Source organism: Janthinobacterium sp. 1L-D-8-B-C4, assembly GCF_057291295.1.
In genome coordinates this window covers 455,178-511,846 of sequence record NZ_JBXAVX010000003.1, presented here as the reverse complement: position 1 = coordinate 511,846, position 56,669 = coordinate 455,178, and the positions used below count along the sequence as shown (strand labels likewise).

Below are 56,669 nucleotides of genomic sequence, written 5' to 3'. Positions count from 1 at the left end.
GGTCCCCGAGAACAGGACGCGTATTCAAATAGGAACTCAAGGGCATGATGGTCTCGCTTGATCAGAAAGATAAAATTGTATGCGGCGGGGAGAAAAAACGGGCAAAAAAAATCCGGCTGCAATCAGCCGGATCGTGACGATGACGGTAAAACTCAGAAGCGGTAGCCGACACCAACGCCGAACAGATACGGATCAACCTTGACTTTGCTCACTTTCGCGCCGCTGATGAACACGTCGCTCTGGATCTGCACTTTCTTGACGTCGAAGTTCAGCGACCAGTTTTTGTCAAGCTTGTAGTCAACACCGGCTTGTACCGAGTAACCCCAGCTGTCATGTTCCAGGCGACCAGCGCCACCGAGCAGTTTCACGTCCGAGATATTGGTGTAGTTCACGCCGGCGCCCACATACGGGCTGAATTGTTTCTCAGGCATGAAGTGGTATTGCAGCGACAGGGTCGGCGGCAGATGCTTGAAGGTGCCGATCTTGGCGCCGTCGAGTTTGACGTCATGCTTTTGCGGGTAGGTCAGGATCAGTTCAGCGGCAATGTTCGGGGTGAAGAAATACGAGATATCGATTTCAGGGATCGTTTTGTCGCTGACATGAAGTCGGTCGGATGCACCGACGCCACCAACAGGAGCAGATTTATTGGCCGTATCGATTTGCACCACACGGGCGCGGACCAGCCATGGGCTTTCCTGTGCCATTGCGTTGCCGGCGAATGCGCCGATGGCGGCCAAAACGATTGCTGCTTTAGTTGCGGACTTTTTCATTCTGTTTCCCTCTTTTTTATCGTTAAGTAACGCAGCGAAGTCTAAGAGTGCGGTGCAGCAAAAACTTTGATCCACATCAAATAGTGCTGGAAGGCATAAAACAGGCCCCTTTTTTCCTTGCACAGGTCAAAAAAATGACGCATTGCAAGGTAATACCGGCAGGACTCATTCAACAAATGAGAATAGTAATTATTATCATTTGCGATATAATGCGCCCTTACCTGCGTTCATATAAGGGATGGGAGACATGGATATATTGAGGGAACTGCGTGAATCGGGGCTGAAAGTAACCATACCGCGCCTGCGGATTCTGCAGCTGTTTCAAGAAGGAACGATCAAGCACCTGAGTGCGGACGATGTCTATAAACTCTTGCTGGCCGAAAAAATCGATGTCGGCCTGGCCACCATCTACCGGGTGCTGATGCAATTTGCCGAAGCGGGCATCTTGTTTCGCCGCCATTTCGAATCGGGCCACGCGGTGTTCGAACTGAACGAAGGCCAGCACCACGACCACCTGGTGTGCACCGGTTGCGGCAAGGTCGATGAATTCGTCGACGAGGGCATCGAATTGCGCCAGCACGAAATTGCCACCGAGCGCGGCTTTGTGCTGCATGAACACGCGCTGTCGCTGTACGGCACCTGCGCCGATTGCACGGCAAAAAAAGTTCCTCCACGCAAGCCCTGAAGGCCCAATGCCTGGCGTGCGCTAAGATGCGGCAACTTTTGAAGGAAGTCGCATGTATATCGGAGAACTGGCGCGCCTGACGGGCGCCACCCCCAAGGCCCTGCGCCACTACGAAACGCTGGGCCTGCTGGGTGAAGTTCGGCGAACCGGCGCTTACCGCCGCTACTCGCAGCAGGACCTGGCGCAGGTGACCCTGATCCGCCAGGCGCAGGCGCTGGGCTTCCGGCTGGCCGAATTGCTGCCCATCCTGGCCGGCGACGCTACCGACTGGGCCGCGCTGCGCCGGCATCTGGCAGCCAAGCGCGCGCAACTGCAGCAGGAGATCACCCGTCTGCAACAGCTCGACGCGCAACTGCAGTCTATCGATGCGGAAATCATTGATTGCCTGCAACGCACTTGACTCTGACCCATGGGGCAGGCTTTAGCATGGGGGCTGTTCATTTTCTGAAAGCCCCTGATGCGCAAACGTATCCTGGTCATCCTCGGCCATCCATCGAACGACAGTTTCTGCGCCGCCCTGGCCGGCGCCTATCTCGACACCGCGCGCACCGCTGGCCACGAGGTGCGCGAGTTGCACCTGGGCCAGCTGGCGTTTGACCCCATCCTGCACCAAGGCTACCGCCAGGTGCAGCCGCTGGAAGCGGACCTCGTGGCCGCGCAGGAAGCGATCAGCTGGGCCCAGCACCTGGTGTTTGCCTACCCGATCTGGTGGGGCGGCGCGCCGGCCCTGCTGAAGGGTTTTGTCGACCGCGTGTTCCTGCCCGGCTATGCCTTCAAATACCGTCCCGGCAAGGCCTTTCCGGCGCAGCTGCTGACCGGCCGCACGGCCCAGCTGCTGGTGACGATGGATACGCCGCCGTGGTATTTCCGCTGGATCTACCGCATGCCGGGCATTCATCAACTGCGCAAGACGACGCTGGAATTTTGCGGCATCAAGCCGGTGAAAGTGGCCAGCTACGGCCCCGTGCTCGGTTCAAGCGATGCACAAAGGGCACGCTGGCTGGCGCAGGCACGCGCGCTGGCAGCCAAGCTGGCGTGAACCGCAAAGCTTGCCATGCAGCCATTTCAAATACGTGTTTGGCAAGCTGGTAATCATCCTGTCATATTCAAACGCTACCATATCGACATTGCCTTTTTGCCAGCCGCCTTGCCGCCGTGGCAAGCAGGCGCCGATTGTCATGTAAAGGTAGCCGCCCGTGGAGTTCAACGCCTCTCGATTGCATCTTCCCCGTTACCGCTCTTCCGTTGCGGCCGATTTGTGCATCGCCACCGAGTCGGTGCAGGCCGATGCCAACAACTTTGCGGTGCTCGAACTGTTTACCGAACGGCGCGACATGATGAGCTTGCCCGTTACCGAGCAGGACCGCCCGATCGGCCTGATCAGCCGCAATATCTTCATGTCGCAGATGTCCAAGCCCTTTTATCATGAGGTATATGGCAAGAAGAGCTGCATCGCCTTCATGGACAAGGAGCCGCTGATCGTCGATGCCGCCATGAGCATCGAAGACCTGACCTTCCGCGCCGTCGAGGCCGGTGAAAAGGCGCTGGCCGACGGCTTTATCATCACCGAAGACGGCGTGCTGGCCGGGGTCGGCTTCGGTTTGCAGCTGATGAACGTGGTGGCCACCTTGCAGGCCGAAAAAAACCGCCAGATCATGCACAGCATCGATTACGCCAGCGTGATCCAGCGGGCATTGCTGCGCTCGTCCTCGGCCGAGCTGCGCGCGGCCCTGCCCGATGCCCACCTGGAATGGCAACCGCGCGACGTCGTCGGCGGCGACTTCTACCTGTTCGAACGCCATGCGGGCGGCTGGTTCGCCGCGCTGGCCGACTGCACCGGCCACGGCGTGCCGGGCGCCTTCATGACCCTGATCGCCTCCTCGGCCCTGAGCCAGGCCCTGCGCGACCTTGGCCCCCATGATCCGGCCGCCCTGATCGGCGCCGTCAGCCGCGCCATCAAGACTTTGCTGGGCCAGGACGACGCCACGCCGCACGCCAGCCACGGCGCCGGTTCGAACGACGGCATGGATTGCGCCTTTATCTGCTACCACGCGGCCAAGGGCCAGCTGCATTTCGCCGGTGCGAAGCAGTCGCTGTACCTGGTGGCACCCGGCCAGGACGAAGTGCAATGCCTGGACGGCGCGCGCATGGGCGTCGGCTATGTCGACACCCCGGCCGGCCACGCCTGGCAAAACCACGTGCTTGAGGTGGCGCCGGGCAGCCTGCTGTTCCTCACCACCGACGGCCTGCTCGACCAGATCGGCGGCGCGCGCGACATCGCCTATGGCAAGCGGCGCATGCGCGAGCAGCTGCTGGCGCGCCGCGCCGCGCCGGCCAGCGAAGTGGCGGCGGCCCTGCTGCACGACTTCGGCGCCTGGCAAGGCGCGCAGCCGCGCCGCGACGACCTGACCTTTTTCTGTTTCCGCCTGTAGCTGGCGGCGCTTTCACTTTCACTCAACGCAGCGATTACCCTCCAGGAGCACTGACGTGCTGTATCAAGAATTCAACGAGTTTTGGGATGTGGCGCGCAAGCGCAATATCATCTTTTTCTACACGGGCTACTTTTCGCAGCACGTGGTCAGCGCCATTTCCGAAACCATCAAGGCGCGCCTGGACACGGCCGGCGCGGCCGGCCCGACGCGCCGGCGCATTTTTTCCTCGTTTATCGAAATGTCGCAAAACGTGATGCATTATTCGTCCGACAGCCTGACGCCAAACGCGCAGCTGGACCAGCAGATGCGGCGCGGCTCGTTTTGCATCGGCACCCGCGGCGACAGCTTTTTCCTGTTGTGCGCCAATCCCGTCTCGACCGAAAACGTGGCGCAGATCCGCAGCCGGCTCGAACCCTTGCACACGATGACGATGGAAGAAATCCGCCTGGCCTACAAGAAGGCCCTGCGCGAGGAAGCGCCGGCTGACAGCAAGGGCGCCGGCCTGGGTTTCCTGACCCTCGCGCGCGACGCCAGCGAACCGCTGGAATTCGAATTCGCCCAGGACCCGCAGGAGCCGGGCAGCACCATCTTCTGCATCAAAGCCATCATCTGAAAGAGCCGACCCAGGAAAGCATATGCAATCACCGTCCCCTTTGCCACCGTTGTTCCTCGCCGCGACACCGAGTTCGCCCGAAATCGATTTCCGCTTCGAACAGCACACCCTGTCGATCAAGGGTGAATCGTATCCCGAAAACGCGGCCGCCTTTTATGGCCCGCTGAACGCCGCCGTGCGCAACTACTGCGAAACCTGCCACGACGCGCAGATCACCGTGCATGTCTCGCTGGCCTACTTCAACAGTTCCAGCACCAAGATGCTGTTTACCCTGTTCGACATCCTGAATCAGGCGGCCATCGACGGCAACCGCGTGCGCCTGAACTGGTACCACGACGAGGACGACGACACCATCCTGGAATTCGGCCAGGAGCTGCAACAGGACTTCACGGCGCTGGACTTCCACGACCACGCCGTGGGCGGCTAGCACATGGGTGCGCCGATGTCCGAGGCCGGTCTGGAACCCGATCTGTTTACCGAGGAGGCGGCGGCGCTGGCGGCCGCGCGCCAGCTGCACGCCGACGATGGCGCCAGCGGCGAAGCGCAGCGCCGCATGCTCGGCGAATTGATCGTCCACTACGAGCGCCTGATGCGCGAGACGCGCCGTTTGATACGGCGCAGCGACCGCGCCGAACGCGACATGCATGTACTGAACCGCGAACTGCAGGCGCTGGCCGGCCAGCTGGAATACCGCGCCACCCACGATCCGCTGACCGGTGCGCTCAATCGCGGCGCCGTGATCGAGCAGGCCTCCCGCTGCCTGGCGCAAGGCGACATGGCGCTGATCGTGCTCGACATCGACCTGTTCAAGCAGGTCAACGACGACTTCGGCCACCCGGCCGGCGATGGCGTGATCCGCGCCGTGGTCGACTGCCTGCAGGACTTGCTGGGACAGCACACGCCAATCGGCAGGGTTGGCGGCGAAGAATTCTCGGTAGTCTGGCCCACTTCCTCGCGCAGCGAAGCGCAGCAGGTGGCACAGCGCATTTGCGACGCCATCGCCGCGCGCCAGCAGTCATCGCCGATCACGCGCCCGGTCACCGTCAGCGTGGGCGTGAGCTGGAACCGCGCCGGCACCGCCTTTGAAAACGCCTACAGCCATGCCGACCAGGCGCTGTACCAGGCCAAGCGCGACGGACGCAATTGCGTGCGCGTGTGGGAAGATGCGCTGAACTGACGATTACTTGACGAGATCGTGGCGCGCCATGGCGCCGTCGCGGCGCATGGCCGTCACGGCGCGCTGCATGGCGGCCAACTGCGCTTCGGGCACCTGCTTGTTGCAAGCCAAATAAGTCTGCACGCGGTTGAAGGTCAAGAGCGGCACCACCATGCCGTCCCACTCCTTGCCGGCGAACGGCCGGCTGCCTACCGCCATGGCCACCGCCCACAGGTCGATGCGGCCCAGCAGCAGCTTTTGCGGATTGAGCCACTCCTGCGTGACGGGCGCCACTTGCAGTCCGCGCGCACGCAGATATTCGTCGCGTGCGTCACCGAGCACGGTGCCGATCACCAGCCCACGCGCATCGTCAAGGCTGTGCAAATTGAAATTGCGGCTGGCCAGTCCGTACAAGATCCATTCGCCCTCGGTCAAGGGGCCGACCCAGCGAAACAGCGCTTCGCGCTGCGGTGTGCGGGTGGTGGAATACACGCAGGTATCGGCCTCGCGCAGCGCCTGCGCATAGGCGCGCTTCCAGGGCAGCAGTTCCATGGTGTAGGCAATGCCGGCGCGCGCCAGCAGCTCGCGCACCTTGGCAGTTTCACGGCCGACAACGACATTATTTTCCATCATGCTCGATGGCGGCAGGTACTCGCTGACCATGCGCAGCGTCTGCGCCGCCGCCATGCCGGGCGCCAGCAGCGCGGCAGCAAGCAGGCAGGCGGGCAGCCATGCGATTGATCGTTGCTTCATGCTTGGCCTCTTAACCTGAACAACGATGATTGATCCGCAGCCTAGGCCGCCGCGATCTCCAGCGGCCAGCCCTGGAACTGCTCGCGCAGGGCCGGCGCCGGCTCGCCACCGACAACGATTGTTGAAAACACGTCGAGCGGACTGAAAAACGCCGTCCGCACCCGCCCCAGCTTGCTCTCGTCAACCACCAGTATGCACTCGCTGGCGCTGCGGATCGCGGCCTGCTTGACAGCCACTTCGTGAAAGTGGGAACAGCTCACGCCGCGTACCGGGTCGGCGCCACCGGCGGAAATAAACGCCTTGTTGACGCCCAGGCGGCCAAGATACTGTACCGCCTCTTCCGAATAAAAGGTTTCAGACGAGGCCTGGAACAAGCCGCCGAGCAAAATCAGCTGCGTGTTCTTGCGCTTGCTGAGGATATTGGCAATGTTCATGGAGTAACAAACCACGGTCAGCGCAATTTCATCGGGCAAGGCCGAGGCAAACTGCATCATGGTGGTGCCGCAGTCGATGAACAGCATGTCGCCGTCACTGACGAAGGTGGCAGCACGCTGGCAGGCCAGGCGCTTTCTCACCGTGTGCTGGTCGAGCTCTTCGGCCAGCACGTATTTTTCGCCGGCTGCGGGCAATGTTGCTTCCAAAACATATCCACCAAGACAGGACAGCGCGCAGTCGGCGGCCGCCAGGTCGCGGCGTATCGTCATTTCGGTCACGCCGAGCAATTCGGCAACTCGGCTCAACAATGCGGGACCCGAGCTTTTGACCAGGGCCTGCATCCGTTCCAGCCGCAGTTGGCGCGCCTTGGCGCCTGCAGTTTGTCGCATGGTAATACTTTCGCTCTTGATAACGTGTGAGCGCTGATTGTAACAGCAACGATTCTTCATGTTATTAGAAAAAAGTGGTTGCACAACTAAATGTTATTGGCGTAACATAAAACTGTGGCGCGAATGCTGTATAGCGCACGCCACGTTACCAATAATGAAACGCGCCCAGTGCGTTCACGGAGATTATTAGCTATGCCCACCGCCCACCATCAATCGGACCGGCCTGTGCACCACTGCGCGGCGTCGCCACAACCATGACAACTACTTCCAAATCACCGCGTGTCGCACCAGCAGCCCGCCCTCGTGCCGAAGCTGCAGAAGCCGCCTTGACGTCTGCGCCAGCGCCAGCGATCGTGCTTGCCAGTGCCCACGGCCATGCGCGCAATCCTGGCGTGCCCTATGACAGCAGCTGGTTCGACGATATCCGCGTCAACCTGTCGGCCGCCGAGCGCCGCATCGCCACCCTGCCCGGCCGCCGCTCCGTCAAGAAAGACGCGCAGGCCGGCTGGCTGCTGAAAGCGATCAGCTGCATCGACCTGACCACTCTGTCCGGCGACGACACCACCGAGAGGGTCAAGCGCCTGTGCGCCAAGGCCATCACGCCGGTGCGCCAGGACCTGCTCGACTCTCTGGGTTTTGGCGAGCGCCAGCTGCATACCGGCGCCATCTGCGTGTATCACCGCTACGTGGCGACTGCCGTCGAAGCGCTGGACGGCAGCGGCATTCCGGTCGCTGCAGTATCGACGGGCTTTCCCGCCGGCCTGATTCCGCACGACCTGAAACTGAAGGAAATCGAAGCGTCGGTACGCGATGGCGCCTCCGAGATCGATATCGTCATCACGCGCGAACACGTATTGACCGGTAACTGGAAAGCGCTGTACGCCGAGATGCAGGACTTCCGCGCTGCCTGCGGCGACGCCCACGTGAAAGCGATTCTGGCCACCGGCGAACTGAAAACCATGCGTAACGTGGCCAAGGCTTCGATGATCTGCATGATGGCCGGCGCCGATTTCATCAAGACCTCGACCGGCAAGGAAGCGACCAACGCGACCTTGCTGGTGAGCCTGATCATGCTGCGCATGATCCGCGAATACCAGCAGCGCACCGGCTTCAAGGTCGGCTACAAGCCGGCTGGTGGCGTCTCGGCGGCCAAGGACATCCTCAACTACCAGATCCTGATGAAGGAAGAACTGGGACGCGAGTGGCTGGAGCCGGACCTGTTCCGCATCGGCGCCTCGTCCCTGCTGGCAGATATCGAACGCCAGCTCGAACACCACGTTACCGGCCGTTACTCGGCTTTCCACCGCCACGCGATCGGATAATTCATATGAGCCAGACGAGCATTAAACACTACTTCGACACCATGGACTACGGCCCTGCCCCTGAAAGCGACACCGACGCGCGCGCCTGGCTGGCGCGCCACAGCGACGGCTTCGGCCACTTCATCAACGGCGCGTTCACGCCCGCTACCGGCACCCTGTTCGACACCAATGAACCGGCCACCGGCAAGCCGCTGGCGCGCATCGCGCAAGGCACGCAGGCTGATGTCGATGCGGCAGTCAGCGCCGCGCGCGCCGCCCAGGAAAGCTGGTTCGCCATCGGCGGCCATGCCCGCGCCCGCCATCTGTACGCCCTGGCACGCATGGTGCAGCGCCACGCGCGCCTGTTCGCCGTCATCGAGGCGCTGGACAACGGCAAGCCGATCCGCGAAACGCGCGATATCGACGTGCCATTAGTCGCCCGTCACTTCTATCACCATGCCGGCTGGGCGCAACTGCAGGAACGCGAATTTGCCGACCAGGTGCCGGTCGGCGTGATCGGCCAGATCGTGCCGTGGAACTTCCCGCTGCTGATGCTGGCGTGGAAAATCGCCCCTGCCCTGGCGCTGGGCAATACCGTGGTATTGAAGCCTGCCGAATTCACGCCGCTGTCGGCACTGCTGTTTGCCGAACTGGCCGCGCAAGCAGGCTTGCCGGCCGGCGTGCTGAACGTGGTCACCGGCGACGGCGCCACCGGCGCGGCCATCGTGGCCCACCCGGACGTCAACAAGATCGCATTTACCGGCTCGACCGACGTCGGCCGCCTGATCCGCGAAAAAACCGCCGGCAGCGGCAAGTCGCTGACCTTGGAACTCGGTGGCAAGTCGCCCTTCATCGTGTTTGACGATGCCGATATCGACGCCGCCATCGAAGGCGTGGTCGACGCCATCTGGTTCAACCAGGGCCAGGTCTGCTGCGCTGGCGCGCGCCTGCTGGTACAGGAAGGCATTGCGCAGGACTTCTATGCACGCCTGAAACGCCGCATGGGCATGCTGCGCGCCGGCACGCCGCTCGACAAGACCATCGACATCGGTTCGCTGATCGCGCCGTCGCAGCACGAACGCGTGCGCAAACTGGTCGAGATCGGCGTCAAGGAAGGCGCCACCTGCTACCAGCCCGATATTTCGATGCCGGTCGGCGGCAGCTATTTCCCGCCTACCTTGCTCACCAATGTGCACCCGGCCAGCACCGTGGCCAGCGAAGAGATCTTCGGACCGGTACTGGTGGCGATGACCTTCCGCACCCACGATGAAGCGCTGGCGATCGCCAACAACTCGCGCTACGGCCTGGCCGCCAGCGTGTGGAGCGAAACCATCGGCCTGGCGCTGGCCGTGGCGCCTGCGCTGAAAGCCGGCGTGGTGTGGATCAATTCGACCAATCTGTTCGACGCCGGCGTCGGTTTTGGCGGCGTGCGCGAATCGGGCTTTGGCCGTGAAGGCGGCCGCGAAGGCTGCTACGAATACCTGAAACCGCGTGCCTGGGCCAAGCGCGTGGCGCGCAAGGCAGCCGTGAAACCGGTTGCCGCCATCGTCGACAGCGTCGCGGCAAGCGCATCGCTGCCGCTGGTCGACCGCACCGCCAAGCTGTATGTGGGCGGCAAGCAGGCCCGTTCCGACGGCGAACAATCGTTGGGCGTGTTTGGCGCCAACGGCAAGCTGGCCGGCGAAGTGGGCCTGGGTAACCGCAAGGATATCCGCAATGCCGTCGCCGCCGCGCATGCTGCCGCTTCGTGGTCGGCCACCACGCCGCACCGCCGCGCGCAGGCCTTGTATTACCTGGCCGAGAACCTGTCGGCACGCGCCGAAGAATTTGCCGCGCGCCTGGTCGAACTGACCGGTGCCAGTCTGGATGCCGCCAACAGCGAAGTCGAGCAATCGATCAGCCGCCTGTTTGCGTATGGCGCCTGGGCCGACAAATACGAAGGCGCGGTGCACGTGCCGCCGATGCGCGGCGTGGCGCTGGCCATGGTCGAACCGATCGGCGTGGTCGGCGTCATCTGCCCGGACGAGTCGCCATTGCTGGCCCTGGTCAGCCTGGTCGCGCCATTGCTGGCGATGGGCAACCGCGCCGTGGTCGTGCCAAGCGCACGCCATGCGCTGATCGCCACCGACTTCTACCAGGTGCTGGAAACCTCGGACCTGCCGGGCGGCGTGATCAATATCGTCACTGGCGACGCGGCGACCTTGCTGCCAACGCTGGCCTCGCATGACGACGTCGATGCTGTCTGGACGTTTGGCGACGCGGCGCTGTCGACCGCCACCGAGCGCCTGTCGACCGGCAACCTGAAGCGCACCCTGGTCGACTACGGCCTGGCCACCGACTGGAACGATGCGCTGGCGGCTGAAGGCCCGGCATGGCTGCGCCACGCCACGCAGATCAAGAATGTGTGGGTGCCGTACGGCGAATAAGTAGAACCGCAGTGCCAGGCAAGCCGACGACGAGCGGCAGTCCTGGCGCAACCGCTGCACAACATTGAAAAACAATCTGGAGACAAGATGTTAAAGAATATCGACCCGCTGTTGAATGCGGACGTGCTGCAAGCCCTGCGCGCCATGGGCCACGGTGACGAACTGGTCCTGTGCGACGCCAATTTTCCCGCCGATTCGGTGGCCCGCCAGACGGTACTGGGCAAGGTGCTGCGCATTGACGGCGTCGGCACGAAAGAAGCCGCACGCGCCATATTGTCGGTGATGGCACTCGACACTGCGGTTGACGTGGCCGCCCACCGCATGGAAGTGGTCGGCGAACCTGACAATGTATTGCCGGTGCAGCAGGAAGTGCAGCTTGAAATCAACCACGCCGAAGGGCGCGAGCGCATCATGGGCTCGATCGAACGCTTTGCCTTCTATGACGTGGCGCGCACCGCCTACTGCGTGATCGCCACCGGCGAGCGCCGCTTCTACGGCTGCTTCGTCTTCAAAAAGGGCGTGATCGCCCCGGAGGCATAATGAGCGACGTTCATGACAAACGCGGCGTCGCGATCCTCGGCATCTACGTGGCTGACCTGGCCTTCCGCGCCGCCCATATGCCCGACGTGGGCCAGACCATCGCCGGCTCCGGCTTTGCCATGGGTCCCGGTGGCAAGGGCTCGAACCAGGCCGTGGCCGCCGCGCGCGCGGGTGCCGAAGTCACCTTTATCAGCACCCTGGGACGCGACTCGTTCGGCGACAATGCGCTGGCCCTGTGGCGCGGCGACGGCATCACGCCACGCGTGAAACAGGTCGACACGCACCCGACCGGCGCCGCCTTCATTTACCTGAACGAAAAAAATGGCGACAACGCCATCATCGTGGTGTCCGGTGCCGCCAGCCTGATCGGCGTGGCCGATGTGGAAGCGGCAGCCGACGATATCGCCAATGCGCGCGTGTTTGTCACCCAGCTGGAACAACCGGCCGATGCCGCCCTGCGCGGCCTGCAGATCGCCCGCGCCGCCGGTACCCTTACCGTCTTCAATCCCGCGCCCGCGCTGCCGTTTGACGACGCCGTCTATCCGCTGTGCGACTTCATCACCCCCAACGAACACGAAGCGGCGATCCTGACCGGCCTGCCCGTCACCAACCTCGATGAAGCGCGCGCCGCCGGCGACGCCTTCCTGGCACGTGGCGTCGGCTGCGCCCTGATCACGCTCGGTTCGCAAGGCGCCCTGCTGCACAGCGCCAGCGAATCGGTGCTGATCGCTCCGTTCAATGCCGGCCCCGTGCTGGAAACCACCGGTGCCGGCGACGCTTTCAATGGCGGTTTTGCGGCAGCGCTGGCAGAAGGTGCCACGCCGCGCGAGGCGGCCCGTTTTGCCGCAGCCCTGGCCGCCATTTCGGTCACGCGAGCCGGCACGGCGCCGTCGATGCCGCAGCGCGCGGATGTCGATGCGCTGCTGGCAAAGAGCTGAGTTTCCTCGTTTTTTGTATCTTTTTGGAGTCGCCATGAAGCGCCAGTTTTCCGACCCACAGCTGAATTTTTTGGTGGGCATTAACGTCCTGATCCTGGTTGCCGCGAGCGTGCTGTCGCATGGCGACTTCCTCGACGTGTACAACTTCCAGTCGATGGCCAGCCAGTTGCCCGAACTGGCCCTCTTGGCCATCGGCGTGTCGCTGGCCATGATCGCCGGTAACGGCGGCATCGATTTGTCCGGTCTCGGCATGGCCAACCTGGCCGGCGTGGTCGCCGCCACCGTGGTGCCGCTGCTGGTTGACGCCGACGCCACGCCGTGGGGCTATACCGGCACCTTCATTCTGGTCGCCTTGGTCACCGGCCTGTTGGGTGGCCTGCTCAATGGCTGGCTGATCGCCGGCGTGGGCCTGACACCCATCCTGTGCACGCTCGGTACGCAGCTCATTTTCACCGGCGCCGCCGTTGTGCTCAGCAAGGGTTCCAGCGTACGCCTGGCCAGCGCCGAGCCGATGTCGATGATCGGCAATGAAAACCTGTTCGGCGTGCCGATCCCCTTCATCATCTTCATGGTGGTGCTCTTGGCAATCGGCTGGCTGCTGCGCTACAGCCCTTTCGGCATCCGCCTGTTCCTGTTGGGGACCAACGCCAAGGCCGCGCGCTACGCCGGCATTCCCGGCACGCGCATGCTGGTCACCACCTACGCCCTGTGCGGCGTGCTGGCCAGCCTGGCCGGCGTGATCATCGCCGCCCGCACCGCCAGCGTGAAGGCCGACTACGGCAGCTCGTATCTGTTGATCGCCATCCTGGTGGCGGTGATGGCCGGTGTGCGTCCGCAAGGCGGCTATGGCCGCATGGTGTGCCTGTTCTTCTCGGCCACCGCCCTGCAACTGCTGTCGAGCACTTTCAACCTGCTCGATATTTCGAACTTCTTCCGCGATTGCGCGTGGGGCCTGCTGCTGCTGTGCTTCCTGGCTTCGGCGCGCATCAATCTTGCTGATTACCGTCTTTTCACACCGCGCAAAAGCGCAACGCTGACCCAGTCCCCTCCTGGTTCAACGAATAAATAACGAGGGTTTGGAGACAACATGCTTACTAAAACAAAATGCGCCGCCGCCATCATTGCCCTGGGTACCCTGTCGGTTGCCGGCGTGCTGCATGCACAAAATAAAAAACCGGTCGATATCGTCACGGTCGTGAAAATTACCGGCATGAGCTGGTTCAACCGCATGGAAGTGGGCGTCAAGGAATTCGGCGCCGCCAACGTGGGCGTGGTCAATGCGCGCCAGATCGGCCCGGCCCAGTCGGACGCGGCCCAGCAGCAGCGCCTGGTGGAAGACCTTGTCGCGAAAAAGGTCGACGCCATCGCCGTCGTCTCGATGGACCCGCTCACGCTGGAACCGGTGCTCAAGCGCGCACTGGACCGCGGCATCAAGGTCGTCACGCACGAAGCGGACAACCAGAAAAACACCCTGGTCGACATCGAAGCGTTCGACAACACCGCCTACGGTGCGCGCCTGAACGAACGCCTGGCCGAGTGCATGGGCAAGACCGGAAAATGGTCCTCCCTGCTCGGTTCCCTGGGCAGCCAGTCGCAAGTGCAATGGGCTGACGGTGGCGCCAACAACGCCAAGAAGTATCCGAAGATGACCCTGGTCGACGCCAAGAACGAAACTGCCAACGACGCTGAAAAAGCCTACGGCAAGGCGAAGGAAATCCTGCGCAAGCACCCGGACATCAAGGGCTTCCAGGGTTCGTCCTCGCTCGACGTGCTGGGCATCGGCCGCGCCATCGAAGAAGCTGGCCTGACCGGCAAGATCTGCGTGTACGGCACCGGCCTGCCGAGCGAAGCGGCCAAGTTCCTGGAATCGGGCGCGGTCGGCGGCATCGCTTTCTGGGATCCGAAAGACGCCGGCATCATGATGAACAAGGCGGCGCTGATGCTGGTGCAGGGCAAGACGATCACCAACGGCATGGACATGGGCGTACCGGGCTATAACGCGGTCACCGTGAAAAAAGGTCCTGGCGTGGGCATTATCGTCACCGGCAAGGCATGGGTCGAAGTAGACAAGTCCAACTACAAGAAGTATGCATTCTAAAACGGCATCCTGACCATCGGCCTGGCACCCTGCGTGCCAGGCCGATGCTGGCAACGCCTATCGCAGAAAGAATCGATTCATGACCAGTACCACCCAAAATCCGGCGGCCACGTCGAAGGTTTTTTTACAGCTCGAAGGCATCCACAAGCGCTACGCCGGCGTACATGCGCTGCGCGGCGTCGACCTGACCATCGAAGCCGGCGAAATTTATCACTTGCTGGGCGAAAACGGCTGCGGCAAGAGCACCCTGATCAAGATCATTTCCGGCGCCCACCCACCGAGCGAAGGGCGCATCACCGTCAACGGCCAGCCGCATGCGGCGCTGATGCCACTGCAGTCGCTGGCGCTCGGCATCGAAACCGTGTACCAGGATCTGTCGCTGCTGCCGAACATGAGCGTGGCCGAAAACGTCGCCCTGAGCGAGCAGCTGGTCGCCGGCAATGGCCGCCTGGCGCGCCGCTTCGACCGCCGCGCCGTCGACGCCACCGCCGCGCGTGCGCTGGCCGCCGTGGGCCTGCCGTCCGACCCGCATTTCCTGTCCACCCGCGCCGACGAACTGCCGATCGCCACGCGCCAGTTGCTGGCGATCGCGCGCGCAGTAGCCACCAGCGCGAAGATGGTGATCATGGATGAACCGACCACTTCGCTGACGCAAAAGGAAGTCGACAACCTGGTGTCCGTCATCGAAGGCTTGCGCGCGCAAGGCGTGGCGGTGCTGTTCGTCAGCCACAAGCTCGATGAATGCTACGCCATCGGCGGCCAGGCCATCGTCTTTCGCGACGGCGCCAAGGTGGTGCAAGGACCGATCGCCAACTTCACCAAGGCCGAACTGACGCACGCCATGACCGGCAAGCAGCTCGATGGCGGCCGTTACCGCAGCCGCCGCTCTTACGCCGACGGCGACGGCGCACTGCTGCGGGTGCAGGGCCTGGGCCGGCGCGGCTATTTTTCCGGCGTCGATCTGAGCCTGCACAAGGGCGAAATCCTCGGCATTACCGGCCTGCTCGATTCGGGCCGCAATGAACTGGCGCTGGCCCTGGCCGGGGTGCAGGGCGCGGACAGCGGCGCGATTTTCCTCGACGGAAAACAGATCACCTTGCGCAATCCCGGCGACGCGATTGCGCAGCGCATCGGCTATGTGCCCGAAGACCGCCTCAGCGAAGGCCTGTTCCTCGACAAATCGATCCGCGAAAACATCATCACCACGGTGCTGAACACCTTGCGCAGCCGCTTTGGCGCGCTCGACGCACGCCGGGCCCAGGCGCTGGCCGAGGCCACCATCAAGGACCTGCAGATCGCCACGCCCGACGTCGACCGCCCGGTGCAGTCGCTGTCGGGCGGCAACCAGCAGCGCGTGCTGATCGGCCGCTGGCTGGCGATCCACCCGCGCGTGCTGATCTTGCACGGCCCCACGGTGGGTGTCGATGTCGGCTCGAAGGACATTATCTACCGCATCATCCAGCGCCTGGCCGAAGACGGCCTGGCGGTGGTGCTGGTCAGCGACGACCTGCCCGAGCTGCTGCAGAACTGCGACCGCATCCTGATGATGCGCAAGGGGCAGATCGCCAACAGTTTTGATGCCGAGGGCCTGGCCGAAGAAACCCTGTATCACGCCCTTATTTCCGACAGCAAGGTGGCAGCATGAGTACCACGACCATGACCAGCAGTACCGTAACGAAAACTGCGGCCGATATCGGCGCGCCGAAAATCACCGTGCGCCAGCGCCTGGCGCGCCATCCGCAGCTGTTCACCCTGGCCCTGATCATCGCCGTCTGCCTGGTGGTGGGCACGATCAATCCCGAGTTCTTCCAGCTGGCGATGGTCTTCGACATCGTGCGTGCCTGCACAGTGCTGGGCCTGTTCGCGCTGGGCGTGATGATCGTGCTGGCCGCCGGCGGCATTGATGTGTCGTTCGCGGCCATTGCGGCGCTGACCATGTACGGCATTACCAAGCTGGTGATGACGCAGTTCCCCGAAACGAGCATGGTGGTAATCCTGGTCGCCGGCGCCGTCGGCGGCACCTTGCTCGGCGTGCTCAATGGCCTGCTGGTCGACTGGCTCAAAGCCCCTTCCCTGATCGTCACCATCGGCACGCAATACCTGTATCGCGGCATTTTGCTGACGTTTATCGGCACCGTGTTCTTCATGAACGTGCCGCATTCGATGGATGCTTTCGGCAAGCTGGCCGTCTTGCGCCATGACACGGCCACCGGCGTGCACGCCGTACTGCCGGCCACCGTGCTGGTGCTGGTGGCCGCTGCCGGCCTGACCTGGTGGCTGCTGAACCGCACCCTGATGGGCCGCGCCGTGTATGCAATTGGCGGCAGCCTGCCGATCGCCGAACGCCTGGGCTACAAGCTGCGCACCGTGCACCTGTTCGTGTTCGGCTACGCCGGCTTCCTGGCCGGCCTGGCCGGCATCGTGCACGTATCGAGCACGCGTCTGGCCAACCCGTTCGACCTGGTCGGCATGGAACTGGACGTGATCGCCGCCGTGATTCTCGGCGGCGCGCGCATCACCGGCGGCAGCGGCAGCGTCAGCGGTACTTTGCTGGGCGTGCTGCTGGTCACCCTGATCAACAATGTGCTGATTCTGGCGGGCGTGCCGAGCACCTGGCAGAAGGTGATTGTCGGCACCTTCATTGTGCTGGCGGGGGCGGTGTTTGCCAGCAAGCGCTCGTCCTGAAAAAGTACGCTCTGCTTGCCGCCGGCAAGCAGAGACATCGGCTCCTGTGGCAATGCCATGCACGTCGCAACTGAAACGGCAGTCAGGCAACTTCGCGCTATGATGGTGTGTTGACAATGGCATCAAAAACGCAAGAGCCATACATGCACAACCTCAAGCCGGCCAGCCGACGACGCCCCGTTGCACATCTCCTGACGGGGCTGGTACTTGCATGCTTGCTGCCGGGTTTCGTCGCCGTTGCCGTCTTTCTGCTCCTCGAATTCCAGCAGGAGCGCCAGCGCCTCGACGACGATGCCGTCCAGATCGCACATGCGCTGAGCGTGGCCATGGACACCCGCCTGTTGCACGCGCGCGCACTGGCGCAGACGCTGGCCACTTCCGACGCCTTGAAGAAGGCTGACATTGATCAATTCTCCCGCGATGCCACCGGGCTCATGGCAACCTCGCTGGATATGCCTGACGCAGCAGTATCGTTGTTCCGGCCTGACGGCAGCCTGCTCGTCAAGGTAGTGCCGGCAGCCCGGCAGCAGTCGCAGGGCGACAGCGTGGCGGTCGTCACACCACCTGTCGGCAACAGCGTGCATTCCTTCAGGCTGGTCGTGGCGGCAATTCCCCGCAACTCTGTCGTCAGCGTGCAGCTGCCCGTCATTCACGATGGCACGGTGATCTGTTTCCTGGTGCTGCAGATACCCACCGCTCAGTTGAGCCGCATGCTTGCAGGCTGGCATCTTCCGGCAGGCTGGCTCGCTGGCGTGCTCGACACTGATGGCATCATCGCAGGCCGTAACCTCGACGCGGACAACTATATCGGCAAGCCTGCCAGTGACACCTTGCGCCGTGCCCTGTCGCGCAGGGATGAAGGCAGCGTGGCGACGATCAACCAGCAAGGAGTGCCATTTCTTACCGCCTTTTCACGCTCGCGCCAGACTGGCTATGCAACCGTCGTCGGCGTGCCCAAATCACAGGTTTTTGGCCCCCTGTGGAGGCAGCTGGGCTATCTGGGCGCCGCAGCCGGTGCGCTGTTTGTGGCAGGCCTGCTGCTGGCGCGCTCCATGAGCAGGCAGATATCCGATTCGATGCAGGCGCTGATCGCACCGGCCACTGCGCTGGGCCAAGGCACGCCGGTGGTGATCGGGGCGGTGCAAATGTCCGAAGCCGCCGAGGTGGGTGCGGCGATCGAGCGCGCCGCCGCGCTGCTGCAACAGCGCGACCTGGCGCTGCGCGCGCAGCAGGACGAACTGCTGCAGTTCAAGTTTTTCAGTGAGCACGCCAACGAAATGCTGCTGCTGCTCGACCAACAGGGCAACATCCGCTATGCCAACCGGATGGCAGCCGTACGCCTGGGCTACGACAACGCCGAATTGCTGTCGATGACGCTGTTCCAGATCGACCTGCCGGCCACTCCCGAGCGCCTCGATGCCGTGTTCATGCAATGCCGGCACGCACAGCCGCCCGCGTTCGAGCGCGTCTATCGATGCAAGGATGGCGCGCAGATTGCGGTGGAAATCACGGCGACCGTGCTCGAGCACAAGGGAGAATGGCTGATGCATGTCGCGCCGCGCGACATTTCGGAGCGGCTGCGGGCAGAGCAGTCGGTGCGCTGGGCCGCTTCGCACGATCTCCTGACAGGATTGGCGAATCGCAAGTCGGTGCTGGAGTATCTTGAGCGCGCCCTGGAGGACATGCGGGCCGGCAAAGCTGGCGGCGCGGTGCTGTTCGTGGACCTCGACCGCTTCAAACCCGTGAATGATCTGTACGGGCACGAAACAGGTGACCGCGTGTTGCAAGAGGTGGCGCGACGCTTGCAGGCGTGCATCCCCCAGGAACATTTGCTGGCGCGCCAGGGCGGCGACGAATTCGTGGCGATATTGCCTGAACTGGCAGGCAGCCCGGCAATAGTGGCGGAGATTGCCGACAGGATACTCCAGACGGTATCGCGGCCGATCAGCCTGGGCAATATCGAAGTGGTGCTGTCGGCGTCGATCGGCATCAGCCGCTTTCCTGAACATGGCGAGACGGCCGGCGTACTCATGCACGCTGCCGACCTGGCAATGTTGCAGGCGAAAAATAGTGGCCGTGCCGCCCATGCCGTATATTGCGCCGAGATGGACGAGCGGGTGCAATTTTCCCTTGGCGTGGAGCGCCGCCTCCAGCAAGCGCTCGATCAAGGCGGCCTGCTGCTGCATTATCAACCGATCGTCAATCTGACTTCAGGCAAGGTGGAAGGGGTCGAAGCGCTGCTGCGGCTCGACGATGGCGCCATGCCGTTGATCGAACCCGCCACCTTCATTCCGATCGCCGAGAGCTGCGGCTTGATACTGCCGCTCGGCCAATGGGTTTCGCAAGAAGCCTGCCGACAGCAGGTACGCTGGCACGCCGATGGTCTGCCGCTGACCATTTCGGTCAACGTTTCCGCCGTGCAGTTCGGTCGTGCCGGCTTCAGTGGCCGGATTCGCGATCTCATCAAACAATCGGGTATCGACCCGCACCACCTGGTCATCGAACTGACCGAGACAGCGATTCTCGAACGCCTCGACGAAGCGGTGGAGACCCTGCGTGAACTCAAGCGTCTGGGGGTGCGCATTGCGCTTGATGATTTCGGCACCGGCTATTCCAGCCTCAGCAGCCTGTCCACCCTGCCACTGGACAAAATCAAGATTGACCAGTCCTTCGTGCGCCGCATCGAATCCGATCATGTCAGCCGTGCCGTGATCGACGCCGTGATCGCGCTGGCCCGCAACATGGACCTGGAACTGGTAGCGGAGGGCATCGAAACGGAAGCTGCATTGCGCTATTTGCAAGAACGCGGCTGTCACCAGGGGCAAGGATATTATTTCAGTCGACCGCTCCCGCAGGCCGACCTCGAAGCGTGGTACAGGGAGCGCCTGCTGCCGGCGCCACCATGAATTACATGCGGGGAAATGGCGGAAAACAGTAGGAGTCGAACCTACGGGAGAACGTCTGACGCCCTCCACCGGGTTTGAAGCCCGGCCACATCACCGGATGAGTGTGCTTTCCGCAGTGCTGATACTAGCTGTTGACGGCGACAGGGGTAAATGACCACTGCGCATTCGGGCGTAACAGATGCCCATTGCCAACCCGGCGAGTATAACCGACCCGGTCAAAATACTCCAAGACCTGGATCGCGCGCTTGCGGCCCAGGCCACTGGCGTCGCGGAAGGCGGCCGCGCCCACGGCACCGGAGCCTTCCGGCAAGCCCGCCGCCACTTGCGCCTGTTGCGCCAGCTGGCGCACCAGCTGCGCCAGCTCGGCCAGCGCGGCCGGGTGGTAGAACAGGTCATGCACCACCTGATTGATCTGGCCCGCCTTCGCCAGCTTGCGCAGCAGGCGGCGGGTTTCCTCTTCGCCCACGCCGAATCGTCGCGACAGGTCGCGCGTCCACGGCGGCTCGAAACGGCCCTGTTCCAGCGCCGCCAGCATGGGTTCCGCCATCGCTTGCTCTTCTGCCTTCAGTTCCACGCTATGGCCGGGCAGGTGCAGGCTGGCGCCAAGCGCCTTGACGGCACCGCCGGCCAGCAAGCCGTCGACCAGGAAGCTCCACAGTGCGTCTTCCATTTCGGCGTCGACGATGCGTTTCAAGCGCCACAGTTCCGGCCCGGCTTCGTCGGGTGCGCGCGCATGGAAAAGCGCCAGCGCCGCCAGCACCCTTTCGTCGAGCAGCGCCAGTGCCTGCGGCGCCAGCAGCAAGGCGTCGCCGCCGCGCAGGGCAATGCGGCGCGTGTCGTCGGGCAGCGCGATCACGGCCGCCGGCAGCAACGACAGCCGCACCAGCAAGGATTCCCGCAGGCCCAGCGGGCTTTGCGCCAGCAGCGCCGCGTAATTGCCATGCGCGACAAAGCTCGCCAGGGCATCGAGCCAGGCCAACCGCGCCGGACTGCGCCGCTTGCGCGCGGGGCCGAACGGGTCCAGCACCATGCCGCCACCGACCGTCTGCGTCGCTTGTGCATTGCGCACCACGAAACGGTCGCCGGGCACCGCATGCATCGGCGCGTCGAACACCAATTGCACGCGGGCGCTCTGGCCTGGCGCCAGGGTATCGCCATCGATGACCACCGCGCGCGCCAGCTGGTGCGCCGCGCCCAGGTGCACATGCAGCGGCGACCAGGCTTTCAGCTGCACGCCGCTATCTGGCAGCAGGGTCAGTTCCACGTCGATGCGCTCGGAACACTGAGCCAGTTCGGGCGCGACGATCCAGTTGCCGCGCTCGATGGCGTCGCGGCCGATGCCGGCCAGGTTCAGCGCCAGGCGCTGGCCCGCCATGCCGGCGTCGGCCGCGCGGTTCTGCGCATGGATGCTGCGCACGCGCGCCGATTCGCCACCGGGCGCCAGCTGCAAGGTGTCGCCCACCTGCGCCCGGCCTGCCAGCGCCGTGCCGGTAATCACCGTGCCCTGCCCCGACAAGGTAAACACGCGGTCGACGCCCAGGCGGAACAAACGCCGCTCGTCGCGCTGCGGCAGGCTGCGCGCCACTTGCGACAAGTGCGCCAGCAGGGCCGCCACGCCGGGGTCGTTGTCGACGCTGGCATTGGTGGCAAACACGGCGCTGCCAGCCAGCGGCGTGGCCGCCAGCAGCGCCGCGATCTCAAGCTCCACCTGCGCGACACGGGCTGCGTCGGCGCGGTCGATCTTGGTCAGCGCCACGGCGCCGCGCGTCACGCCCAGCAGCTGCAGGATCGCCAGGTGTTCGGTTGTCTGCGGCATCACGCCATCGTCGGCCGCCACCACCAGCAAGGCGAAATCGATGCCGGTCACGCCCGAGGCCATGGTGCGGATGAATTTTTCGTGGCCCGGCACGTCGATCACGCCCAGCACCGTGCCGTCCGCCAGCGGCAGATAGGCGTAGCCCAGTTCAATCGAAATGCCGCGCACCTGCTCTTCCTTCAGGCGGTCGGTATGCACGCCCGTCAGCGCGCGCGTCAAGGTGGTCTTGCCATGGTCGATATGGCCTGCAGTGCCGACGATCATGCGTTCAGTTCTTCCAGTTGTTCGATAAAGGCCGATTGATGCGGCGCTTCCAGGCAGCGCAGATCGAGCCACAGGGTGTCTTGCGCAATGCGTCCGATCACCGGGCAAGGCAAGGCGCGCAGGCGCTGCTCCAGCGTGCCCAAGGGGTTGCTCAAGCGCGAGCCCGGGGCGCTGCGGACGCCCAAGCCAAAGCTGGGCAACTGGTCGACCGGCAAGGCGCCGCTGCCGATCTGGCTTTTCATCGCTTCGCCAGACACCACATAGGCGCTGCCCAGCACTTTTTGCAGCAGCGGCAGCAGGGTGTCGGCCTGCGCGCGCATGGCGCCAGCGGGCCGCGTCAGCAGGCGCAAGGTGGTCAACCGTTCGGCCAGCAAATCCGGCGCGCGGTACAGCTGCAGCACCGGTTCCAGGGCGGCCAGAGTCAGCTTGCCGACCCTCAGCGCGCGCTTCAATGGATTGCGCTTGATTCTGGCGATCAGGTCGGCGCGGCCGACGATCACGCCGCACTGCGGGCCACCGAGCAGTTTGTCGCCGCTGAAGGTCACCAGGTCGGCCCCCGCTTCGATGGTTTCGCGCACCGTGGTTTCATGCGGCAGGCCATATTGCGCCAGGTCGACCAGGGTACCGCTGCCCAGGTCCACTGCGGTCGGCAGATTGTGCCTGGCCGCCAGCGGCACCAGTTCATCGAGCTCCACGCTTTTGGTAAAACCGGTAATCGCGTAATTGCTGCAATGGACCTTCATCAGCAGCGCAGTGTGTTCATTGACGCCATCGGCATAATCATGTGTATGCGTGCGGTTGGTGCTGCCCACTTCGCGCAGCACGGCGCCGGCGCGCGTCATCACGTCGGGGATGCGGAAGGCGCCGCCGATTTCCACCAGCTCGCCGCGCGAGACGATCACCTCTTTTCCCTGCGCCAGGGTATTCAACATCAGGAGCACGGCGGCGGCGTTGTTGTTGACGATGGTCGCCGCTTCGGCACCCGTCAGTTCACGCAGCAACTCTTCGACCAGGTCGTCGCGGTCGCCGCGCTTGCCCGTTTCCAGGTCGAACTCCAGGTTCATCGGCCACTGCAGCGCTTCCACCACGGCCTGCACCGCCGCGTCGGGCAGCAAGGCGCGGCCCAGGTTGGTATGCAGCACGGTGCCGGTCAGGTTGAAGACAGAGCGCAGCTGCGAGCGCGATTGCGCTTGCAGGCGTTCGGTCATCTGCGCGGCGATGGCGGCGATGGTCGCCCCCTCTTCGCACACGGCTCCGGCCAGCATGGCCGCGCGCAGTTCGGCCAGCAGCGTGCGCGCACAGGCCAGCGTCTGCACGCGGCCGTACTGCGCAATCAAGTCCAGGCAAGCCGCGTCGCCCAGTATGCGGTCTACCGATGGCAGGCGCACGGTTTGCCCGGTCGTCATGCTTTTTGTTCCTCGCTTTTTCCCAGCCACAGCAGCGGATTGCCGCTGGCGCGCTGGTAGCCCGCTTCGCCGACCAGCAAATCGAGCATCAGGCTGGCCAGGTCGTCGGCCAGCGGTTCGACGTTGTAGTCGTGCTCCTGGTTGAAGACCTTGCGGTAGGTATGGCAGTCGTCGCAGGTTTCCGCGCGCGCCACTTTTTTCGGGTCATTCGCCTTGTTGGGCAGCTTGTCGTCCCTGGCCGTCATCGGGTCAAACGGCGCCGCATCATTGGCGTCCAGGCCCTGGTAGGCGATCTTGCCGTTCTGTTCGCAGGTCGAGCACTTCACGCGCACCATATGCCATTCGCTTTCGCAAACGCCGCAGTGCAGGTAGCGATAGCCCTGCGACTGGCCGCCGATGCGGATCACGCTGGCGACCGGGTGCGAGCCACAGACGGGGCACAGCGCGCCCGTTTCCAGGTCGGGCACGCGCGTGGCGCGCAGCTGGCTGGCCGAACTGGACCACAGGATTTGCAGCGCGGCGGCAACAAACGGTGCATGCATCGGATTGAGGTTGTCGCCGTTTTCATCGAGCACGGCATCGGCGCAGGCATCGAGCGCCGCGTCATCAAGCGCGCGCAGCTGCGCCAGCACCTGGGTCAAGCCAGCCGACAGCGCCGGCTGGGCAGCGGCCGTGGCGGCCAGTTCGTTCAAAAGATCACGGAAGATGGCGCGCCAGACCGGCGGACGCGCGCCGCTGACCGGCAGCACCGGCATGCGGTGCTGGAGCGCGCGGCGCAGCGCATCGGCGTCGGCCACCGGTACGGCGCCGGGCGCCAGTTTTGACACCACCGCCGCCTGCGCATCGGCCAGCGCGGCCATCAGCACCAGATAGCCCTGCATGCCGGCATCGACCGGTATGCCCTTGATATTGCCCTGCGCCAGTTCGCGCAAGCGCAGGGCGCGCGCCGTAAACAGGCTGGTGGGCTGCGGCAGCAACAGGCGCGGAATCGCGTTGTGGTCCAGGCCTTCGATTTCGCCTGGCTGAAGAATTCGTTGTACCAATGGAGTTCCCATCAAAAAAAGCAAGGCAGAGCCAGCAAATAGTGGCCTTGCCATAAAAGTATTCTAATCGATTAATGTACCGCAAGCCGCAAAGGAAAACAGGGGTCAGACCCGACGGGTCTGACCCCAGCTCTTGCACTTGTGGTGAAAGCGGGCAAAAACCCTTAGCGCTTGCTATTGCGTATCACCGCCTCGAACCACCTCGGATGGTGCTTGCGCGCCCAGCCATAGGTGACGGTGCCGCGCACCATGGCGCCGATCGAACCCTTGACCCACAGGGCGGCATAGATATGCACGATGATCGAGCAGATAATGCCGAAGGCGCAGACCGAGTGCAGCAAGACAGCGGCGCGGATGACGGGAATCGGGAAGTAGAACGCGAAATACGCGCGCCAGATCACGATGCCCGACAACAGCAAGCCAACCATGCAGAACAGCAGCACGAAGAACAGGATCTTCTGGCCGGCGTTGTATTTGCCGATCTTGGGAAGCTTTTCTTCGCGGTTGTTGAGCACGTCATCAATTTGCCTCAGCCACTGTTTGTCGCCGTCCTCGAACTTGTTGTGGTGCCAGAAGCGCACCACCAGGATCGCGAACGAGACAAACATCACCAGGCCGGCAAACGGATGCAGAATGCGCGTCCATTGGCCGCCGCCGAACAGCAGCGCCAGCCACGCCATCGACGGATGGAACATGGCCAGGCCCGACAGCGCCAGCATCACGAAGGTGATGGCGGTGATCCAGTGATTGGTGCGCTCATTGGGGTTGTAGCGCTGTATCAGCGGATTGCCATCCTTGTCGCGCAGCTTGTCATGGTGATGGTCAGCGTGGCTCATGGTCTTCCTCCCGGATGCGATTGGCTTCTGCCAAAGCTTCGTGCTCCTCTTCCCGGCTCACCTCGTTCGGACCGACACGCGTGTAGTGGAAGAAGCCGGCCAGTGCCGTCGCGGCCATGCCGGCCACCGCCAGCGGCTTGGACCAGCCTTTCCAGAAACCGACCATCGGGCTGATGCGCGGACGGTCCGGCAGGTTGGAATACAGGCGCGGCTTGTCGGCATGGTGCAGCACGTACATCACGTGCGTGCCGCCGACGCCCAGCGGGTCGTACAGGCCCGCGTTTTCAAAGCCGCGCGACTTCAGGTCGACGATGCGTTCTTCCGCATGGACCTTCATGTCTTCCTTGGTGCCGAACACGATGGCGCCGGTCGGACAGGTTTTTACGCAAGCCGGTTCCTGGCCGACGGCCACGCGGTCCGAGCACAAGGTGCACTTGTAGGCGCGGTCGTCCTTTTTCGAAATGCGCGGCACGTCGAAAGGACAGCCGGCAACGCAGTAGCCGCAGCCGATGCAGTTTTCCTGGTGGAAATCCACAATGCCATTGGTGTACTGCACGATGGCGCCCGGCGCCGGACAGGCCTTCAGGCAGCCCGGGTCCTCGCAGTGCATGCAGCCGTCCTTGCGGATCAGCCACTCGAGGTTGCCGTCATTGCTTTCGTGCTCGGCAAAACGCATCACCGTCCACGATTGCGGCGTCAGGTCGGTCGGATTGTCATAGGTACCATGGTTTTCGCCGACTTCATCGCGCAAGTCGTTCCACTCCATGCACGCCGTCTGGCATGCCTTGCAGCCGATGCATTTCGACACATCGATCAGCTTGGCGACCGTGCCCGTCACCGGCGTCCTCGCCTGTGGCGGGGTGACGGTGGTGGCGGACAGGCGCCGGATATCTAACGATTGCAGTGCCATTATTGAGCTCCCATCATGCTTTTTCCACCTTCACCAGGAAGGACTTGAATTCCGGCGTTTGCGAATTCGCATCCCCCACGCCCGGTGTCAGGGCATTGATCAAATAGCCCGGCTTGGCCACCCCGGCGAAGCCCCAGTGCAGCGGCAGGCCCACGGTGTGTACCGGCTTGCCTTCGATCGTCAATGCCTTGATGCGCTTGGTGACGACAGCCTTGGCGATGATATGGCCACGCTTGGAACTGACCCTTACCCGGCCGCCGGCCACCACGCCGATGCTTTTCGCCAGCTCTTCGCCGATTTCAACGAATTGCTCGGGCTGGATGATGGCATTCAGGCGCGCATGCTTGGTCCAGTAATGGAAGTGCTCGGTCAGGCGGTAGCTGGTGGCCACATGCGGATACTCCTCATGCGTGCCGAACATTTTCCGGTCATCGGCGAACACGCGCGCGGCCGGATTGCTGGTCGCTTGCGGGTTTTTCGGATGCATCGGGTTGTAGCCGAGCGGATTTTCAAACGGCTCGTAATGTTCGGGGAACGGCCCTTCGGCCATCGCGCCGCGCGCAAAGAATCGCGCCACGCCCTCGCCCAGCATGATGAACGGACCCATGCCGTTTTCCGGCGGTTCGTCAACCTTGAAGTCGGGAATATCGGCCCCGCTCCAGTTGGTGCCGTTCCACTCGATCAACTTGCGGGTCGGATCGAACGCCTTGCCCTTCAGATCGCACGAGGCACGGTTGTACAGCACGCGGCGATTCGCCGGCCAGGCCCAGGCCCAGCCCAAGGTCTGGCCGATGCCGGTCGGGTCGCTGTTGTCGCGCCGTCCCATCTGGTTGCCCGCCTGCGTCCAGCTGCCGGCGAAAATCCAGCAACCGCTGGTGGTGCTGCCGTCGTCGCGCAGTTGCGCAAACGAGGCCAGCTGCTCACCCTTTTTCACCAGCAACTTGGTCGCATCCTTCGGATCGTACAGGTCGACCAGCGCCTTGCCATTGAATTCGCGCGCGATCTCTTCCGGCTGCGGGTTATGCGGCTGCGCATAATTCCACGTCAGGTTGACGATAGGGTCAGGGAACTTGCCGCCCTCTTTCTGGTACAGTGTGCGCATGCGCAGGAACAATCCCGACATGATCTCCAGGTCGCTGCGCGCCTGGCCCGGCGGTTCGGCTGCCTGCCAATGCCATTGCAGCACGCGCGAGGAACTGACCAGCGAGCCGCGTTCTTCGGCGAAGCAGCTGGTCGGCAAGCGGAATACCTCGGTCATGATCTTGCTCGAATCGACTTCGTGGAACTCGCCGTGCGAGCGCCAGAATTCGCCGGTTTCCACCGCCAGCGGATCCATCACGACCAGGAACTTGAGCTTCGACAGCGCTTCGGTGACCTTCTGCTTGTTCGGCGCGGACGCCAGCACATTGAAGCCCTGGCAGATATAGCCGGTCATCTTGCCTTGATGCATGTTCTCGATGGCCTGCATCAGGTCATACGGCTTGTCCAGCTTGGGCAGATAGTCGTAGGCGTAGTTGTTCTCGGCCGTGGCGAAATCACCCCACCACGTCTTCATGAAGCTGACGTGGAACTTGCGGTAGTTGCTCCAGTAGCTGAGCTGGTTAGGGCGCAGCGGCTTGGTGGCGCGCGCGGCGATATAACCGTCGAAGTCCTGTTCGCCCTCGTTCGGCAGGGTCATGTAGCCCGGCAACAGGTTCGACATCAGGCCCAGATCGGTCAGGCCCTGGATGTTCGAGTGGCCGCGCAAGGCGTTCATGCCGCCGCCGGCGATGCCCATATTACCCAGCAACAGCTGCACCATGGCGCCGGTACGGATGGTTTGTGCACCGGTCGAATGGTGGGTCCAGCCCAGTGCGTACAGGATGGTACCGGCGCGACCAGGCACGGCGGTCGACGCCAGCGCCTCTGCCACTTTATGGAACTTGTCGGCCGACACGCCGCACGTACGTTCGACCATCTCGGTCGTGTAGCGCGCGTAGTGCTTCTTCATCATCTGGTAGACGCAGCGCGGGTGTTCCAGGGTCGGATCGACCTTGGCATAACCGTCTTCGCCGATTTCGTAATCCCAGGTGCTCTTGTCGGTGTACTTGCCTTTTTCCTTGTCGAACCCCGAATACAGGCCATCTTCAAAGGCATAGTCTTCGCGCACGATGAAAGGCATGTCCGTGTAGTTGCGCACGTACTCATGCTGGATCTTGTCGTTCGTCAGCAGATAATTGATGATCGCGCCGAGGAAGACGATGTCCGTGCCGGTACGCGTGGCGCAGTAGTAATCTGCCACGGATGCGGTACGGGTAAAACGCGGATCGACAACGATCAGCTTGGCCTTGTTATGTGCCTTCGCTTCGGTTACCCATTTGAATCCGCAAGGATGTGCTTCTGCTGCATTGCCGCCCATGACCAGGATCACATCGGCATTCTTGATATCGACCCAATGATTCGTCATCGCGCCACGGCCAAACGTCGGGGCAAGACCTGCCACCGTCGGTCCGTGTCATACACGCGCCTGATTATCAAAGGTCAGCATACCCATGCTGCGCACTGTCTTGTGAGTCAGATACCCTACTTCGTTGCTGCCGGCGGACGCGGCCAGCATGCCGGTCGAAAGCCAGCGGTTGACGGTCTTGCCGTCGGCATTCTTTTCGATCAGATTGGCGTCGCGGTCATCCTTCATCAGGCGCGCGATCTTGTCGAGCGCCACATCCCAGGAGATCGGTTGCCATTCGGTGCCACCCGGTGCACGGTACTCGGGCACTTTCAAGCGATTCGGGCTGTGGATGAAGTCGATCAGGCTGGCGCCTTTCGGGCACAAGGTGCCGCGATTGACGGGGTGATCGGCATCGCCTTCCACGTGAATAATGCTGGAGACGGCGTTTTTCGCGCCATCGCCCAGACCGTACAGCAGCACGCCGCACCCTACCGAACAGTAAGGGCAGGTATTGCGTGTCTCGGTGGTCCGGGACAGTTTGTATTGCCGCACTTCCGCCAGCGCCTGGCCCGGTGCAAAACCGAGCATGGCGAGGCTGGAGCCGGCAATGGTCGCGCCAGTTACCCTGAGGAACTGGCGCCTTGACATCTGAACCATATCAGGCCTCTATGAGGTGAGTAAAATAAAAGTCACTACGTGATGGCAGTGTCATATCGATAAGATATAAGCAACATACTTTTGCCATATGACAGTATTTTACGCCTCAATCAACGATGAGGCTGCATTGCGAGGTCAAGTTTGCTAGTAGACAATGTTTTCTCGTACTAAAGTATAGTTTCTTTTATGCAATATATCCGGCTGCTGCCGCGAGTTGCTGCGTCAGCTCACCGGCTGGCAGGCCGGAGGCCAGGCGCGCCGCCTGCCCCGACCACAGCAGGCTGAAGTCGCCGCTGCCCTGCGCCTCGGCTTTTTGCTTGAGCAGCAGCGAGGCACCGCCGGCCAGCGGAAAGGCGGGCGCCAGCGCTGCCATCGGCCCCACTTCCGTCACCAGCCGGGTCGCCAGGCCCCGCGCGGCCCGTCCCGTGTAGACATTGGTCAGCCGCGTCTGGTCGTCACGCGCCTGCGCCAGCGCGGCGCGGTGCACCGCCGACGTACGCGCTTCCGGACACGGCAAATAGGCCGTACCGGCCTGCACGCCAGCGGCCCCCAGCGCCAGCGCCGCGCGCACGCCACGCGCGTCGGCAATCGCGCCGGCGGCGATCACCGGCAGCGTCACGGCGTCGACGATTTGCGGCACCAAAGCAAAGGTACCGACTTGCGCATCGATATCGTCTGTCAAAAACATGCCACGGTGGCCGCCCGCTTCCCAGCCCTGGGCGATGATGGCGTCGCAGCCGTGCTGCTCCAGCCAGATGGCCTCGGCCACGGTGGTGGCCGACGATAAAATCACCGCGCCGCTGGCCTTGACCCTCGCCAGCAGCCCGGGCGCCGGCAGGCCGAAGTGGAAGCTGACCACGCCGGGGCGCAACTCTTCCACCAGCGCGCACATTTCCTCGCCAAACGGGTGGCGCACGGAAGTCGGTATCGGCAACGCCGGATCAATGCCCAGTTCCACGTAATATGGCTGCAAGCGCGCGCGCCAGGCTGCTTCGCGGGCGGCATCGACTGCGGGCTGCTGATGACAGAAGAAATTCAGGTTGACGGGGCGGTCGGTCGCGGCGCGTATCGCCTGCATTTCAGCGCGTATCTGCTGCGCATCGAGCCCGGCGCAAGCGAGCGAACCGAGGCCGCCGGCCTGCGCCACGACGATGACGATCTCATGCATTGCGACGGCCACCATCGGCGCTTGGATGACAGGCAGCGCCACTCCCAGCAAGGTGGTGATGCGTTGGTCTGGCGTAGTGTGCGTCATGGCTTTCTTTCGTGAGGGGCCTGCGCGCATTGGACTATGCCAGCGGGCTTTCTGCCAGCGGCAACGCTGGCGTCACCAATACCGAATGCTCGAACTGCTGGCGCACGCGCTGCAGGAAAGCCGCCAGCGCGGCCGACACAAAACCGTCGCGCCGGCGCACGCACCAGGTTTCGACTTGGCCGGCGCCATCGGGCAGCACATGCATGGCCAGCCCAGCATCGGCCAGCAGTGGTTCGACCAGCGCGCGCGGCAACAGGCTGACGCCGATGCCGGCGCGCACGCAGCCGAGGATGGCGTCGAGCGAACCGAGTTCCATCATGCGCAGGCGCGCCGTGCCACGGCGGCGCATCACCGATTCGAGCAGGCCGCGGTAAGAGCAGCCGTCGCGAAACACGATCAGCTTGGTTTCCTGCAGGCCGGACCAGATGCTGGCCGGGCCGAACACGCTGACCCACGGCGCCGTGACCAGCACCAGCTCTTCCACGCCGACCGATTCGGCCAGCAACTCGGGCTGGGCCGCCAGGTCGATCACGGTGGAGGCTACCAGCGCCGCGTCGAGTGAGCGCTCCAGCACGCAATCGCGCATCTGCTGCGAGGTGCCGGTACGCAGCGTCAGGTCGACCTCGGGGAAATCCATGGCGTAGCGCACCAGCATGTCGGGCAGGCGCAGCGCGGCGGTGGTTTCCATCGCGCCAATCAGCAGCGGCCCGGATGGCTCGGCGCCGGCCTGCATGGCCTTGCCGGCTTCGGCCAGCGCCTGCGCGACGGTCGCGGCATACGGCAGCAAGCGCTCACCGGCGCCACTCAGGGTCATGCCGCGGCCATGGCGGTAAAACAGCGGCACGCCCAGTTGCTGCTCCAGGCGCTGGATGCGCTGGGTCACGTTCGATGGCACGGTGCCCAGTCGGGCGGCGGCGCGCGTGATGCTGCCGCCGTGCGCCACGGCGGCGAAAATGGCAAGGTCGGTGGAATCCATGGCAGTGACTGGCGTTCAAAACGCCAGTATCCCATGAACAACTACAGGCTGTAGCGCAAGGTGAGCGCCACATTGCGTGGCGCACCGGGCAAGCTGAGGTTCGGGCTGCTGCCATGGCCGGACACGATATAGCGCGTATCGCCGAGATTGTTGACGTTCAGTTGCACCTCGTACTTGCCGGTACGGTAAGCAGCCATGGCGTCGGCCGTCACGTAGCCGGGCAGCAGCACCGTGTTGCCCGGATTGGCATAACGGCTGCCGACGGCATTGGCACCGCCGCCGACCGTAAAGCCATGGCCCAGTTTCTTGGTCAGCCACAGATTGGCCGTATTGCGCGACGTCAATGTGGCGCGCTTGCCCTTGACGGCGACCGAACTGGCGGTGGTGCTGCCAGGCAGATTGACGCTGCGGTCGAGCGCGATCGAATCGGTGATGGTGGCGTCCAGATACGCATAGCCGGCCGTCATTTTCCAGCCGCCATGCAGGTCGGCGTTGAAAGTCAGTTCCAGGCCGTCGGTACGCTGGGTGCCGACCGGCACGATACGATTGGTGATGGGGTCGCTGGTCTTGATATTGTCGCGCTCCAGGCGGAACAGCGACACCGTGGCATTGGCGCGTCCACCCATCAGGTCATATTTGGCGCCCACTTCGGTATTGCGCGTGGCTTCCGGCGCCAGGTCGGCATTGTTGGCGGCCAGCGCAAAGTTCTCGCCGCTGGGCTGGAAGGAACGGCTCCACGAGGCGTAGTAGGACTGCGTGGCGCCCGGCTGCCACACCAGGCCGGCACGCGGACTCCAGGCAGAGTCGGTACGCGACAGGTTTGCCGTGGTGGCCCCCGCCGCATTGACCAGGCGCGACTGCTGCTGGTAGCTGTCGTAGCGCAAGCCGGCCAGCGCCTTCCATTGCTCGCTGAAGGTGATCGCATCCTGCACATAGCCTGCGGCCGTGTCGTAGGTGCCGAAGGTGTCGCTGCGCACGCCCAGTCTGGTACGGTCGACGCGCGGCAGCACGGGATTGAAGATGGCCACATTGGTCGCCACCACGGTGGTGGCCCAGCTGCTGGCGTCCTTGCCCTGGGTGCCGAACTCGGCGCCATACAGCACTTCATGGCGGACATTGCCCGTGAACAGCTTTTGCGTCAGCTCGGTCTGGTTGAACCAGCCATTCTCATCACGGTTGAGCTTGGCATGTCCCAGGTTCATGGTGGCGCGCACCTCGTTCACATTGCCCGAGATATTCGTGTTGTTGCGGTCCAGGTGATAGTCGTAGTAGCGGAAGGCATTGCGCAGCGACAAGGTATCGCTGAACTTGTGCGTCAGCGTGGCCGAGGTGGACGCCACGCGCGACTGGCTGAAGTCCGCATCGCGCGCATTGGCCGCGCCATAGTAGGTACGGGCATCGACGCTGACCGGACGGCCCTGGTACGAAGGAATGCCGAAATCGGTCAGGCGGCGGTCTTCCAGGTAATCACCCTGCAGCAGCAATCGGGTATCGCCGGACAGGCGGATCGCCACCGATGGCGCCAGCGCCGTGCGGTTCAGCAACTGCTGGTCGCGGTAGCTGTCGGACAATTCACGCGCACCCGTCAGGCGCCACGACACTTCCTCGCCAGCGCGGCCGACGTCGATTTCGCCACGGCGCCCGGCCGTATTGGTCACGCTGAGCGCCACATCGGCGATATCGATGCCCGGTTTTTTGGTGATGCGGTTGACCAGCCCACCCGACGAACCGCGGCCGTACAGCACGGCGGCAGGCCCCTTGATCACTTCCAGCCGTTCGACGTTCGACAGGTCACGGAAATACAGCGCATCGTCACGAAAACCATCGACGAACTGGTCGCCGATGGCCGTGAAGCCGCGGATAAAAACCTGGTCGCGCTGGCCGTCGCCGGTCGACAGTCCCACGCCGGGGATATTTTTCATGACGTCCTGGATCGACAGCGCGTGCTGGTCGCGGATAACGGCGGCCGGCACCACATTGATGGTCTGCGGCACATCGCGCAGCGCCATTTCCGTCTTGGTGGCGCTGCCCGAAGTGGGCGCGACATAGTAGGAGCCATCATTGTCCTTGGTGGCCGTGACCGTGACGGCCGGCAAGCTTTCCTGGCCAAATACTGTCTGTGGCAAGGCGCCGATGGTGAACGCGCCCAGCAGGGCGATGGTGATACGTGTTGGTACTGGCTTGCTGCGCGACTGCATACGACTCCTGTTATCAATGAATGAGAATCATTCTCATGGTTATGATAACAGCACCAGTCGCGTCAGGCGAATGAAATGTGAGTAACAGTACTTATAGACACGCCACTTGAGGTAAATAAACGACACCATGACGGTATCAAAAACACATTTAAATTGCTTTGAAAAACTATTTCCTTGCATCAATGCTATACTTGTCGCTTGTCGGGTGACGATCTGCCAGATCGATGCGCCTTTCGCTACACCTCCATCGCCACGCAAGATGTGGCTTGTCGCAGCAACATGTTGCGCACTGAAAACCCCGATCCCCTGCGCCTTGCGGCGCCCGACGCCACAAGCTGGCGGCGGCGATCAAGATTAATGAACTGTTAGGACCACCATGAAAAACCTGAATATCGGCGGGCGCTTGGGCGTCGGCTTTGCTATTGTATTGCTGCTGCTGACCGCCCTGACCGTGACCGCCATCGTGCGCATGCAAACGGCCAGCGACCTGACCTATCGCCTGATCCATACCAGCATCAAGAACCAGCGCATGGTGGCCGAATGGGCCAAGATCATCGAAATCAACAGCGTGCGCGGCGTGGCTACCTTCGAGATGAGCGACCCGGTGTCGCGCACCAAGATGGAACAAGACCTGAAGGTCCAGGCCGAGCGCTCCAGCCAGCTGCAGGAGCAGATCGCCGCCTCGCTGCGCAACCCGGCCGTCAAGGAACAGTTCCAGGTGGTGCGCAAGGTCCGCACGGAATATGTCACCGTGCGCGGCCGTGCCTTCCAGCTGAAAGCCGATGGCGACTTCGAGGGCGCCAAGCGCATCTTCGACAAGGACGTCACGCCGATCACGGCGGCCTACCTGGCGGAAGTGAAACGCTTTTCCGAGATGCAGATCAACGCCGCCGATGGCGTTGCCGACAACATCATGGACAGCTACACCAGCACGCGCACCCTGCTGATCGAACTGGGGTTGCTGGCCATCGTGATGGGTATCGTGTTTGCCTGGCGCATCTCGCGCTCGATCACCGGGCCGATCCAGGCCGCCGTGAAAGTGGCCGAAACCGTGGCCGCCGGCGACCTGACCAGCACCATCGTGGTGGCCAGCCGTGACGAAACAGGCCAGCTGATGCAGGCCCTGAAAACCATGAATGACAGCCTGGTGGCCATCGTCGGCCAGGTGCGCAGCGGCACTGACACCATCGCCACGGCCTCGTCCGAAATTGCGGCTGGCAATATGGACCTGTCCTCGCGCACGGAACAGCAAGCCAGTTCGCTGGAAGAAACGGCCTCGTCGATGGAAGAGCTGACCTCGACCGTCAAGCAAAATACCGATAACGCACGCCAGGCCAACAAGCTGGCCGGCGACGCGGCCGATATCGCCAGCCGCGGCGGCGCCGTGGTGGCCGACGTGGTGTCGACCATGGGCGACATCAATGCCTCGTCGAAGAAAATCGTCGACATTATTTCCGTGATCGACGGGATTGCCTTCCAGACCAATATCCTGGCCCTGAACGCGGCCGTGGAAGCGGCACGCGCCGGCGAGCAAGGCCGCGGCTTTGCCGTGGTCGCCACCGAAGTGCGCAACCTGGCGCAACGCTCCAGCGCGGCGGCCAAGGAAATCAAGGGCCTGATCGACGACTCGGTGCAGAAGGTCGACGCCGGTACGCGCCTGGTCGACAAGGCTGGCCGCACGATGGAAGAAATCGTGCAAAGCATCGGCTTCGTCACTTCGATCATGAGCGAAATCAGCAACGCCAGCGAAGAGCAAAGCGCGGGCATCGAGCAGGTCAACCAGGCCATTTCCGAGATGGACCAAGTGACCCAGCAAAATGCCGCGCTGGTCGAGGAAGCCTCGGCCGCCGCCGAAGCGATGCAGGAACAGGCCAGCGCACTGGCGCAGGTGGTCAGCGTGTTTCGCCTTGATACCAGCGCAGCGGCGCCAGTGCGCGCCAGCCGTCCGGCAGCCCCAGCCAAGAAAGCCCCGGCCCCGGCCTTGAGCTTGCCGGCACAGCGCAGCAAGCCGAAAGCCACCAGCAGCGAACGCGAGTGGGAAGAGTTCTGATCGCCAATACTGGGTGGTTCACTTTGAATTGACACAGGGCAATATACGACGGCAGATACCATTCACACTCAAAATTTTTGAAAGGGTTTCCATGTACCTGCCTGCCAAGCGCCTGAACCTGTCCTTGTTATTGCTGGTTGCCGCATGGATTTCGGGCTGCAGCAGCACGCCCCGCCTGCAGACCGCAATACCATTTGCTGCGCCCACAGGCGATGATTATTGCATTGGTCGTCTGGCCGTGTTCGCAAAGGAACCACTGCATTTCCTTGACGCGGCATCGCAGTTTTACTGGGGCGACATCGACACCTACCGCGAAGACGCCGCCGCTTACCGCCAGCGCCTGCTTGCCGCACAGGCGCCCGCCAGCGACGAGGGTGTACGCCAACTACTGGTGCCGGTCGAACAGTTGGCTCATGACAATGGTCTGCTGATCATTTCGCACGAGGAAGCGACGCTGCCTTTTGACCTCAACGTGGTCCAGGTCACTGGCTTTGCCCACCGTGATGGGACGACTTTCCGCTACAAGAAAAGGGCTGTTCGACACTTGCAAGCCGTTGCGGCACTACGTACCCGCGAAATTCTTGCTTCCGTCACCAGCAGCGCGCAGCCGTTTCCACCATCCCATCAGGGACAGAACGGCTTTTGCGTCATGTATGGCGGCATCAAGCTGATACCGTTGCCAGGCTGGCACGAAGCCTCGCGCGCTGAAGGCGAATTCATGTTACAGGGAGCGCCATATCGCTTCAGCCTCCGCACACGCCATTTGCGTTCGCTCTCGCTGAACGATCCGGAAATTCTTAACCAGCGCACGCTGCTGGTTGAACTGGCGGGAGGAGTGGAAGACACAGCACTTGTCGATGCATCCGAGCCGATGCGGCGGCCTGCATCGCTTGCCGCTGGTGAACTCAATGGCGTAACCAGCCTGCTTGACATGACCACGCAGGCAGGAAGCAAGCGCGTGTACGAGTGGCATTTGCCGGCCAGCACCACGGCGCCCGGCACGCCAGCAATCTTTCTGTATATCTGGCCAGCCGCAAGCGAGCCGACCGCGCAGGAAGATGCCATCTTTTTGCATTGGCTGGCGTCGCGCCCACAACAGGCGACGCCGCTACTGCAGCTGCGTCCGATGACCCTCGCGTCCAACGCCACGCCAGCGCAGCCGGCAAAAGAGGAAAGCAAAGTCGTCTACCGCATGCAGTTGAATTACTATGACGATGAGACCGCTGCCAATCGCCACTACATCATTTATAAAGACGGCCAAAAGGTCGATGATGGGCGCAGCGATGCGCAAGGTTTTACCAGCGCGCACAATGCCGATTATGACGAACGCTGGGAAATTAAGGTCATGAGTGACTGATTCTGGCCATCAGGCGAGGTCAGCTTCCGTATTAGCCACCAGCCTGGCCAGTTCACGCGGCAAAGGCTGGGCCAGGAAGGCCAGCGCCAGCGCCTCGGGCTCGATGGCGGCGTCCAGCGGCAGGCCGGTTTCAAAACCGCCGACCATGGTGCGACAGAAATGCGGCGACTGCGGCCGCGTTTCCACGTACCAGCAACCGGCGTAGGTCTGCACGAAATACTCGCCCAAAAAGTAGCCGAGCATGGTCTTGACCCATTGCCAGCTTTCATCGCGGATCGCAATCGTGCGCATGGCCGCATCGATATACGGCAGGTACTCGGCCGCATTGGTCAGCACTTCATGCGCAGGCTGCATGCCCAGGCGCTCGACAAAGCTCACCAGCGCACCGCCCAGCTCGTCGTAATACACATCGAACGCCGCCAGGCTGTGCTGCAATTGTTCTTCCTGTTCCTTCAATAACATCTTCACCTCCTGTCAAGCCATGCCGACATCGACGCCGGCGCGCGCCAGCAATGCTTCATTGCGCTTGGACAAATGTCGCACCTGCAGATGCTTGCCGGCCCGGTCGTAGCGTTCATACAGGCTTTCCAGCGCGGCAATCGCCGAATGGTCGGCCATATGCAGATGCTTGCAATCGAGCACCACGCGCGCCGGGTCGGTGGCCGGCTGGAACAATTCCTGGAAATGCGCGGTCGAGGCAAAGAACAGCGTGCCATGCGGTACGTAGACACGCTCGCCTGCCGTGCTGTCGTCGATCTCGGCGCGCATTTCGCGCGCATGTTGCCACGCAAAGTTCAGCGCTGCAATAATGATGCCGCACACCACCGCCATCGCCAGGTCGGTCAACACCGTAATAATGGTCACGGCGACGATCACCAGCGCATCCTGTTTCGGCACCTTGCCCAGCACGCGCAGCGAACCCCAGGCAAAGGTTTCCTGCGCCACCACGAACATCACGCCCACCAGCGCCGCCAGCGGAATGCGCTCGATCAGCGGCGACAGGAACAGGATGAACAGCAGGATCATCACGCCGCTGGTCAGGCCCGACAGGCGCGAACGGCCGCCCGAGCTCAGGTTGATCATGGTCTGGCCGATCATGGCGCAGCCGCCCATGCCGCCGAACAGGCCCGACACCACGTTCGAGGCGCCCAGCGCCACGCATTCGCGATTCGGCTGGCCACGCGTTTCGGTCATTTCGTCGGTCAGGTTAAACGTCAGCAAGGTTTCCAGCAGGCCCACCATCGCCATCAGCGCCGCATACGGGAAAATGATGCGCAAGGTCTCGGCATCGAAAGGCACTGTCGGGAAATGCAGGGTTGGCAAGCCGCCGGCGATATGCGCCAGGTCGCCCAGGGTGCGCGTGGGCAGCTGCAGCGCGTAGCAGAGCACGCCCACGCCAAGGATCGCCACCAGCGCCGGCGGCACGGCTTTCGTCAGGCGCGGCAACAGATAGACGATGGCCATCGTCAGCGCCACCAGCGCACACATGATGGCCAGTGGCGTGCCTTGCAGCCAGCCATGGCCTTGCGGCGTATTCTGGCGAAAATGTTCCAGCTGCGCCATGGCGATCACGATTGCCAGGCCGTTGACAAAGCCCAGCATCACCGGATGTGGCACCATGCGGATCAGCTTGCCGAGGCGCAAAATGCCGAACAGCGCCATGATGATGCCGCTCAGCACCACGGTTGCCAGCAGGTATTGCACGCCATGCTGGGCCACCAGCGCCACGATCACCACCGCCATCGAGCCGGCCGCACCCGAAATCATGCCGGGGCGTCCACCAAACACGGCCGTCATGGCGCAGATAATAAAGGCGCCATACAGGCCCATCAGCGGATTGAGCTGGGCCACCAGTGCAAAGGCGATGCACTCGGGCACCAGGGCAAACGAAGTGGTCAGGCCGGCCAGGAAATTTTTTTGTATATTCGGCAGCCATTCGGCCCGAAACGCGGTGTTGATCATTGAACTATCCAAAGTTAAAACAGGGAAATGGCGACTGGTGCGGCGGTGACAGATGGATGTTCAATGACTACATCGGTATGGCGGAAAGGGACGATAAACCGTGCGCCGGGCGGCGCCGCTGGGCCAGGCCAGATTATACAAGATCGGGCAAAAAATCCTGCCAGCATCAAAATACCCGACAATAGCGGCAAACATTCCAACACAAGAAAGAAACAAGCGATGGCAACACGGCCCTCCTCCGAACAACGCCACGAGTTTGGCGCCTTTCTGTCCAGCCGGCGCGCGCGCCTGCAGCCCGGGCAATTCGGCCTGCCCGAAGGTCCGCGCCGCACGCCGGGCCTGCGCCGCGAGGAAGTTGCGGTGCTGGCCGGCGTCAGCGTCAGCTGGTACACCTGGCTGGAACAGGGGCGCGATATCCAGCCTTCGCCCGAAGCCTTGCAGCGCATCGCCAAGGTATTCAAACTGAACCGGGTCGAAGCGGCGCATCTGTTTGCCCTGAGTTCGCTAGACGCGCCCTTTGTCAGCACCGGCGGCGCCATCAGCCCTGGCCTGGACCTGCTGGTGCGCGCCATGGACCCGATCCCGGCCTATGTGCGCAATACCCGCCTCGACATCCTGGCCTGGAACGATGCCATCGCCGACCTGTTCATCGATTACGGCTCGCTGCAGCCGCACGAGCGCAACACCCTGCGCCTGCTGTTCCTGTACCTGCCCTACCGTACACGCATCCTCGACTGGGAACAGATGGCGCGCGGCATGATCTGCGCGTTTCGCGCCAACCGCGCCCACGCGCAGGCCCAGGGACAGGACCAGGCGGCGCCGTTCGACAGCCTGGTCGAAGAGCTGTCCGCACAAAGTGAGGAGTTTCGCGCATGGTGGCAGGAAACCGACGTCAAGGGTTTCGAGGAAGGCCGCAAGCGCCTGCTGGCACCGAATGGCGACACGCTGGAATTCACGTATATAGCCTTGACGCCAGAGGGACGGCCGGACCTGTCGCTGGTGAGCTATATTCCCCGCCCGGCTGCCAGGGAGTGACAGTCATAGGATAACAACACGCCTTCTTCGCGCAGACGGGCTTGCCTACACTGAGGGTCATCGCAGCCCGATGTGCTGCTCTCAACCGTCATGGAGGCAATACCAATGTCCGCTTCGAACACTCTCGCCATCGCCACTTCGCGCAACCCCGCCACCGGCGAATTGATCGCCACTTATCCTTACCAGACGCCAAGCGAAGTCGAGCGCCTGCTCGATGCCAATGCCGCCGCCTTCCGCCTGTGGCGCGCCACGCCGATGCACGAACGGGTGGCCACGTATCGCCGCCTGTCGGCCATCCTGCGCGAGCGTTCGGAAACACTGGCCGCGCTGATCACCACTGAAATGGGCAAGACGATGCTTGCCGCGCGCGGCGAGGTCGAGAAATGCGCCGCCACCCTCGACTGGCTTGCGCAGAACGGTCCGGCCATCCTTGCCGACGAACCGGTGGCGGCCGACGGCGGCGACCAGATCCATGTGTCGTACTTGCCGATCGGCAGCGTGCTGGCGGTGATGCCATGGAACTTCCCGCTGTGGCAGGTGGTGCGCGCCTCGGGGCCGATCATGTTGTCCGGTAACGGCTTCGTGCTGAAACACGCGCCCAACGTGATGGGCTCGGCTTATGCCTTGCAGCAAGCCTACGAGGCGGCCGGCTTTCCGCCCGGCCTGTTTGCCAACCTGGTCGCCGACAACGAGACGGTGGCGCGCGTGATTGAAGACCCGCGCATCGCGGCCGTGACCTTGACGGGCAGCATGCGCGCCGGCTCCGCCGTTGCCGCCACGGCCGGCAAGGCGCTCAAGAAAAGCCTGCTGGAACTGGGCGGCGCCGACGCATTTATCGTGCTGGCCGACGCCAATATCGACCTGGCGGTTAAGGCAGGCATCGAAGCGCGCTTCCAGAACGCCGGCCAGGTCTGCCTGGCGGCCAAGCGCTTTATCCTGGAGCAGCCGATCGCCGAGGAATTCACGCGCAAATTCATCGCCGCCGCCAAGGCCGTGACGGCCGGTGATCCGTTCGATCCCGCCACCACCATCGGCCCGATGGCGCGCGAAGACCTGCGCGACGAGTTGCACGGCCAGGTAGAACGCACCATCGCAGCCGGCGCCACCCTGGCGCTCGGTGGTCACAAGGTAGCCGGAGCGGGCAATTACTACGCGCCGACCGTGCTGACCGGTGTGCTGCCCGGCATGGCCGCGTTCGACGAAGAAACCTTCGGCCCGGTGGCCGCCATCACGGTGGCCGACAATGCCGAGCATGCGATTGCACTGGCCAACACCAGCGACTACGGCCTGGGCGGCAGCCTGTGGACCAGCGACGTGCAACGCGCCCAGCGCATCGCCCGGCGCCTGGAAACGGGTGGCGTATTCATCAACGGCTACCCGTCGACCAACGCGCGCATTCCGGTCGGCGGCGTCAAGAAGAGCGGCTACGGACGCGAACTGTCGCACTTCGGCCTGCGCGAATTTACCAATGCGCAGGCGGTCTGGGCCAAAACAGTGGACTGAAGCGCAATCGCGATCAGGTCCTGGTCAATGGTGGCGATCCGGGTGGAAAAGTCAGGCTGGGCACATGCTGCCCGCCATCTTACAAGCCCAAGTCGCTCAAGCCGGGATGGTCATCGGGACGGCGCCCCGATGGCCAGTGATATTTCCGCTCCGACTGCGCAATCGGCATGTCGTTGATGCAGGCAAAACGGCGCTGCATCAGTCCGTCCGCCGCGAACTCCCAGTTTTCATTGCCATACGAGCGAAACCAGTTGCCGGAGTCGTCGTGCCACTCATAGGCATAGCGCACGGCGATGCGGTTGCCATCATATGCCCACAATTCCTTGATCAGGCGATAGTCGAGCTCCTTGCGCCATTTGCGTTCCAGAAAAGCGCGCGCCTCATCGCGGTTGTTGGCAAACTCGGTGCGATTGCGCCATTGGGTGTCTTCGGTATAGGCCATGGCTACCCTGGCGGCGTTGCGGCTGTTCCAGCCATCTTCGGCAAGCCGGACTTTTTCGATCGCCGTCTCGCGGGTAAACGGCGGCAGCGGCGGGCGTGTGACTGGTGTATCCGACATGTGCATCTCCTGGTCAAAAAGCATAGCCTACGCAATACCAGCCACGGTGTCCAAGATCGATTTGCTATGACATCGACAGGAAAAATGGTGAGCTGTGCCGACAACGCTACTCACGCCGCGCTGGCGCCGCCCAGTTGCGCCACCAGGAAATCGACCAGGCTGGCCAGCCGGCGGCGCCGATACGGGTCCTGCAGATACAGCAGGTGCACCGGCAACGGTGGCGGCGCAAAGCGATCGAGCACCACCACCAGCGCGCCGCTGCGAATATCCTCGGCCAGCAGCACTTCCGGTTGCAGGATCAGGCCAGCACCAGCCAGCGCGGCCGCGCGCAGGGCATGGCCGTCGTTGGCCGAGAAGCCTTGTGCCGTTGGCCAGGCCAGCAGCTGGCCATTTGTCGCCATCCACTCGGGCTGCCACGACTGGTGCACCAGGCAGCTGTGCTGCTGCAGATCCGACCATTGCACCGGCGTGCCACGGCGCGCCAGGTAGGCGGGCGAGGCGCAGATGCGGTTCTGGTACGGGCGCAAGGGCCGCGCCACCAGGCCGGAATCGGGCAAGCTGCCCACGCGTACCGCCAGATCAACGCCCTCCTCGATCAGGTCGACCATGGCGTGCGCCAGCACCAGCTCGATCTCCACCTGCGGATAGCGCTGCTGGTAGGCGACGATCAATGGCGCCAGCAGGCTGGCGCCCATCGACACAGGCGCGGCGACACGCAATTTGCCGCTCGGCTCCGCGTCAACGTCCTGCACCGCCGCCTGGGCGCGCGCCACGTTGTCGAGGATCTCCCTGGCGCTGCGATAAAACAGCAGGCCGGCGTCGGTCAGGCTTTGTTTGCGCGTATTGCGCTTGAGCAGCCGCGTGCCGAGCAGTTCTTCGAGCTGGCGTATGTGCCGGCCGACCATCACGGTGGTAATGCCCAGCTTCTTGCCGGCCAGCGTGAAGTTGCCCGCATCGACGACGCTGACCAGCGCTTCCATGCATTTCAGTTTATCCATTGCCTGCCTGTGCCATCCTCATTGTTTACCTGGCGTTCAAACACTTTGTCAGGATCGCTACTTCACGCTGCCGCCAGCATCGGCGAGAATAGATAAAGTTCACTTTATTCATTCCGACCTCAAGGCAACCATGCACACCGTCTCCGACTTCCCGATTACCCAGAAATGGCCAGCAGCGCATCCGGAACTGCTGCAGTTGTATTCGCTGGCCACGCCGAACGGCGTCAAGGTGTCCATCATGCTCGAAGAAACCGGGCTGCCCTACGAGGCGCACCGGGTGACGCTGGACCAGGACGGCGTGCTGTCGCCAGCGTTCCTGTCACTGAACCCCAATAACAAGATCCCCGCCATCATAGACCCGGCAGGCCCGAACGGAAAGCCGCTGGCGCTGTTCGAGTCGGGTGCGATTTTGCTGTACCTGGCGGAAAAAACCGGACAGTTCCTGCCTCTTGACGCATCGCTGCGCTATGAAACCATCCAGTGGCTGATGTTCCAGATGGGCGGCGTGGGTCCGATGTTCGGCCAGGTAGGATTCTTTCACCGCTTTGCCGGCAAAGACTATGAAGACAAGCGCCCCTTGCAGCGCTACGTGACGGAAGCGAAGCGGCTGCTGAACGTGCTGGAACAGCGCCTGACGGGCCGCGACTGGATCATGGGCGAGCAATACACGATCGCCGATATCGCGATTTTCCCGTGGGTACGCATCCTCAGCGGCTATTACGAAGCCGCCGAGTTGCTGGGCACCGAACACTATCCGAATGTGCAGCGTGCGCTGGCGCGCTTCGTCGAGCGCCCGGCGGTGGTCAAGGGGATTGCGACGCCTTGAGACAAGCTGGCGGGCAAGGCGCCCGCCTGCATCAGAACACCTGATGCGTCGGGCGCAGCACGATTTCGTTGATATCGACGTCGTTTGGTTGCTCGATGGCAAACGCGATCGCGCGCGCCACCGAGGCGGCGGGAATCGCCTGCTTGTAGAAGTCGAGCACGGTGTCGGTGGCGGTGCCCGAGGTACTGTGTTTGAGGTCGCTGTCGACGGCGCCGGGCGCGATCGAGGTGACGCGGATCTTGTCGCCGACCTCTTGCCGCAGCCCTTCGGAAATGGCCGAGACGGCAAACTTGGTGCCCGAATACACGGTGCCGCCCGGCGCAAACACCTTGACGCCAGCGACCGAGCTCAGGTTGATGATATGACCGCTTTCCTGCGCCAGGAAACGTGGCAGTGCGGCGGCGATGCCGTACAAGGTGCCCTTCAGGTTGACGTCGATCATCGCGTCCCATTCGTCGGTGTTGACTTCCGACATGGGGCGGATCGGCATCAGGCCGGCATTGTTGACCAGTACGTCGAGCCGGCCGAAATCGGCCACCGTGGCCGCTACCACGGCCTCGACCTGCCGCTTGTCGGTCACGTCGAGCTGATACGCCCTGGCCGCGCCGCCGGCGGCGGCAATCGCCGCCACCACCGCGTCGAGCTTGTCCTTGCGCCGCGCCGCAATCGCCACCTTGGCGCCGCGGCTGGCCAGCAGGCGCGCCACTTCCGCGCCGATGCCGGTGCTGCCACCGGTAATCAATACAACCTTGCCTTCGATATTGTTGCTCATGCTGCTTCCTTTGCTTGAGTTGTGTGTTCCGCATAGGCGGGATAATCGGTGTAGCCTGGTTTGCCGCCGCCATACAGCGTGGCCGGATCGATCGCGTTGAGCGGCCAGCCGTTGGCGATGCGCGCCGGCAAATCGGGGTTGGCGATAAACGGCCGGCCAAAGGCGATCAGGTCGGCCAGGTTCGCTTCCACCAAGCGCGCGCCACGTTCGGCCGTATAACGGCCGGCGTAGACGATCAGGCCACTGAAAGTGCGCCGTACTTCGCGCCGGAAATCTTCCGGCAGCTCGGGCGCATTGTCCCAGTCCGCCTCGGCGATCGACAGGTAGCCGACCCCGGCTTGCTCAAGTACCCTGATCGCCTCGATATAGGTGGCGTGCGGGTCGTCCTCGACCAGGCCGATATAGACCCGGTCCTGGTCGGTGCCGGCAAACAGCGGCGTGAAGCGCACGCCCAGCCGTTCCGGTCCGACCACGGCGGCCACTGCTTCGACGATCTCGCGCAGGAAGCGCAGCCGTTTATGCAGTGAACCGCCGTACTCGTCGGTGCGCACATTGGCGTGAGCGGAAATGAACTGATTGACCAGGTAGCCGTTGGCGGCATGGATCTCGACCCCATCGAAGCCGGCGTCGAGCGCGTTTTGCGCGGCCTGTGCATACAGCGCCACCACTTCCCTTATTCCAGCCACGCCGAGGGCCTGCGGCATCGACGGCGCCACCAGCGTGCCGGCTCCAGGCGCAGTTTCAATAAACGCCTTTGCCTGTTGCGCCGCGATGGCCGATGGTGCGATTGGTGACGCGCCATCGGGCTGCAGCGCCGTGTGCGAGACGCGCCCGACATGCCATAGCTGGGCGAAGATGACGCCACCTTCGGCATGCACCGCATCGGTGACCTTGCGCCAGCCGGCGATCTGTTCGCGGCTATAGATGCCGGGAGTCCAGGCGTAGCCCTGGCCGCGCGGCTCGATCTGCGCGCCTTCGGTCACCATCAGGCCGGCGCCGGCGCGCTGGCCGTAATACGCGGCCATCAGCTCGGTGGGCAGATTGCCAGGCTGGCCGGCCCGCTGGCGCGTCAGCGGCGGCAGCATGATACGGTTTTTCAGGGTATGCCGGCCCAGGGCAATTGGCGTCAGCAGTGCGTTGTGGTTCATGGTTGTTCCGTTTTGTGAAAAATGTTGGCGCTTGCCAGCGTGACCGGTCGGCCACGCCGGCAAGGCTGGTCAGACTGTTCAGGCCAGTTGCTGCAGCAGCAGCGCGGCAGCGGCGGCCGATGAACCCGGGTTCTGGCCCGTGATCAGCAGGCCGTCGCGCACCACGTAGGAACCCCAGTCGGCGCCTTTCGAGTACACGCCGCCTTTGGCGATCAGTTCGTCTTCGACCAGGAACGGCACCACATTGGTCAGGCCCACTGCTTCCTCCTCGGTGTTGGTAAAGCCGGTGACGCGCCTGCCTTCGACCAGCGCACGGCCATCGGCCGCCTTGACGTGACGCAGCACGCCTGGCGCATGGCAGACCAGCGCCACTGGTTTGCCAGCAGCGACAAAGGCTTCGATCAGGGCGATCGAGTGCTGGTCTTCGGCCAAGTCCCACAGCGGACCGTGGCCACCCGGATAAAACACGGTGTCGAAGTCGGCCTGGTCGATGGTGTCCAGGCGCACAGTGGCCGCCAGTTGCGCCGTCGCTGCCGCATCGGCTTCGAAACGGTGCGTCATGTCGGTCTGGAATGATGGCTCATTGCTTTTCGGGTCCAGTGGCGGCTGGCCACCGGCCGGCGAAGCGAGCACGATCTCCACGCCGGTGTCCTTGAACGCGTAATACGGTGCGGCCAGTTCTTCCAGCCAGAAACCGGTCTTGCGGCCGGTATTGCCCAGGGTGTCGTGCGAGGTCAGGACCATCAGTACTTTTTTCATGTCAGTTCTCCAAAGTAAATCAATTAAAATTATTAGACCGGTCGTCTATATTCAAGTCAAAAAAAAGCATCTCAAGAAAATGCAGCGACATCAATGCAATCGGGCCAGAAGACGCAGTAGTTGCCGCATCGTCTGCTCATGGACACCACTATAGCAATGATTAGACCGGTCGTCTATAGAATTTTTACCTTATTTATTTTGCGCTCAGCACGTGAACGTGCCGTCGATGATGGTCGCCGATTGCCCGTATATCCACGGCCCGTCTATTTCATGTACGACGCTGACCCTGCCATCGCGGCCCATTACTGTGCCTTGCCGCACGCGATAATCCTGGCCCGGCAGCAGGCGCGCGATGCACGCATTCGCACTACCGGTCACCGGGTCTTCCAGCAGCATGCCGTTTTCCAGCGTGAATGCGCGTACTTCGCGATCGGCTGGCCCGCCCTCGGCATGCGCGCCATGGATGGCCACGCCATTGCTGGCGCTGCGCCGCATCAGTTCGGCCAGCGCCGCAGCATCCGGCACGACTGCCAGGCAATCGGCCGCCGAGGCCATGCGAACCACCAGCCAGCAGATGCCCATATTGGCGACGACTGGCGGATGCTCCATCGGCAAGGTAGCGATGCCCAACGTGGCATGCAGCAGCGGCAGCAGTGCGGCATCCATGGCGTCAAGCTGCGCCGCTGGCGCGCGAAAGCCGAGCGCGCGATCGGCGCCGATGCGTACCGGCACCAGGCCGATGCCGCACTGCTGCACCAGCATGCCCGGTGTTTTCGGTTGCAGGCCCGCTTCCAGCAACGCATGGGCCGTGCCCAGGGTCGGATGACCGGCGAATGGAAACTCTTCCTGGGTCGTGAAAATGCGCACGCGGTAATCGGCCGCCGGGTCGGTTGCCGGCAGCACGAAGGTGGTTTCGGACAAGTTGGTCCAGCGGGCGATCGACTGCATCTGCTCATCGCTCAAGCCTTCGGCATCGAGGATCACGGCCAGCGGATTGCCTTTGAGCGGGACGGCGGTAAATACGTCGATCTGTTTGAAGCGGCGGGGCATGTCATTCCTTGTTGCATGTGGCGGCATCGTTGCCGCCTGGTTAACGTCAAAGCGCATCGAGATAACCGAGCACGGCTGCCTCGATCCGCGCCACCAGCTGTGCCGGATGAACATCGCCACGGCGTCCGGCAGCGTCCGTCAGCGCACTGATAATTGCCATCAGGTCCGATGCGGCCAGCGCCGGCGCCAGCATGCCGTTGGGGTAGCCGCCGCGCACGAAGCCGGCCAGCGCCGCATGCATCGCGGCGCCATTGCCCGAGGCCGGCATCACCGCCGACAAACGATGCTGTTCAAAGTCGAGCAGCGTCGCCAGCGCCGGGCGGCGCAACTGGTGACGCACCGCGACTTCGATCAACTGGCGCAAGGCCGTGCGCCGGTCTTCTTGCGCCAGCGCCTGCATCGCGTCGCGCACCAGCTCGGCCCTTTCGCGCTCGATCAACGCCACCGTCACCGCATCCTTGGTCGGGAAGTATTGATACAGCGAACCGATGCTGACGCCGGCGCGTGCGGCAATCGCATTGGTGGTGTAGCCGTCCAGCCCCTGTAGCTCGAGAATGTGAGCCGCCCCTTCGAGTATGGCCTCGACGGTATGCGCGGAACGCGGCTGGGACGGCGCTTTGCGCGGACTTACGCGGCGCGCACCGGCAGCTTTCGATTGCGAGTTGTTCATGTGAGCTAATGCTCATATCATTTTCCTTCCACGTCAAGCGAAATCCTGCCGCCGGCGAACAACACGAAAGAAATCATGAATCCTGTAATTGACTTAACCTCCGCGCCTGATGACGCCAGCCTGCTGACGCTGGCAGCCGCTGCCGTGCAGGCCGCCGGCACGGCCATCCAGGCCCGCTTCAGCGCTGACACACGCCCCGCCGACCGGCGCGCTGTCGGCGCCATGATCGCCGCCAACGACGCCGTTTCGCTGGCCGTCTTGCGGCCGGCCTTGTCACAGGCACGTCCCGGTGCGCAATGGGCCGACGATGAAGGCGGCAGCGGCCCCTTGCCTGCCGGCGAATGGTGGGTCGTCGATCCGGTCGAGGGCGCGATCAACCATGTCCATGGCCTGCCGGACTGGGGCGTGACGGCCACGCTGGTGCGCGACAACGTGACTGTGCTCACCGCCGTGCATTTGCCGCTGCGCGCCGAAACTTATACGGCCCTGCGCGGCGGCGGCGCATGGCTGAACGGCAAGCGCCTGCACGCGTCGCAGAAAACCGCACTGAACGCCGCCGTGGCCGGCACCGGCCAGGCCGTGCCCGATGAAGGCAGCGCCATCTACCAGCGCATAGGCACGTCGGTTACCGCCATGCTGGCAGCGGCACTGGTGGTACGGGTGTCGGTGCCGTCCACCTTGCAGCTGGTGCAAGTGGCCGCTGGCCGCCAGGATCTGTTCTGGCAATACAGCAGTGTGCGCTCGGGCTTGCTGGCGGGCGCGCTGCTGGTGGCAGAAGCGGGCGGCAAGGTCACCGACCTGGAAGGCCAGCCGTGGCGGCTGGATAGCAGCGGCTTGCTGGCCTGCGCACCGGCACTGCTGGGCCAGGCAGTTGCCGTGCTGTCTGCCATCGCCTGATCACCTTCTTCAAGGAATACTCATGAAACTTGCCATTTTCGGCGCCTCCGGTGCCACCGGCCGCCATCTGCTGCAACTGGCGCTCGACGCCGGCCACACGGTGACGGTATTGCTGCGCGATGCAGCCAGCTTGTCCATCGAACACCCCAGCCTGACGAGCATCGTCGGCCAACTCGAACAGCGCGCCACGGTGGTATCGGTGGTGCAAGGCGCCGATGCGGTGATCAGCGTGCTGGGCGCGCGCAAGGGTGGCGCGCAAACCGTCTGCAGCGACGCCATGCGTTACATTTTGCCCGCCATGCAGGCAACTGGCGTGCGCCGGCTGATTGCCCTGAGCGCGTATGGCGCATCGGAAACACGCAAGGCGTCGTGGTTCATCCGCTTCGTGCGCATGGTGATCGCGGAAAAGATGCGCGACAAGGACCAGATGGAAACGCTGGTGCGCGCCAGCGGCACCGACTGGACCCTGGTGCGCCCGCCCGCGCTGACCAACGGCGAAGCCAGCGGATGCTATCGCAGCGGCACCGGCTTGCGCCCCGGCATCACCGGGCGCCTGCCGCGCGCCGACCTGGCCGCGTTTATCCTGCACAGCGCCGAAAGCGGTGCCTTTATCGGCCAGGCGCCGGTCGTTTCCCTATAGGGCTTGCAGCGCGCCATGCGCCGTAATTTTTAATCATGGGACGCAAGTCGACAGCCTGGCGACCAGAGGCGTCGCCTTTGGTGCCGCACGCCAGAGCGGTGAATCAATAGATGAAAAAAGAACGAAAAAAAACCCGCATCGCTGCGGGTTTTTTCTTACGGCATTTCTACTACTTATTACTGGAGGCGAGGACGGGAATCGAACCCGTCTAAACGGCTTTGCAGGCCGCTGCATAACCTCTTTGCTACCTCGCCTGAGGAACTGCTGCGATATGCCTTCCGGCACATCTGAAACTGGAGCGGGAGAAGAGTCTCGAACTCTCGACCTCAACCTTGGCAAGGTTGCGCTCTACCAACTGAGCTACTCCCGCATGGAGCTTTACTGCATCACGCTGCGCCATCGCTGGCGGCGGATAAAAAAAGGAAGCCAGCTGCGCTTCCCTTCAGAATTTTGGAGCGGGAGAAGAGTCTCGAACTCTCGACCTCAACCTTGGCAAGGTTGCGCTCTACCAACTGAGCTACTCCCGCATGGAGCTTCTATTTTCTGCTTGCTACGCTGTGCTACTTATTGACTGCATCCAGTATTTACTGGAGCGGGAGAAGAGTCTCGAACTCTCGACCTCAACCTTGGCAAGGTTGCGCTCTACCAACTGAGCTACTCCCGCTTGGAGCCAACATTCTACTGCCTTTTGCCGCTGTTTACAACTGCTGCCAGATTCACTGGAGCGGGAGAAGAGTCTCGAACTCTCGACCTCAACCTTGGCAAGGTTGCGCTCTACCAACTGAGCTACTCCCGCAGTGGACAACATTGTATCAGAAGCTCTACTACATCGCCAGTACTACTTTTTGCTGCACCTGCTGTTTTACCTATGACACGATCCAGAAAACTGGAGCGGGAGAAGAGGCTCGAACTCTCGACCTCAACCTTGGCAAGGTTGCGCTCTACCAACTGAGCTACTCCCGCGTCATCAACAACAGGCCAGCATTATAGATGGATTACAGAGGCTGTCAACGGGATAGGGGTGATTTTTTTTCGGGTCGGACCCTCAGGGTCCGACCCCGGCATTGCCATGGGGTGTATTGTGCACTGAACCCAACCCCAACACCCGAACTGCCGGGTCAGACCCGAAGGGTCCGACCCCTCCCCATCAATGCAAATTGCCGGCCTTTTCTTTAATCAGCGGCCATGCCAGGCGCAGATAATAAAACATCGACCACACCGTCAGCACGCAGGCGATCCACATCAGCTTTTCGCCCCAAACATGGGTGTCGATGGCGCCGAAGATCACCTCGTGGTACAGCAGCAAGGGAATTGCCGTCATCTGCGCCGCCGTCTTGATCTTGCCGATCGAGCTGACTGCCACCGATTTCGAGGCGCCGATCTGCGCCATCCATTCGCGCAGCGCCGAGATGGTGATTTCGCGGCCGATAATGATAAATGCCAGCACGGCATTGACGCGGTCCAGCTGCACCAGCACCAGCAAGGCGCCGGCCACCATCAGCTTGTCGGCGACCGGATCGAGAAAAGCGCCAAAGGCCGAGGTCTGGTTCCAGCGGCGGGCCAGGAAGCCATCGAACCAGTCGGTGACGGCGGCAATAATGAAGACCAGGGTGGCCACCAGGTTCTGGTCGCCATGCAGCAGCATCGACGGCGGCAGGTAGAACACGCCGACAACCAGCGGGATCAGGGCCACGCGCAGCCAGGTCAGGAGAATGGGAATATTAAAAGGCATAGGGAAGCAATCGGCCGACGGGTAAAGTGAACAAAGCGCCACTAGTCTACATGGCACGCGGCTATTAGCCTAGTCCGGTTGCGGCGCCGCCGGACCAGGCCGAAGTTACTAATGCAACTGTTTGTAAATCTCTTCTGCCAGTTGGGTCGAAATCCCCTCTACCGACATCAGGTCTTCCACGCTGGCGTCGACCACGCCGCGCAGGCCGCCAAAGCGCGACAGCAGTTTCTGGCGCCGCTTTGCGCCGATGCCTTCAATCTCTTCCAGCCTTGAGGTCTGGCGCGTCTTGGCGCGCTTGGCGCGCATGCCGGTAATCGCAAAACGGTGCGCCTCGTCGCGGATCTGCGCGATCAGCATCAGCGCGGCCGACTCCTTGCCCAGTTCCTGCGCCGGACGTCCGTCGACAAACAGCAAGGTTTCCAGGCCAACCCGCCTGCCCTCGCCTTTCGCCACGCCGACGATCAGGCTGATATCCAGGCCCAGCTCGGCAAACACCTGGCGCGCCATTTCAATTTGCCCCTTGCCGCCGTCGATCAATACCACGTCCGGCATCACGCCGTCGCCATTGGCAACCTTTTCATAACGGCGCATCAGCACCTGGCGCATCGCCGCGTAATCGTCGCCGGGCGTGATGTCGTTGATGTTGTAGCGCCGGTATTCGCCGTTCTGCATCGCATGGTGATGGAACACCACGCACGAGGCCTGCGTCGCTTCGCCCTGGGTGTGGCTGATGTCGAAGCATTCCACGCGGATGGTGTCGAGGTCTTCCGTTTCCAGGCGCAGCGCATCGGCCAGAGCGCGCGTGCGCGACTGCTGCGAACCCTGCTCGGACAGCAGGCGCGCCAGCGAAATCTCGGCGCCCTTGTGTGCCAGCTCCAGCCACTGGCGCCGTTGCCCTTGCGGCTGGAAAATCAGGTTGATACGGTGGCCGCACTGCTCCATCAACGCCACCATCAGCGCCGGCTGGTCGAATTCGATATTCAAAATCAGGGTGCCGGGAATGAATTTTTCCGTGTAGTGCTGGGCCAGAAAGGCCGCCAGCACTTCGACTTCGATCGGCTCTTCGGCGATCGCCGCCGCATCGTTCAGCTGGCTCGGGAAATAGGCGCGGTCGCCCAGGTGGCGCCCGCCGCGCACCATCGCCAGGTTGACGCAGGCGCGACCGCCCTGCACCAGCACGGCAATGATGTCGACATCGGCGTCGCCGGTGGTTTCCATGCTCTGCTGGTGCAGCACGCGCGACAGCGAAGCGATCTGGTTGCGCACCACCACCGCCTGCTCAAACTTCAGGTCGGCCGCATACGCATGCATTTTCTTTTCCAGGTCGGCCATCACTTCGCTTTGCCGGCCGCGCAGGAAACGCGCGGCGTTTTCCACATCGCTTTTATAGTCTTCCTTGCTGATCAGGTCGACGCAAGGCGCGCTGCAGCGGCCGATCTGGTGCAGCAAACACGGCCGCGTGCGGTTGGCATACACGCTGTCTTCGCAGGTACGGATCAGGAACACCTTCTGCAGGATCTGCATCGATTCCTTGACCGCCCAGGAACTGGGAAACGGCCCGAAATACTGGTTTTTCTTGTCCACCGAACCACGGTAATACACCATGCGCGGTGCATCGCCATTGGTGATCTTCAGGTAGGGATAGGACTTGTCATCGCGAAACAGGATGTTGTAGCGCGGCTGCAGCGCCTTGATCAGGTTGTTTTCCAGAATCAGGGCTTCCGCCTCGCTGTGCGTGACGGTGGTTTCCAGGCGCGCGATGCGCTCGACCATCATGGCGATGCGCGGGCTGGCCAGGTTTTTCTGGAAATAGCTCGACACGCGCTTTTTCAGGTCGCGCGCCTTGCCCACGTACAGTACCTTGTCGCTGGCGTCGAAATAGCGGTACACGCCAGGCAGGTTCGGCAGCTTGGCCACGGTGGCCAGCACTTGCGCGCGCGCATCGGGCGCGGGAACAAGATGATTCAAATCGGGTATTGCTTCGGTCATTGCTGGCTCGGTTATTCGCTAGCTGGCGATTGTTCCACAATCACGAAAGCGACGGCGTACTCTTCCTCGTCGCTGATCGTCACTTGCGCACTCAGGCGGTGCTGCTGCATGAAGTCCGCCAGCACGCCGCTGCAGACAATCATCGGCTTGCCGCTGGGATGATTGAGCATCTGCGCGGCGGGCCAGGTCATCGGCATGCGCAGGCCCAGGCCGATCGCCTTTGAGAAAGCTTCCTTGGCGGCAAAGCGGGTGGCCAGGAAACGCACGCCGCGCACGGCATTCTTGGCGCTGCGGGCGCGGAATTTTTCCAGCTCCTGCGGTCCCAGTATCTTTTTGGCAAAGCGCTCGCCATGGCGTTCGAGCGCCGCCTCGATGCGCGGGATCTTGCAGATATCGGTGCCTATGCCGTAAATCATTACTTGCCCGCCCGATGACCGACGCGTGTCGCCACCATAATGGCCTTCATCTCACGCACGGCGTTTTCCCAGCCGACAAACACGGCATGGGCGACGATGGCGTGGCCGATATTGAGCTCGGCGATATCGGGAATCGCGGCAATCGCCTGCACATTGGTGTAATGCAAGCCGTGGCCCGCATTGACCTTCAGGCCACGCGTCGCGCCAAACAGCACGCCGGCCTTGATGCGTTCCAGTTCGGCCACTTGCGCTTCGCCTTCGGCATCCGCATAACGGCCCGTATGCAGCTCGATCACGGGCGCGCCCATTTCCGCTGCGGCGGCGATCTGCGCTTCATCGGCGTCGATAAACAGGCTGACACGGATGCCCTCGCCTTGCAATTGCTTCACGGCTGCCGACACTTCCTTGTAGTAGCGCACCACGTCCAGGCCGCCTTCGGTGGTCACTTCGGTGCGTTTTTCAGGCACCAGGCAGACGTCTGCCGGCTTGATGCGGCAGGCAAAATCGAGCATCTCGGCGGTGACGGCCGCTTCCAGGTTCATGCGCGTGAGCAGTTGCGGCGCGATGGCGATCACGTCGGCATCCTTGATATGGCGCCGGTCTTCGCGCAAATGCAGGGTGATGCAGTCGGCGCCAGCCTGTTCGGCCAGCAGGGCCGCGCGCAGCGGATCCGGATACTGCGTGCCGCGCGCATTGCGCAAGGTGGCCACATGGTCGATATTGACGCCCAGGTCGATGACGGGGCCGGCAGGCTGCAAAAAGCTCATGGTAATTTTCCGTAATAACTGTATAGGTTGAATATTACAACTGCATCAAATCGATCAGCATCTGGCGCGTGTTCAGGGTCGCGCCACCTAACTGATGGGCCAGCAAGAAGCGCATCAGCGTCTTGCTTTGCGCCTGCGTGGCGGCGTCGGCATAGTCTTCGCACTCCATGTCGAGCAGGGTCTTGCCGGTGATGCGCGGCCAGGCGTCGCCGGCCAGGGCCGGACGGGGACCGCGCTCGGGGTCGACCACATAGATCTGCCCCGCTTGCACGCTCTGGCGCGTGCCGGTGCAGCGCACCAGGTCGGCCGCCACGCCGGTTTCTTTCAACAAGGCGCGCTCGAATTTGCGCAGCACGATGGGCGCCGGCTCATTGTGCGCCAGTTGATTCAAGGTCGCAACGTAGTGGTCGAACAGGACCGGGTGCGGGTCGTCGCGCGCCAGCAGTTTCACCAGCAATTCATTGAGGTAGAAACCGCACAGCAAGGCGGTCTTTTCCAGCGGCAGCATGCCGCCCACCCATTCGGCGCCGGTCAGGATGCGCAGTTCGGACTTGCCGGTCCAGCCCGCCTGTAGCGGCTGGAAGGTCTGCAGCACGCCGCGCAGTTGCGAATGGGGCCGCTTGGCGCCCTTGGCGACCAGCGCGATGCGGCCAAAGTCGCGCGTCAGCACGTCGATGATCAGGCTGGTTTCTTTATGGGGGTAGCTGTGCAGCACAAAGGCTGGCTGGCCCGTGACGCGGCCATCGCGCCCGGGCGGGCGGCTGGCAGTGCGCCGCGGCGCTGGCGGGGATGGCACAGCAGCTGGCTGCACCGGGACTGCCGGGACGGCGCCTGGCAGCGCTGGCGTGGTGGTGCTCATGCGTGTGGCGTCATCCCCTGGTATGAACTTACTCGTAGCCGTAGGCGCGCAGGCCCGCTTCGTTGTCGGCCCAGCCCGATTTGACCTTGACCCATATTTCCAGGTACACCGGGCCGCCGAACAGTTTTTCCATGTCCAGGCGCGACTGCGTCGAAATATCTTTCAAGCGCGCGCCCTTGTTGCCGATGACCATCGATTTATGCGTGTCGCGCTCGACCAGGATGGCGGCAAACACGCGGCGCAAATCACCCTCCTGCTCGAATTTTTCGATCAGCACGGTGCTGGTGTACGGCAGTTCTTCACCGACAAAGCGGAACAGTTTTTCACGCACGATTTCCGAAGCGAGGAATTTTTCGCTGCGGTCGGTGATGTCGTCCGGTCCGAAGATCGGCTGGTTTTCCGGCAGGAAGCGCTTGATTTCGTTCTGCAAGCCTTCCAGCTGGAAATGCAGCTTGGCCGAGACCGGCACGATGGCGGCGAAGTCGCGCATCGCGGCAACCTTCTGCGCGAACGGCAGCAGCACGGCCTTGTCTTTCACGCGGTCCGACTTGTTGATCACCAGGATGCACGGCACTTCCTTCGGCAGCAAATCCATCACCTGCTGGTCGGCCGGGCCAAACGTGCCCGCTTCGATCACGTACAGGATCACGTCCGACGAGATCAGGGTATTGGTGACGGTCTTGTTGAGCGTCTTGTTCAGTGCGTTCGAGTGGCGCGTCTGGAAGCCGGGCGTGTCGACGTAGATGAACTGCGCGTCGGGCATG

51 protein-coding genes and 7 tRNA genes (2 of these 58 cut by a window edge) are annotated in these 56,669 nt (G+C 62.9%); 23 read left to right on the top strand and 35 right to left on the bottom strand.

The genetic code is table 11. The features are described 5' to 3' along the window. Both AC0Z42_RS08255 and AC0Z42_RS08250 read right to left on the bottom strand, forming a co-directional pair. Positions 1-46, bottom strand: the start of a protein-coding gene (locus AC0Z42_RS08255) for a gamma carbonic anhydrase family protein (RefSeq protein WP_485467734.1). The gene continues 497 nt to the left of window position 1, outside the view; only the first 46 of its 543 coding nucleotides appear in the window; it begins with the start codon at positions 44-46; the stop codon falls past the left edge of the window. A gap of 106 nt (positions 47-152) precedes the next feature. Next, positions 153-770 carry an OmpW/AlkL family protein gene (locus tag AC0Z42_RS08250; protein ID WP_485467837.1) on the bottom strand — a complete coding sequence of 206 codons (618 nt, stop codon included), beginning with the start codon at positions 768-770 and terminating at the stop codon, positions 153-155. Between the two features lie 247 nt (positions 771-1,017). On the opposite strand from AC0Z42_RS08250, the gene fur reads away from it, so the two are divergent. The 7 genes from fur to AC0Z42_RS08215 all read left to right on the top strand — a co-directional run bounded on the left by fur (position 1,018) and on the right by AC0Z42_RS08215 (position 5,677). Continuing rightward, the gene (fur, locus tag AC0Z42_RS08245; RefSeq protein WP_485467733.1) at positions 1,018-1,455 is read left to right on the top strand and encodes a ferric iron uptake transcriptional regulator; all 438 of its coding nucleotides are present in this window, start codon (positions 1,018-1,020) and stop codon (positions 1,453-1,455) included. A gap of 52 nt (positions 1,456-1,507) precedes the next feature. Then, positions 1,508-1,855, top strand: a complete 348-nt coding sequence (locus AC0Z42_RS08240; RefSeq protein ID WP_485467732.1) for a MerR family transcriptional regulator — start codon at positions 1,508-1,510, stop codon at positions 1,853-1,855. 57 nt (positions 1,856-1,912) lie between these two features. Further along, the gene (locus tag AC0Z42_RS08235; protein WP_485467731.1) at positions 1,913-2,494 is read left to right on the top strand and encodes an NAD(P)H-dependent oxidoreductase; all 582 of its coding nucleotides are present in this window, start codon (positions 1,913-1,915) and stop codon (positions 2,492-2,494) included. Positions 2,495-2,672: 178 nt separating this feature from the next. Next, complete coding sequence (locus AC0Z42_RS08230; protein ID WP_485467730.1) at positions 2,673-3,887, top strand: SpoIIE family protein phosphatase; 1,215 nt, start codon at positions 2,673-2,675, stop codon at positions 3,885-3,887. 55 nt (positions 3,888-3,942) lie between these two features. After that, positions 3,943-4,500, top strand: coding sequence for a SiaB family protein kinase (locus AC0Z42_RS08225; protein WP_308925590.1), 558 nt, complete (start codon positions 3,943-3,945; stop codon positions 4,498-4,500). 22 nt (positions 4,501-4,522) lie between these two features. Beyond that, positions 4,523-4,927, top strand: coding sequence for a DUF1987 domain-containing protein (locus AC0Z42_RS08220; RefSeq protein ID WP_374694278.1), 405 nt, complete (start codon positions 4,523-4,525; stop codon positions 4,925-4,927). 15 nt (positions 4,928-4,942) lie between these two features. Then, positions 4,943-5,677, top strand: a complete 735-nt coding sequence (locus AC0Z42_RS08215) for a GGDEF domain-containing protein (protein ID WP_485467729.1) — start codon at positions 4,943-4,945, stop codon at positions 5,675-5,677. A gap of 3 nt (positions 5,678-5,680) precedes the next feature. Here the strand turns inward: AC0Z42_RS08215 and AC0Z42_RS08210 are convergent, their stop codons facing one another. Together AC0Z42_RS08210 and AC0Z42_RS08205 are read right to left on the bottom strand one after the other, a co-directional pair. Then, positions 5,681-6,409 (bottom strand): substrate-binding periplasmic protein, encoded by a 729-nt coding sequence (locus AC0Z42_RS08210; protein ID WP_485467728.1) that lies wholly within the window; start codon positions 6,407-6,409, stop codon positions 5,681-5,683. Positions 6,410-6,450: 41 nt separating this feature from the next. Beyond that, entirely contained in the window at positions 6,451-7,233 is a 783-nt protein-coding gene (locus AC0Z42_RS08205) for a DeoR/GlpR family DNA-binding transcription regulator (protein ID WP_485467727.1), read from the bottom strand. Between the two features lie 254 nt (positions 7,234-7,487). Between AC0Z42_RS08205 and deoC the strand changes: the two genes are divergently transcribed. From deoC to AC0Z42_RS08160, 9 genes are all read left to right on the top strand, one after another. Further along, a complete protein-coding gene (gene deoC / locus AC0Z42_RS08200; protein WP_485467726.1) occupies positions 7,488-8,555 on the top strand; it encodes a deoxyribose-phosphate aldolase in 1,068 nt (355 codons plus the stop codon). Positions 8,556-8,560: 5 nt separating this feature from the next. After that, a complete protein-coding gene (locus AC0Z42_RS08195; RefSeq protein WP_485467725.1) occupies positions 8,561-10,960 on the top strand; it encodes an aldehyde dehydrogenase family protein in 2,400 nt (799 codons plus the stop codon). Positions 10,961-11,047: 87 nt separating this feature from the next. Beyond that, positions 11,048-11,500: an RbsD/FucU family protein gene (locus AC0Z42_RS08190; RefSeq protein ID WP_426075969.1), complete on the top strand. Its 453-nt coding sequence runs from the start codon at positions 11,048-11,050 to the stop codon at positions 11,498-11,500. Further along, entirely contained in the window at positions 11,500-12,438 is a 939-nt protein-coding gene (rbsK, locus tag AC0Z42_RS08185; RefSeq protein ID WP_485467724.1) for a ribokinase, read from the top strand. The genes AC0Z42_RS08190 and rbsK overlap by 1 nt, the downstream gene beginning before the upstream one ends. A gap of 34 nt (positions 12,439-12,472) precedes the next feature. After that, positions 12,473-13,507, top strand: coding sequence for an ABC transporter permease (locus AC0Z42_RS08180; protein ID WP_485467723.1), 1,035 nt, complete (start codon positions 12,473-12,475; stop codon positions 13,505-13,507). 18 nt (positions 13,508-13,525) lie between these two features. Continuing rightward, entirely contained in the window at positions 13,526-14,536 is a 1,011-nt protein-coding gene (locus tag AC0Z42_RS08175) for a substrate-binding domain-containing protein (protein WP_065307723.1), read from the top strand. 79 nt (positions 14,537-14,615) lie between these two features. Next, the gene (locus tag AC0Z42_RS08170) at positions 14,616-16,181 is read left to right on the top strand and encodes a sugar ABC transporter ATP-binding protein (protein ID WP_485467722.1); all 1,566 of its coding nucleotides are present in this window, start codon (positions 14,616-14,618) and stop codon (positions 16,179-16,181) included. Beyond that, positions 16,178-17,221, top strand: a complete 1,044-nt coding sequence (locus tag AC0Z42_RS08165; RefSeq protein WP_485467721.1) for an ABC transporter permease — start codon at positions 16,178-16,180, stop codon at positions 17,219-17,221. The genes AC0Z42_RS08170 and AC0Z42_RS08165 overlap by 4 nt, the downstream gene beginning before the upstream one ends. 143 nt (positions 17,222-17,364) lie before the next feature. Next, positions 17,365-20,127 (top strand): bifunctional diguanylate cyclase/phosphodiesterase, encoded by a 2,763-nt coding sequence (locus AC0Z42_RS08160; protein ID WP_485467720.1) that lies wholly within the window; start codon positions 17,365-17,367, stop codon positions 20,125-20,127. Between the two features lie 16 nt (positions 20,128-20,143). Here the strand turns inward: AC0Z42_RS08160 and AC0Z42_RS08155 are convergent. The 10 genes from AC0Z42_RS08155 to AC0Z42_RS08110 form a co-directional block, all read right to left on the bottom strand. Beyond that, a tRNA-Sec gene (locus AC0Z42_RS08155) sits at positions 20,144-20,239 on the bottom strand. Positions 20,240-20,251: 12 nt separating this feature from the next. Continuing rightward, positions 20,252-22,207, bottom strand: coding sequence for a selenocysteine-specific translation elongation factor (selB, locus tag AC0Z42_RS08150; protein WP_485467719.1), 1,956 nt, complete (start codon positions 22,205-22,207; stop codon positions 20,252-20,254). After that, positions 22,204-23,613 carry an L-seryl-tRNA(Sec) selenium transferase gene (gene selA / locus AC0Z42_RS08145; RefSeq protein ID WP_485467718.1) on the bottom strand — a complete coding sequence of 470 codons (1,410 nt, stop codon included), beginning with the start codon at positions 23,611-23,613 and terminating at the stop codon, positions 22,204-22,206. Before selA ends, selB begins: the two co-directional genes overlap by 4 nt. After that, positions 23,610-24,656, bottom strand: a complete 1,047-nt coding sequence (gene fdhE, locus AC0Z42_RS08140) for a formate dehydrogenase accessory protein FdhE (RefSeq protein ID WP_485467717.1) — start codon at positions 24,654-24,656, stop codon at positions 23,610-23,612. The genes selA and fdhE overlap by 4 nt, the downstream gene beginning before the upstream one ends. Before the next feature lie 164 nt (positions 24,657-24,820). After that, complete coding sequence (locus AC0Z42_RS08135) at positions 24,821-25,492, bottom strand: formate dehydrogenase subunit gamma (RefSeq protein ID WP_485467716.1); 672 nt, start codon at positions 25,490-25,492, stop codon at positions 24,821-24,823. Further along, positions 25,479-26,402: a formate dehydrogenase subunit beta gene (fdxH, locus tag AC0Z42_RS08130; RefSeq protein ID WP_485467715.1), complete on the bottom strand. Its 924-nt coding sequence runs from the start codon at positions 26,400-26,402 to the stop codon at positions 25,479-25,481. Before fdxH ends, AC0Z42_RS08135 begins: the two co-directional genes overlap by 14 nt. 13 nt (positions 26,403-26,415) lie before the next feature. Further along, entirely contained in the window at positions 26,416-29,487 is a 3,072-nt protein-coding gene (gene fdnG, locus AC0Z42_RS08125) for a formate dehydrogenase-N subunit alpha (RefSeq protein WP_485467714.1), read from the bottom strand. A gap of 184 nt (positions 29,488-29,671) precedes the next feature. Then, positions 29,672-30,742 (bottom strand): NAD(P)H-dependent flavin oxidoreductase, encoded by a 1,071-nt coding sequence (locus AC0Z42_RS08120; RefSeq protein ID WP_485467713.1) that lies wholly within the window; start codon positions 30,740-30,742, stop codon positions 29,672-29,674. A gap of 34 nt (positions 30,743-30,776) precedes the next feature. Next, positions 30,777-31,718, bottom strand: coding sequence for a LysR family transcriptional regulator (locus AC0Z42_RS08115; protein ID WP_485467712.1), 942 nt, complete (start codon positions 31,716-31,718; stop codon positions 30,777-30,779). Positions 31,719-31,759: 41 nt separating this feature from the next. Continuing rightward, on the bottom strand, positions 31,760-33,916 hold the full coding sequence (locus tag AC0Z42_RS08110; RefSeq protein WP_485467711.1) for a TonB-dependent receptor: 2,157 nt from the start codon (positions 33,914-33,916) through the stop codon (positions 31,760-31,762). 376 nt (positions 33,917-34,292) lie between these two features. Between AC0Z42_RS08110 and AC0Z42_RS08105 the strand changes: the two genes are divergently transcribed. Beyond that, positions 34,293-35,966 (top strand): methyl-accepting chemotaxis protein, encoded by a 1,674-nt coding sequence (locus tag AC0Z42_RS08105; RefSeq protein ID WP_485467710.1) that lies wholly within the window; start codon positions 34,293-34,295, stop codon positions 35,964-35,966. A 91-nt stretch (positions 35,967-36,057) separates the two neighbouring features. After that, the gene (locus tag AC0Z42_RS08100; RefSeq protein ID WP_485467709.1) at positions 36,058-37,323 is read left to right on the top strand and encodes a hypothetical protein; all 1,266 of its coding nucleotides are present in this window, start codon (positions 36,058-36,060) and stop codon (positions 37,321-37,323) included. A gap of 9 nt (positions 37,324-37,332) precedes the next feature. On the opposite strand, the gene AC0Z42_RS08095 is transcribed toward AC0Z42_RS08100, so the two are convergent. Together AC0Z42_RS08095 and AC0Z42_RS08090 are read right to left on the bottom strand one after the other, a co-directional pair. Then, positions 37,333-37,785 carry a hypothetical protein gene (locus tag AC0Z42_RS08095; RefSeq protein WP_485467708.1) on the bottom strand — a complete coding sequence of 151 codons (453 nt, stop codon included), beginning with the start codon at positions 37,783-37,785 and terminating at the stop codon, positions 37,333-37,335. Positions 37,786-37,797: 12 nt separating this feature from the next. Then, on the bottom strand, positions 37,798-39,285 hold the full coding sequence (locus tag AC0Z42_RS08090; protein ID WP_485467707.1) for a SulP family inorganic anion transporter: 1,488 nt from the start codon (positions 39,283-39,285) through the stop codon (positions 37,798-37,800). A 219-nt stretch (positions 39,286-39,504) separates the two neighbouring features. On the opposite strand from AC0Z42_RS08090, the gene AC0Z42_RS08085 reads away from it, so the two are divergent. Both AC0Z42_RS08085 and AC0Z42_RS08080 read left to right on the top strand, forming a co-directional pair. Beyond that, positions 39,505-40,320: a helix-turn-helix transcriptional regulator gene (locus tag AC0Z42_RS08085; RefSeq protein ID WP_485467706.1), complete on the top strand. Its 816-nt coding sequence runs from the start codon at positions 39,505-39,507 to the stop codon at positions 40,318-40,320. A 105-nt stretch (positions 40,321-40,425) separates the two neighbouring features. Beyond that, positions 40,426-41,823, top strand: coding sequence for an NAD-dependent succinate-semialdehyde dehydrogenase (locus AC0Z42_RS08080; RefSeq protein WP_485467705.1), 1,398 nt, complete (start codon positions 40,426-40,428; stop codon positions 41,821-41,823). Positions 41,824-41,902: 79 nt separating this feature from the next. Here the strand turns inward: AC0Z42_RS08080 and AC0Z42_RS08075 are convergent, their stop codons facing one another. After that, positions 41,903-42,382, bottom strand: a complete 480-nt coding sequence (locus AC0Z42_RS08075) for a nuclear transport factor 2 family protein (protein WP_485467704.1) — start codon at positions 42,380-42,382, stop codon at positions 41,903-41,905. Between the two features lie 110 nt (positions 42,383-42,492). Beyond that, positions 42,493-43,380, bottom strand: a complete 888-nt coding sequence (locus AC0Z42_RS08070) for a LysR substrate-binding domain-containing protein (RefSeq protein WP_485467703.1) — start codon at positions 43,378-43,380, stop codon at positions 42,493-42,495. Between the two features lie 130 nt (positions 43,381-43,510). Between AC0Z42_RS08070 and AC0Z42_RS08065 the strand changes: the two genes are divergently transcribed. Continuing rightward, the gene (locus AC0Z42_RS08065; RefSeq protein WP_485467702.1) at positions 43,511-44,206 is read left to right on the top strand and encodes a glutathione binding-like protein; all 696 of its coding nucleotides are present in this window, start codon (positions 43,511-43,513) and stop codon (positions 44,204-44,206) included. A gap of 31 nt (positions 44,207-44,237) precedes the next feature. Here AC0Z42_RS08065 and AC0Z42_RS08060 read toward each other — a convergent pair whose 3' ends face one another. The 5 genes from AC0Z42_RS08060 to AC0Z42_RS08040 all read right to left on the bottom strand — a co-directional run bounded on the left by AC0Z42_RS08060 (position 44,238) and on the right by AC0Z42_RS08040 (position 48,605). Further along, a complete protein-coding gene (locus AC0Z42_RS08060; protein ID WP_485467701.1) occupies positions 44,238-44,978 on the bottom strand; it encodes an SDR family oxidoreductase in 741 nt (246 codons plus the stop codon). Continuing rightward, positions 44,975-46,126 (bottom strand): alkene reductase, encoded by a 1,152-nt coding sequence (locus AC0Z42_RS08055; RefSeq protein ID WP_485467700.1) that lies wholly within the window; start codon positions 46,124-46,126, stop codon positions 44,975-44,977. Before AC0Z42_RS08055 ends, AC0Z42_RS08060 begins: the two co-directional genes overlap by 4 nt. 78 nt (positions 46,127-46,204) lie before the next feature. Further along, complete coding sequence (locus tag AC0Z42_RS08050; protein WP_485467699.1) at positions 46,205-46,885, bottom strand: type 1 glutamine amidotransferase domain-containing protein; 681 nt, start codon at positions 46,883-46,885, stop codon at positions 46,205-46,207. 204 nt (positions 46,886-47,089) lie between these two features. Continuing rightward, a complete protein-coding gene (locus tag AC0Z42_RS08045) occupies positions 47,090-47,935 on the bottom strand; it encodes a PhzF family phenazine biosynthesis protein (RefSeq protein WP_485467698.1) in 846 nt (281 codons plus the stop codon). Positions 47,936-47,981: 46 nt separating this feature from the next. Further along, the gene (locus AC0Z42_RS08040) at positions 47,982-48,605 is read right to left on the bottom strand and encodes a TetR/AcrR family transcriptional regulator (protein ID WP_485467697.1); all 624 of its coding nucleotides are present in this window, start codon (positions 48,603-48,605) and stop codon (positions 47,982-47,984) included. A 75-nt stretch (positions 48,606-48,680) separates the two neighbouring features. Here AC0Z42_RS08040 and AC0Z42_RS08035 point away from each other — a divergent pair, with 75 nt between their 5' ends. Beyond that, positions 48,681-49,502, top strand: coding sequence for an inositol monophosphatase family protein (locus tag AC0Z42_RS08035; protein ID WP_485467696.1), 822 nt, complete (start codon positions 48,681-48,683; stop codon positions 49,500-49,502). Between the two features lie 22 nt (positions 49,503-49,524). Then, positions 49,525-50,142 (top strand): NAD(P)-dependent oxidoreductase, encoded by a 618-nt coding sequence (locus tag AC0Z42_RS08030; protein WP_485467695.1) that lies wholly within the window; start codon positions 49,525-49,527, stop codon positions 50,140-50,142. Between the two features lie 180 nt (positions 50,143-50,322). Here AC0Z42_RS08030 and AC0Z42_RS08025 read toward each other — a convergent pair. From AC0Z42_RS08025 to era, 12 genes are all read right to left on the bottom strand, one after another. Further along, positions 50,323-50,396: transfer RNA gene (locus AC0Z42_RS08025), tRNA-Cys, on the bottom strand. 40 nt (positions 50,397-50,436) lie between these two features. Then, positions 50,437-50,512: transfer RNA gene (locus AC0Z42_RS08020), tRNA-Gly, on the bottom strand. 81 nt (positions 50,513-50,593) lie between these two features. After that, a tRNA-Gly gene (locus AC0Z42_RS08015) sits at positions 50,594-50,669 on the bottom strand. A gap of 61 nt (positions 50,670-50,730) precedes the next feature. Beyond that, positions 50,731-50,806 (bottom strand) — tRNA-Gly (locus tag AC0Z42_RS08010). A gap of 56 nt (positions 50,807-50,862) precedes the next feature. Next, a tRNA-Gly gene (locus tag AC0Z42_RS08005) sits at positions 50,863-50,938 on the bottom strand. A gap of 91 nt (positions 50,939-51,029) precedes the next feature. Next, positions 51,030-51,105, bottom strand: a tRNA-Gly gene (locus AC0Z42_RS08000). A 184-nt stretch (positions 51,106-51,289) separates the two neighbouring features. Next, a complete protein-coding gene (gene pgsA / locus AC0Z42_RS07995) occupies positions 51,290-51,874 on the bottom strand; it encodes a CDP-diacylglycerol--glycerol-3-phosphate 3-phosphatidyltransferase (RefSeq protein ID WP_485467694.1) in 585 nt (194 codons plus the stop codon). Between the two features lie 108 nt (positions 51,875-51,982). Further along, the gene (gene uvrC, locus AC0Z42_RS07990) at positions 51,983-53,863 is read right to left on the bottom strand and encodes an excinuclease ABC subunit UvrC (RefSeq protein ID WP_485467693.1); all 1,881 of its coding nucleotides are present in this window, start codon (positions 53,861-53,863) and stop codon (positions 51,983-51,985) included. An 11-nt stretch (positions 53,864-53,874) separates the two neighbouring features. Further along, entirely contained in the window at positions 53,875-54,279 is a 405-nt protein-coding gene (acpS, locus tag AC0Z42_RS07985; RefSeq protein ID WP_485467692.1) for a holo-ACP synthase, read from the bottom strand. After that, entirely contained in the window at positions 54,279-55,046 is a 768-nt protein-coding gene (pdxJ, locus tag AC0Z42_RS07980) for a pyridoxine 5'-phosphate synthase (protein WP_485467691.1), read from the bottom strand. Before pdxJ ends, acpS begins: the two co-directional genes overlap by 1 nt. 34 nt (positions 55,047-55,080) lie before the next feature. Then, a complete protein-coding gene (recO, locus tag AC0Z42_RS07975) occupies positions 55,081-55,905 on the bottom strand; it encodes a DNA repair protein RecO (RefSeq protein ID WP_485467690.1) in 825 nt (274 codons plus the stop codon). Between the two features lie 28 nt (positions 55,906-55,933). After that, positions 55,934-56,669, bottom strand: the 3' portion of a protein-coding gene (era, locus tag AC0Z42_RS07970; protein WP_485467689.1) for a GTPase Era. Its footprint extends 167 nt past the window's final position; 736 of the gene's 903 nt are visible here — the last part of the coding sequence; its start codon lies beyond the right edge, outside the window; the stop codon is at positions 55,934-55,936.

What these genes read in the sequence shown, in the direction of transcription:
- AC0Z42_RS08235 (WP_485467731.1), top strand. Translation starts at nt 1,913, where the DNA reads ATGCGCAAACGTATCCTGGTCATCCTCGGCCATCCATCGAACGACAGT.
- AC0Z42_RS08110 (WP_485467711.1), bottom strand. Translation starts at nt 33,916, where the DNA reads ATGCAGTCGCGCAGCAAGCCAGTACCAACACGTATCACCATCGCCCTG.
- AC0Z42_RS08165 (WP_485467721.1), top strand. Translation starts at nt 16,178, where the DNA reads ATGAGTACCACGACCATGACCAGCAGTACCGTAACGAAAACTGCGGCC.
- selB (WP_485467719.1), bottom strand. Translation starts at nt 22,207, where the DNA reads ATGATCGTCGGCACTGCAGGCCATATCGACCATGGCAAGACCACCTTG.
- AC0Z42_RS08090 (WP_485467707.1), bottom strand. Translation starts at nt 39,285, where the DNA reads ATGATCAACACCGCGTTTCGGGCCGAATGGCTGCCGAATATACAAAAA.
- AC0Z42_RS08120 (WP_485467713.1), bottom strand. Translation starts at nt 30,742, where the DNA reads ATGACGCACACTACGCCAGACCAACGCATCACCACCTTGCTGGGAGTG.
- AC0Z42_RS08115 (WP_485467712.1), bottom strand. Translation starts at nt 31,718, where the DNA reads ATGGATTCCACCGACCTTGCCATTTTCGCCGCCGTGGCGCACGGCGGC.
- AC0Z42_RS08040 (WP_485467697.1), bottom strand. Translation starts at nt 48,605, where the DNA reads ATGAACAACTCGCAATCGAAAGCTGCCGGTGCGCGCCGCGTAAGTCCG.
- AC0Z42_RS08205 (WP_485467727.1), bottom strand. Translation starts at nt 7,233, where the DNA reads ATGCGACAAACTGCAGGCGCCAAGGCGCGCCAACTGCGGCTGGAACGG.
- AC0Z42_RS08190 (WP_426075969.1), top strand. Translation starts at nt 11,048, where the DNA reads ATGTTAAAGAATATCGACCCGCTGTTGAATGCGGACGTGCTGCAAGCC.
- AC0Z42_RS08195 (WP_485467725.1), top strand. Translation starts at nt 8,561, where the DNA reads ATGAGCCAGACGAGCATTAAACACTACTTCGACACCATGGACTACGGC.
- AC0Z42_RS08240 (WP_485467732.1), top strand. Translation starts at nt 1,508, where the DNA reads ATGTATATCGGAGAACTGGCGCGCCTGACGGGCGCCACCCCCAAGGCC.
- AC0Z42_RS08030 (WP_485467695.1), top strand. Translation starts at nt 49,525, where the DNA reads ATGAAACTTGCCATTTTCGGCGCCTCCGGTGCCACCGGCCGCCATCTG.
- AC0Z42_RS08085 (WP_485467706.1), top strand. Translation starts at nt 39,505, where the DNA reads ATGGCAACACGGCCCTCCTCCGAACAACGCCACGAGTTTGGCGCCTTT.
- pdxJ (WP_485467691.1), bottom strand. Translation starts at nt 55,046, where the DNA reads ATGAGCTTTTTGCAGCCTGCCGGCCCCGTCATCGACCTGGGCGTCAAT.
- AC0Z42_RS08095 (WP_485467708.1), bottom strand. Translation starts at nt 37,785, where the DNA reads ATGTTATTGAAGGAACAGGAAGAACAATTGCAGCACAGCCTGGCGGCG.
- AC0Z42_RS08050 (WP_485467699.1), bottom strand. Translation starts at nt 46,885, where the DNA reads ATGAAAAAAGTACTGATGGTCCTGACCTCGCACGACACCCTGGGCAAT.
- AC0Z42_RS08065 (WP_485467702.1), top strand. Translation starts at nt 43,511, where the DNA reads ATGCACACCGTCTCCGACTTCCCGATTACCCAGAAATGGCCAGCAGCG.
- AC0Z42_RS08210 (WP_485467728.1), bottom strand. Translation starts at nt 6,409, where the DNA reads ATGAAGCAACGATCAATCGCATGGCTGCCCGCCTGCCTGCTTGCTGCC.
- acpS (WP_485467692.1), bottom strand. Translation starts at nt 54,279, where the DNA reads ATGATTTACGGCATAGGCACCGATATCTGCAAGATCCCGCGCATCGAG.
- AC0Z42_RS08060 (WP_485467701.1), bottom strand. Translation starts at nt 44,978, where the DNA reads ATGAGCAACAATATCGAAGGCAAGGTTGTATTGATTACCGGTGGCAGC.
- AC0Z42_RS08075 (WP_485467704.1), bottom strand. Translation starts at nt 42,382, where the DNA reads ATGTCGGATACACCAGTCACACGCCCGCCGCTGCCGCCGTTTACCCGC.
- AC0Z42_RS08135 (WP_485467716.1), bottom strand. Translation starts at nt 25,492, where the DNA reads ATGAGCCACGCTGACCATCACCATGACAAGCTGCGCGACAAGGATGGC.
- fur (WP_485467733.1), top strand. Translation starts at nt 1,018, where the DNA reads ATGGATATATTGAGGGAACTGCGTGAATCGGGGCTGAAAGTAACCATA.
- AC0Z42_RS08160 (WP_485467720.1), top strand. Translation starts at nt 17,365, where the DNA reads ATGCACAACCTCAAGCCGGCCAGCCGACGACGCCCCGTTGCACATCTC.
- AC0Z42_RS08180 (WP_485467723.1), top strand. Translation starts at nt 12,473, where the DNA reads ATGAAGCGCCAGTTTTCCGACCCACAGCTGAATTTTTTGGTGGGCATT.
- rbsK (WP_485467724.1), top strand. Translation starts at nt 11,500, where the DNA reads ATGAGCGACGTTCATGACAAACGCGGCGTCGCGATCCTCGGCATCTAC.
- AC0Z42_RS08035 (WP_485467696.1), top strand. Translation starts at nt 48,681, where the DNA reads ATGAATCCTGTAATTGACTTAACCTCCGCGCCTGATGACGCCAGCCTG.
- selA (WP_485467718.1), bottom strand. Translation starts at nt 23,613, where the DNA reads ATGACGACCGGGCAAACCGTGCGCCTGCCATCGGTAGACCGCATACTG.
- AC0Z42_RS08045 (WP_485467698.1), bottom strand. Translation starts at nt 47,935, where the DNA reads ATGCCCCGCCGCTTCAAACAGATCGACGTATTTACCGCCGTCCCGCTC.
- AC0Z42_RS08055 (WP_485467700.1), bottom strand. Translation starts at nt 46,126, where the DNA reads ATGAACCACAACGCACTGCTGACGCCAATTGCCCTGGGCCGGCATACC.
- AC0Z42_RS08215 (WP_485467729.1), top strand. Translation starts at nt 4,943, where the DNA reads ATGTCCGAGGCCGGTCTGGAACCCGATCTGTTTACCGAGGAGGCGGCG.
- fdxH (WP_485467715.1), bottom strand. Translation starts at nt 26,402, where the DNA reads ATGGCACTGCAATCGTTAGATATCCGGCGCCTGTCCGCCACCACCGTC.
- AC0Z42_RS08070 (WP_485467703.1), bottom strand. Translation starts at nt 43,380, where the DNA reads ATGGATAAACTGAAATGCATGGAAGCGCTGGTCAGCGTCGTCGATGCG.
- AC0Z42_RS08080 (WP_485467705.1), top strand. Translation starts at nt 40,426, where the DNA reads ATGTCCGCTTCGAACACTCTCGCCATCGCCACTTCGCGCAACCCCGCC.
- deoC (WP_485467726.1), top strand. Translation starts at nt 7,488, where the DNA reads ATGACAACTACTTCCAAATCACCGCGTGTCGCACCAGCAGCCCGCCCT.
- AC0Z42_RS08100 (WP_485467709.1), top strand. Translation starts at nt 36,058, where the DNA reads ATGTACCTGCCTGCCAAGCGCCTGAACCTGTCCTTGTTATTGCTGGTT.
- AC0Z42_RS08105 (WP_485467710.1), top strand. Translation starts at nt 34,293, where the DNA reads ATGAAAAACCTGAATATCGGCGGGCGCTTGGGCGTCGGCTTTGCTATT.
- AC0Z42_RS08250 (WP_485467837.1), bottom strand. Translation starts at nt 770, where the DNA reads ATGAAAAAGTCCGCAACTAAAGCAGCAATCGTTTTGGCCGCCATCGGC.
- AC0Z42_RS08170 (WP_485467722.1), top strand. Translation starts at nt 14,616, where the DNA reads ATGACCAGTACCACCCAAAATCCGGCGGCCACGTCGAAGGTTTTTTTA.
- recO (WP_485467690.1), bottom strand. Translation starts at nt 55,905, where the DNA reads ATGAGCACCACCACGCCAGCGCTGCCAGGCGCCGTCCCGGCAGTCCCG.
- pgsA (WP_485467694.1), bottom strand. Translation starts at nt 51,874, where the DNA reads ATGCCTTTTAATATTCCCATTCTCCTGACCTGGCTGCGCGTGGCCCTG.
- AC0Z42_RS08175 (WP_065307723.1), top strand. Translation starts at nt 13,526, where the DNA reads ATGCTTACTAAAACAAAATGCGCCGCCGCCATCATTGCCCTGGGTACC.
- AC0Z42_RS08220 (WP_374694278.1), top strand. Translation starts at nt 4,523, where the DNA reads ATGCAATCACCGTCCCCTTTGCCACCGTTGTTCCTCGCCGCGACACCG.
- uvrC (WP_485467693.1), bottom strand. Translation starts at nt 53,863, where the DNA reads ATGACCGAAGCAATACCCGATTTGAATCATCTTGTTCCCGCGCCCGAT.